The 53,864-nt window shown below is 67.3% G+C and carries 61 protein-coding genes, 1 tRNA gene and 1 pseudogene (1 of these 63 running past the window's edge); 25 read left to right on the top strand and 38 right to left on the bottom strand.

Annotated elements, in window-relative coordinates; translation table 11 throughout:
* Positions 1–73 carry the 5' portion of a response regulator gene (locus GGR89_RS19490; protein WP_125977213.1) on the bottom strand. 665 nt of this gene lie to the left of the window's left edge, so the window shows 73 of its 738 coding nt (coding positions 1–73); the start codon lies at positions 71–73; its stop codon lies beyond the left edge, outside the window.
* A gap of 222 nt (positions 74–295) precedes the next feature.
* Between GGR89_RS19490 and rpsU the strand changes: the two genes are divergently transcribed.
* Entirely contained in the window at positions 296–502 is a 207-nt protein-coding gene (rpsU, locus tag GGR89_RS19485; protein WP_010545388.1) for a 30S ribosomal protein S21, read from the top strand.
* Between the two features lie 87 nt (positions 503–589).
* Positions 590–1,171, top strand: coding sequence for an FKBP-type peptidyl-prolyl cis-trans isomerase (locus GGR89_RS19480; RefSeq protein ID WP_125977214.1), 582 nt, complete (start codon positions 590–592; stop codon positions 1,169–1,171).
* 158 nt (positions 1,172–1,329) lie between these two features.
* Here GGR89_RS19480 and GGR89_RS19475 read toward each other — a convergent pair whose 3' ends face one another.
* The 3 genes from GGR89_RS19475 to wecB all read right to left on the bottom strand — a co-directional run bounded on the left by GGR89_RS19475 (position 1,330) and on the right by wecB (position 4,590).
* A complete protein-coding gene (locus GGR89_RS19475; protein ID WP_125977215.1) occupies positions 1,330–2,088 on the bottom strand; it encodes a metallophosphoesterase family protein in 759 nt (252 codons plus the stop codon).
* Positions 2,085–3,383: a UDP-N-acetyl-D-mannosamine dehydrogenase gene (gene wecC, locus GGR89_RS19470; protein ID WP_125977216.1), complete on the bottom strand. Its 1,299-nt coding sequence runs from the start codon at positions 3,381–3,383 to the stop codon at positions 2,085–2,087. Before wecC ends, GGR89_RS19475 begins: the two co-directional genes overlap by 4 nt.
* A 67-nt stretch (positions 3,384–3,450) precedes the next feature.
* On the bottom strand, positions 3,451–4,590 hold the full coding sequence (gene wecB, locus GGR89_RS19465) for a non-hydrolyzing UDP-N-acetylglucosamine 2-epimerase (protein ID WP_125977217.1): 1,140 nt from the start codon (positions 4,588–4,590) through the stop codon (positions 3,451–3,453).
* Between the two features lie 113 nt (positions 4,591–4,703).
* Between wecB and galU the strand changes: the two genes are divergently transcribed.
* A complete protein-coding gene (gene galU, locus GGR89_RS19460; protein WP_125977218.1) occupies positions 4,704–5,573 on the top strand; it encodes a UTP--glucose-1-phosphate uridylyltransferase GalU in 870 nt (289 codons plus the stop codon).
* 39 nt (positions 5,574–5,612) lie between these two features.
* On the opposite strand, the gene GGR89_RS19455 is transcribed toward galU, so the two are convergent.
* From GGR89_RS19455 to ubiE, 10 genes are all read right to left on the bottom strand, one after another.
* Complete coding sequence (locus tag GGR89_RS19455; protein ID WP_125977219.1) at positions 5,613–6,959, bottom strand: nucleotide sugar dehydrogenase; 1,347 nt, start codon at positions 6,957–6,959, stop codon at positions 5,613–5,615.
* Between the two features lie 46 nt (positions 6,960–7,005).
* On the bottom strand, positions 7,006–8,025 hold the full coding sequence (locus tag GGR89_RS19450) for an NAD-dependent epimerase/dehydratase family protein (protein WP_125977220.1): 1,020 nt from the start codon (positions 8,023–8,025) through the stop codon (positions 7,006–7,008).
* A 46-nt stretch (positions 8,026–8,071) separates the two neighbouring features.
* Positions 8,072–8,836, bottom strand: coding sequence for a HesA/MoeB/ThiF family protein (locus tag GGR89_RS19445; protein ID WP_125977221.1), 765 nt, complete (start codon positions 8,834–8,836; stop codon positions 8,072–8,074).
* Complete coding sequence (locus tag GGR89_RS19440) at positions 8,833–9,213, bottom strand: hypothetical protein (protein ID WP_125977222.1); 381 nt, start codon at positions 9,211–9,213, stop codon at positions 8,833–8,835. Before GGR89_RS19440 ends, GGR89_RS19445 begins: the two co-directional genes overlap by 4 nt.
* A complete protein-coding gene (dut, locus tag GGR89_RS19435) occupies positions 9,210–9,656 on the bottom strand; it encodes a dUTP diphosphatase (protein ID WP_125977223.1) in 447 nt (148 codons plus the stop codon). The genes GGR89_RS19440 and dut overlap by 4 nt, the downstream gene beginning before the upstream one ends.
* A gap of 2 nt (positions 9,657–9,658) precedes the next feature.
* Complete coding sequence (locus GGR89_RS19430) at positions 9,659–10,390, bottom strand: alpha/beta hydrolase (RefSeq protein ID WP_241218043.1); 732 nt, start codon at positions 10,388–10,390, stop codon at positions 9,659–9,661.
* Between the two features lie 223 nt (positions 10,391–10,613).
* Positions 10,614–11,786 (bottom strand): bifunctional phosphopantothenoylcysteine decarboxylase/phosphopantothenate--cysteine ligase CoaBC, encoded by a 1,173-nt coding sequence (gene coaBC, locus GGR89_RS19425; protein ID WP_125977224.1) that lies wholly within the window; start codon positions 11,784–11,786, stop codon positions 10,614–10,616.
* Complete coding sequence (locus tag GGR89_RS19420; protein WP_125977225.1) at positions 11,783–12,901, bottom strand: hypothetical protein; 1,119 nt, start codon at positions 12,899–12,901, stop codon at positions 11,783–11,785. Before GGR89_RS19420 ends, coaBC begins: the two co-directional genes overlap by 4 nt.
* A complete protein-coding gene (ubiB, locus tag GGR89_RS19415; RefSeq protein WP_125977226.1) occupies positions 12,898–14,430 on the bottom strand; it encodes a 2-polyprenylphenol 6-hydroxylase in 1,533 nt (510 codons plus the stop codon). The genes GGR89_RS19420 and ubiB overlap by 4 nt, the downstream gene beginning before the upstream one ends.
* Before the next feature lie 40 nt (positions 14,431–14,470).
* Entirely contained in the window at positions 14,471–15,202 is a 732-nt protein-coding gene (gene ubiE, locus GGR89_RS19410; RefSeq protein ID WP_125977227.1) for a bifunctional demethylmenaquinone methyltransferase/2-methoxy-6-polyprenyl-1,4-benzoquinol methylase UbiE, read from the bottom strand.
* 89 nt (positions 15,203–15,291) lie between these two features.
* Here ubiE and mutM point away from each other — a divergent pair, with 89 nt between their 5' ends.
* The 4 genes from mutM to GGR89_RS19390 all read left to right on the top strand — a co-directional run bounded on the left by mutM (position 15,292) and on the right by GGR89_RS19390 (position 18,760).
* Positions 15,292–16,101, top strand: a complete 810-nt coding sequence (gene mutM, locus GGR89_RS19405) for a bifunctional DNA-formamidopyrimidine glycosylase/DNA-(apurinic or apyrimidinic site) lyase (protein WP_125977228.1) — start codon at positions 15,292–15,294, stop codon at positions 16,099–16,101.
* Positions 16,102–16,197: 96 nt separating this feature from the next.
* Positions 16,198–16,461, top strand: a complete 264-nt coding sequence (rpsT, locus tag GGR89_RS19400; RefSeq protein WP_125977229.1) for a 30S ribosomal protein S20 — start codon at positions 16,198–16,200, stop codon at positions 16,459–16,461.
* A gap of 434 nt (positions 16,462–16,895) precedes the next feature.
* The gene (gene dnaA, locus GGR89_RS19395) at positions 16,896–18,275 is read left to right on the top strand and encodes a chromosomal replication initiator protein DnaA (protein WP_125977230.1); all 1,380 of its coding nucleotides are present in this window, start codon (positions 16,896–16,898) and stop codon (positions 18,273–18,275) included.
* The gene (locus tag GGR89_RS19390; protein WP_125977231.1) at positions 18,272–18,760 is read left to right on the top strand and encodes a GNAT family N-acetyltransferase; all 489 of its coding nucleotides are present in this window, start codon (positions 18,272–18,274) and stop codon (positions 18,758–18,760) included. Before dnaA ends, GGR89_RS19390 begins: the two co-directional genes overlap by 4 nt.
* Here GGR89_RS19390 and GGR89_RS19385 read toward each other — a convergent pair.
* Positions 18,755–19,579: a hypothetical protein gene (locus GGR89_RS19385; RefSeq protein ID WP_125977232.1), complete on the bottom strand. Its 825-nt coding sequence runs from the start codon at positions 19,577–19,579 to the stop codon at positions 18,755–18,757. The two genes, GGR89_RS19390 and GGR89_RS19385, sit on opposite strands and share 6 nt — an antisense overlap.
* 205 nt (positions 19,580–19,784) lie before the next feature.
* On the opposite strand from GGR89_RS19385, the gene GGR89_RS19380 reads away from it, so the two are divergent.
* Entirely contained in the window at positions 19,785–20,279 is a 495-nt protein-coding gene (locus tag GGR89_RS19380) for a nucleoside deaminase (protein ID WP_125977233.1), read from the top strand.
* Here GGR89_RS19380 and GGR89_RS19375 read toward each other — a convergent pair.
* The 9 genes from GGR89_RS19375 to flgC form a co-directional block, all read right to left on the bottom strand.
* Positions 20,276–20,593: a DUF3325 family protein gene (locus tag GGR89_RS19375; protein WP_125977234.1), complete on the bottom strand. Its 318-nt coding sequence runs from the start codon at positions 20,591–20,593 to the stop codon at positions 20,276–20,278. The two genes, GGR89_RS19380 and GGR89_RS19375, sit on opposite strands and share 4 nt — an antisense overlap.
* A complete protein-coding gene (locus GGR89_RS19370; RefSeq protein ID WP_125977235.1) occupies positions 20,590–22,080 on the bottom strand; it encodes a PepSY-associated TM helix domain-containing protein in 1,491 nt (496 codons plus the stop codon). The genes GGR89_RS19375 and GGR89_RS19370 overlap by 4 nt, the downstream gene beginning before the upstream one ends.
* Positions 22,077–22,376 (bottom strand): ketohydroxyglutarate aldolase, encoded by a 300-nt coding sequence (locus GGR89_RS19365; RefSeq protein WP_125977236.1) that lies wholly within the window; start codon positions 22,374–22,376, stop codon positions 22,077–22,079. The genes GGR89_RS19370 and GGR89_RS19365 overlap by 4 nt, the downstream gene beginning before the upstream one ends.
* An 8-nt stretch (positions 22,377–22,384) precedes the next feature.
* Entirely contained in the window at positions 22,385–24,475 is a 2,091-nt protein-coding gene (locus GGR89_RS19360; RefSeq protein WP_125977237.1) for a TonB-dependent siderophore receptor, read from the bottom strand.
* Between the two features lie 101 nt (positions 24,476–24,576).
* Positions 24,577–25,650 carry a flagellar biosynthesis protein FlhB gene (flhB, locus tag GGR89_RS19355; protein WP_125977238.1) on the bottom strand — a complete coding sequence of 358 codons (1,074 nt, stop codon included), beginning with the start codon at positions 25,648–25,650 and terminating at the stop codon, positions 24,577–24,579.
* Positions 25,650–26,408 carry a flagellar biosynthetic protein FliR gene (gene fliR, locus GGR89_RS19350; RefSeq protein WP_125977239.1) on the bottom strand — a complete coding sequence of 253 codons (759 nt, stop codon included), beginning with the start codon at positions 26,406–26,408 and terminating at the stop codon, positions 25,650–25,652. Before fliR ends, flhB begins: the two co-directional genes overlap by 1 nt.
* Positions 26,405–26,668 (bottom strand): flagellar biosynthetic protein FliQ, encoded by a 264-nt coding sequence (locus GGR89_RS19345; RefSeq protein ID WP_125977240.1) that lies wholly within the window; start codon positions 26,666–26,668, stop codon positions 26,405–26,407. Before GGR89_RS19345 ends, fliR begins: the two co-directional genes overlap by 4 nt.
* Positions 26,669–26,685: 17 nt before the next feature.
* A complete protein-coding gene (fliE, locus tag GGR89_RS19340; protein WP_125977241.1) occupies positions 26,686–27,009 on the bottom strand; it encodes a flagellar hook-basal body complex protein FliE in 324 nt (107 codons plus the stop codon).
* Between the two features lie 12 nt (positions 27,010–27,021).
* The gene (flgC, locus tag GGR89_RS19335) at positions 27,022–27,429 is read right to left on the bottom strand and encodes a flagellar basal body rod protein FlgC (protein ID WP_125977242.1); all 408 of its coding nucleotides are present in this window, start codon (positions 27,427–27,429) and stop codon (positions 27,022–27,024) included.
* Positions 27,430–27,545: 116 nt separating this feature from the next.
* Here flgC and GGR89_RS19330 point away from each other — a divergent pair, with 116 nt between their 5' ends.
* The 3 genes from GGR89_RS19330 to fliP are packed head-to-tail and all read left to right on the top strand — an operon-like array spanning position 27,546 to position 29,222.
* Positions 27,546–27,782 (top strand): FliM/FliN family flagellar motor switch protein, encoded by a 237-nt coding sequence (locus GGR89_RS19330; RefSeq protein WP_121075729.1) that lies wholly within the window; start codon positions 27,546–27,548, stop codon positions 27,780–27,782.
* 14 nt (positions 27,783–27,796) lie between these two features.
* A complete protein-coding gene (locus GGR89_RS22080) occupies positions 27,797–28,474 on the top strand; it encodes a FliO/MopB family protein (protein ID WP_241213553.1) in 678 nt (225 codons plus the stop codon).
* A complete protein-coding gene (gene fliP / locus GGR89_RS19320; RefSeq protein WP_125977243.1) occupies positions 28,467–29,222 on the top strand; it encodes a flagellar type III secretion system pore protein FliP in 756 nt (251 codons plus the stop codon). The genes GGR89_RS22080 and fliP overlap by 8 nt, the downstream gene beginning before the upstream one ends.
* Before the next feature lie 188 nt (positions 29,223–29,410).
* Here fliP and trpS read toward each other — a convergent pair whose 3' ends face one another.
* From trpS to secB, 3 genes are all read right to left on the bottom strand, one after another.
* A complete protein-coding gene (gene trpS, locus GGR89_RS19315; RefSeq protein WP_125977244.1) occupies positions 29,411–30,415 on the bottom strand; it encodes a tryptophan--tRNA ligase in 1,005 nt (334 codons plus the stop codon).
* Between the two features lie 137 nt (positions 30,416–30,552).
* On the bottom strand, positions 30,553–32,121 hold the full coding sequence (gene murJ, locus GGR89_RS19310) for a murein biosynthesis integral membrane protein MurJ (protein ID WP_125977245.1): 1,569 nt from the start codon (positions 32,119–32,121) through the stop codon (positions 30,553–30,555).
* 93 nt (positions 32,122–32,214) lie between these two features.
* The gene (gene secB / locus GGR89_RS19305) at positions 32,215–32,718 is read right to left on the bottom strand and encodes a protein-export chaperone SecB (protein WP_125977246.1); all 504 of its coding nucleotides are present in this window, start codon (positions 32,716–32,718) and stop codon (positions 32,215–32,217) included.
* A gap of 161 nt (positions 32,719–32,879) precedes the next feature.
* Here secB and GGR89_RS19300 point away from each other — a divergent pair, with 161 nt between their 5' ends.
* The 4 genes from GGR89_RS19300 (at position 32,880) to GGR89_RS19285 (ending at position 37,236) form a co-directional block, all read left to right on the top strand.
* Positions 32,880–33,524, top strand: coding sequence for a Tim44/TimA family putative adaptor protein (locus GGR89_RS19300; protein ID WP_125977247.1), 645 nt, complete (start codon positions 32,880–32,882; stop codon positions 33,522–33,524).
* An 8-nt stretch (positions 33,525–33,532) separates the two neighbouring features.
* On the top strand, positions 33,533–34,870 hold the full coding sequence (gene mltA / locus GGR89_RS19295) for a murein transglycosylase A (RefSeq protein WP_125977248.1): 1,338 nt from the start codon (positions 33,533–33,535) through the stop codon (positions 34,868–34,870).
* Entirely contained in the window at positions 34,867–35,472 is a 606-nt protein-coding gene (locus GGR89_RS19290) for a Smr/MutS family protein (protein ID WP_125977249.1), read from the top strand. The genes mltA and GGR89_RS19290 overlap by 4 nt, the downstream gene beginning before the upstream one ends.
* 114 nt (positions 35,473–35,586) lie before the next feature.
* The gene (locus GGR89_RS19285) at positions 35,587–37,236 is read left to right on the top strand and encodes a putative bifunctional diguanylate cyclase/phosphodiesterase (protein ID WP_125977250.1); all 1,650 of its coding nucleotides are present in this window, start codon (positions 35,587–35,589) and stop codon (positions 37,234–37,236) included.
* A gap of 4 nt (positions 37,237–37,240) precedes the next feature.
* Here GGR89_RS19285 and dapE read toward each other — a convergent pair whose 3' ends face one another.
* Positions 37,241–38,383, bottom strand: coding sequence for a succinyl-diaminopimelate desuccinylase (gene dapE / locus GGR89_RS19280; protein WP_125977251.1), 1,143 nt, complete (start codon positions 38,381–38,383; stop codon positions 37,241–37,243).
* Here dapE and GGR89_RS19275 point away from each other — a divergent pair.
* Positions 38,383–38,844 (top strand): cupin domain-containing protein, encoded by a 462-nt coding sequence (locus GGR89_RS19275; RefSeq protein ID WP_125977252.1) that lies wholly within the window; start codon positions 38,383–38,385, stop codon positions 38,842–38,844. The genes dapE and GGR89_RS19275 overlap by 1 nt on opposite strands.
* 132 nt (positions 38,845–38,976) lie before the next feature.
* Here the strand turns inward: GGR89_RS19275 and GGR89_RS19270 are convergent, their stop codons facing one another.
* The gene (locus GGR89_RS19270; RefSeq protein WP_125978251.1) at positions 38,977–39,639 is read right to left on the bottom strand and encodes a glutathione S-transferase family protein; all 663 of its coding nucleotides are present in this window, start codon (positions 39,637–39,639) and stop codon (positions 38,977–38,979) included.
* A gap of 122 nt (positions 39,640–39,761) precedes the next feature.
* Between GGR89_RS19270 and GGR89_RS19265 the strand changes: the two genes are divergently transcribed.
* Positions 39,762–41,714 carry a S9 family peptidase gene (locus GGR89_RS19265; protein WP_125978253.1) on the top strand — a complete coding sequence of 651 codons (1,953 nt, stop codon included), beginning with the start codon at positions 39,762–39,764 and terminating at the stop codon, positions 41,712–41,714.
* On the opposite strand, the gene GGR89_RS19260 is transcribed toward GGR89_RS19265, so the two are convergent.
* From GGR89_RS19260 to rpmH, 6 genes are all read right to left on the bottom strand, one after another.
* Positions 41,711–42,043, bottom strand: coding sequence for a gamma-glutamylcyclotransferase family protein (locus GGR89_RS19260; protein WP_125978255.1), 333 nt, complete (start codon positions 42,041–42,043; stop codon positions 41,711–41,713). The two genes, GGR89_RS19265 and GGR89_RS19260, sit on opposite strands and share 4 nt — an antisense overlap.
* 9 nt (positions 42,044–42,052) lie before the next feature.
* Entirely contained in the window at positions 42,053–42,688 is a 636-nt protein-coding gene (gene yihA / locus GGR89_RS19255; protein WP_125978257.1) for a ribosome biogenesis GTP-binding protein YihA/YsxC, read from the bottom strand.
* Positions 42,689–42,900: 212 nt separating this feature from the next.
* Complete coding sequence (yidC, locus tag GGR89_RS19250; RefSeq protein ID WP_125978260.1) at positions 42,901–44,619, bottom strand: membrane protein insertase YidC; 1,719 nt, start codon at positions 44,617–44,619, stop codon at positions 42,901–42,903.
* Between the two features lie 22 nt (positions 44,620–44,641).
* Entirely contained in the window at positions 44,642–44,854 is a 213-nt protein-coding gene (gene yidD, locus GGR89_RS19245; protein WP_010545929.1) for a membrane protein insertion efficiency factor YidD, read from the bottom strand.
* Positions 44,851–45,210 carry a ribonuclease P protein component gene (gene rnpA, locus GGR89_RS19240; RefSeq protein ID WP_125978262.1) on the bottom strand — a complete coding sequence of 120 codons (360 nt, stop codon included), beginning with the start codon at positions 45,208–45,210 and terminating at the stop codon, positions 44,851–44,853. The genes yidD and rnpA overlap by 4 nt, the downstream gene beginning before the upstream one ends.
* A gap of 14 nt (positions 45,211–45,224) precedes the next feature.
* Positions 45,225–45,359 carry a 50S ribosomal protein L34 gene (gene rpmH / locus GGR89_RS19235; RefSeq protein WP_010545931.1) on the bottom strand — a complete coding sequence of 45 codons (135 nt, stop codon included), beginning with the start codon at positions 45,357–45,359 and terminating at the stop codon, positions 45,225–45,227.
* Between the two features lie 238 nt (positions 45,360–45,597).
* Between rpmH and GGR89_RS19230 the strand changes: the two genes are divergently transcribed.
* The 6 genes from GGR89_RS19230 (at position 45,598) to GGR89_RS19210 (ending at position 49,991) form a co-directional block, all read left to right on the top strand.
* A complete protein-coding gene (locus GGR89_RS19230; RefSeq protein WP_125978264.1) occupies positions 45,598–47,106 on the top strand; it encodes a YifB family Mg chelatase-like AAA ATPase in 1,509 nt (502 codons plus the stop codon).
* Positions 47,107–47,113: 7 nt separating this feature from the next.
* On the top strand, positions 47,114–47,242 hold the full coding sequence (locus GGR89_RS22715) for a hypothetical protein (protein ID WP_277600126.1): 129 nt from the start codon (positions 47,114–47,116) through the stop codon (positions 47,240–47,242).
* Positions 47,243–47,297: 55 nt separating this feature from the next.
* The gene (locus GGR89_RS19225; RefSeq protein ID WP_125978266.1) at positions 47,298–47,561 is read left to right on the top strand and encodes a cytoplasmic protein; all 264 of its coding nucleotides are present in this window, start codon (positions 47,298–47,300) and stop codon (positions 47,559–47,561) included.
* 86 nt (positions 47,562–47,647) lie between these two features.
* Complete coding sequence (locus GGR89_RS19220; protein ID WP_125978268.1) at positions 47,648–48,487, top strand: formate/nitrite transporter family protein; 840 nt, start codon at positions 47,648–47,650, stop codon at positions 48,485–48,487.
* A gap of 50 nt (positions 48,488–48,537) precedes the next feature.
* Positions 48,538–48,622, top strand: a tRNA-Leu gene (locus GGR89_RS19215).
* Between the two features lie 151 nt (positions 48,623–48,773).
* A complete protein-coding gene (locus GGR89_RS19210; protein WP_125978270.1) occupies positions 48,774–49,991 on the top strand; it encodes a tyrosine-type recombinase/integrase in 1,218 nt (405 codons plus the stop codon).
* A 424-nt stretch (positions 49,992–50,415) separates the two neighbouring features.
* On the opposite strand, the gene GGR89_RS19205 is transcribed toward GGR89_RS19210, so the two are convergent.
* Positions 50,416–51,282, bottom strand: coding sequence for an SDR family oxidoreductase (locus GGR89_RS19205; protein WP_125978272.1), 867 nt, complete (start codon positions 51,280–51,282; stop codon positions 50,416–50,418).
* Between the two features lie 98 nt (positions 51,283–51,380).
* On the opposite strand from GGR89_RS19205, the gene GGR89_RS19200 reads away from it, so the two are divergent.
* Positions 51,381–52,277, top strand: coding sequence for a LysR family transcriptional regulator (locus tag GGR89_RS19200; RefSeq protein WP_241213554.1), 897 nt, complete (start codon positions 51,381–51,383; stop codon positions 52,275–52,277).
* A gap of 17 nt (positions 52,278–52,294) precedes the next feature.
* On the opposite strand, the gene GGR89_RS19195 is transcribed toward GGR89_RS19200, so the two are convergent.
* A complete protein-coding gene (locus GGR89_RS19195) occupies positions 52,295–53,029 on the bottom strand; it encodes an SDR family oxidoreductase (RefSeq protein WP_206431225.1) in 735 nt (244 codons plus the stop codon).
* 131 nt (positions 53,030–53,160) lie between these two features.
* Between GGR89_RS19195 and GGR89_RS19190 the strand changes: the two genes are divergently transcribed.
* Complete coding sequence (locus tag GGR89_RS19190) at positions 53,161–53,472, top strand: ArsR/SmtB family transcription factor (protein WP_125978276.1); 312 nt, start codon at positions 53,161–53,163, stop codon at positions 53,470–53,472.
* Here the strand turns inward: GGR89_RS19190 and GGR89_RS19185 are convergent.
* Positions 53,473–53,721 (bottom strand): annotated as a pseudogene (locus tag GGR89_RS19185) (aldo/keto reductase); the annotation flags it as partial. It abuts the gene before it with no gap.
* Between the last annotated feature and the right edge of the window lie 143 nt (positions 53,722–53,864).

The following is a 53,864-nucleotide window of genomic DNA, read 5'->3' as shown; positions in this document are numbered from 1 at the left end:
CGCGGATACCGGGATCATCGTCGACGATCAGGAGGCGGGTCTCTAGGTCCAATGCGGGGGCTGACTGCATCATGAAGTGGGTATTGGGACCCGATTCTATCGACCGGGTTGCAGCACTGCAATCTGCTGTAATCCGGGTTGGCGCGCAGCGGGCCCGCTAATCTACGGAAGCTGCTGCGCCGCGCACGCTTTTGCTTGAAGAATCGAATGGGCGCTGATAGGAGGCCCGTTCGACGCCGCACCTATGGTTTCGGCGGCCCATTGCTATTGAGTTTGATCGGAGCTGTACGACTTTATGCAAATCATCGTTCGCGACAACAACGTCGACCAGGCGCTGCGGGCGCTCAAGAAGAAGCTGCAGCGTGAAGGCGTCTATCGCGAGATGAAGCTGCGCCGTCACTACGAGAAGCCGAGCGAGAAGCGTGCGCGCGAGCGTGCCGCCGCCGTGCGTCGCGCCCGCAAGCTGGAGCGCAAGCGCATGGAGCGCGACAGCGCCCGTTGAGGCCTGACCGGCGCGCGTTGAATCAGCGCGCGCCGTCGTTTCTGTTTCCTACATAAACGGGGATGCCTTCCCCGCCGGAGTCCGATCATGTCGGTGACCGCCGTTCCGCTCCAGCCCGTCAAGGGCAGCTACAAGCTCTGGATCTGGTTGGGGGTGCTGGCAGCGGCTGCCATCGCCGCTGCGCTTGCCTGGACCGGCACGCGCACGCCCGCCGCGTCGCATCTCGATGCCGACGCGTTCATGGCGTGGCACAAGAACCAGTCGGGCATCCAGACCACTCCGTCGGGTCTCCAGTATCAGGTGATCGAGGCCGGAAGCGGCGCGAATCCTGCCGAGCAGGACGGTGTCGTCACCGAGATTCGCGGCGTTCTGCGCAGCGGCAAGGAATTCCAGCCGAAGACGCCGATGCGCTTTCAGATCGGCCAGCCGATGATCCCGGGCTTCACCGAAGGCGTGAAGCTGATGAAGAAGGGCGCCCATTACCGCTTCTGGCTCCCGCCGAAGCTGGGCTATGGCGCCGAGGGCGGCCAGCAGAACGAACTGTCCGACCAGGTGCTGATCTTCGACGTCACCATGCAGGAACTGGTGCCTGCCGCGGTCATCCGCCAGATGATGATGCAGCAGCAGGGCGGCATGCCGCAGGGTGCAGGCGAAGCCCCCGCCCAGTAAGCAGCTTCCGATTGCTAAGGTTTGAAAAGCCCGCGAGCGACCCTCGCGGGCTTTTTCGTGTGCACCGAAGGGCTTCGGGAGGGTGAAATCGCATTCCGCCCCGTCCGTCATCCCGGCTTTCGCCGGGATGACGGCTTGGCGCAGACGTCCGGCTCGGATCAGGCGCCGGTGGCGAGGAAGCGGCGGTCTGCGCCGTCGAGGCACAGCGCCGTAAGGCGGCCGGTGGCGCTGGCCCCGGTATCGATCGCGATTCGGTTGGGATGGATGTCGGGTTCGCCGACGACGGTGTGGCCATGGACGACAAGCACGCCGTGATCGGCGGTGCTGCGGAGGAACGGGGTGCGGATCCAGCGCAGGTCCTGCGGGTCCTGCGCGTCCAGCGCGACACCGGGGCGAATGCCAGCATGGACGAAAAGCACATCGCCGACTCGAAGCAAGTCGGGCAGCGCACGGAGCAGCGCGACGTGCGCCTCGGGAATCGCAGCGCGAAGCAGTGCGGGCGCACCTGCCGGGTCGGCGAGCAGCGCGATCGGGTCGAGCTCATAGCTGACCGCGCATTCCTCGCCGCCGAAGTGCAGCCAGCTTTCGAGATCGCGCAGATTGCCGTCGAGCATTGCGACGAGCATGGCTTCGTGATTGCCGCCGAGGATCGTCATGCTCGGGTCTGCGGCTTGTCGTTCGAGCAGCAGATCGAGCACGCCGCGCGAGTCCGGGCCGCGATCGATCAGGTCGCCGAGCAGCACCAGGTGCTCGCAGGGGCGGGGATCGGCCGCCCGCTCCGCGTCGATCCGGGCGAGCAGTTCCTCGAGCAAGTCGCGCCGGCCATGGACGTCGCCGATCGCATAGGCGCGGGTGTCCGCCGGCAGCGCATAGGCCGGCGGCTCGGCGCGGCGGAACAGTGCGGTGAGCCGGTTCACCCGGCGAGGCGCAGGCCGGCTGCGATGCTCTCCGGCGCGGGCTGGTCCGGCCAGATGCCGCGCGTGTCGTAGACCAGCTTGCCCGCGCGCTCGTCGAGCGGCACCGACTTGAACAGGTCATGGTCGACCAGCACGATGAAGATCGGGCAGCTTTCGATCGCGCTGTCGATGTCGGTCAGCGTCGCGCCCGCGGCGGCAAGGGCAGGGGGGAGCGCGTGGGCATAGGGTTCGACGATGCGGACGCGGGGGCCGTGTCGCTCGGCGATCGCCTGCGCGACCTTGAGCGCGGGGCTCTCGCGGAAATCGTCGATATTCGCCTTGAAGGCGAGGCCCAGGCAGGCGATCGGCGCGCCCGGCAGCTGGGCGATCAGGGCTTCTGCGCGCGCGATCGTGTGCGCGACCTTGCCGTCGTTCACTTCGCGAGCGGTGCGGATCAGCGGGCTCTGCGCGGGGTTAGAGTGGACAAGGAACCAGGGATCCACCGCGATGCAGTGACCGCCCACGCCGGGGCCTGGCGAGAGGATATTGACGCGCGGGTGGCGATTGGCGAGGCGGATCACCTCCCACACGTCGACGTCCATGCCCTCGGCCAGGATCGAAAGCTCGTTGGCGAAGGCGATGTTGACGTCGCGGAACGCATTTTCGGTCAGCTTGGTCATCTCCGCCGCGCGTGCGGTGGTGGTGACGCACGCACCGCGCACGAAGCGGCGGTAGAAGTGCAACGCCTTGCGCGCGCAGCGGGGCGTGATGCCGCCGATCACTCGGTCATTCTCGATCAGTTCGACGAGGATGCGGCCGGGCAGCACCCGCTCGGGGCAATAGGCGATGGCGATGTCCGCGCTGCCGCTGCAGTGCCCGGGCACCTTGAGGTCGGGACGCAGTTGGGCGAGCAACTCGGCGACCTTCTCGGTGGTGCCGACCGGCGAGGTGGATTCGAGGATGACGACGCCGCCGGCCTTGAGCACCGTGGCGATGGTGGTCGCCGCCTGCAGGACATAGCCGATGTCGGGCGCGTGGTTAGCGCCGAACGGCGTCGGCACGGCGATGACGAAGACGTCCGAAGGCTCGATCGCGAGTGCCGCCCGGAGATTGCCGCGTGCGACCACGCCCGAGACAAGGCCGTCGAGATCGATCTCCTCGATATGCACCCGGCCCGAGTTCACCGTCTCGACCACGTGCGCGTCGACATCGATGCCGAGCACCTGGGCGCCGGTCCGCGCGATCACCGCCGCGGTGGGGAGCCCGATATAGCCGAGGCCGAGCACTGCGACCTTCGGCTCATTGGTGACAAGCATCGCAAACTCCGCGCGAAATCAGGAGCGGCGACCTTGGCAGAGAGGCGTTAAAATATCGGAAGACGGCTCAGCCGACACGAAAGCCGGCGCGGATGATGTCGGCAATCCGCGCGGCGGCATGGCCGTCGCCGAATGGATTGTGCGCGCGTGCCATGGCGGCATGGGCCTGGGGATCGTCGAGCAGGCGGCAGACTTCCTTGACGATGCGATCGGCATCGGTGCCCACAAGCCTTGCGGTGCCGGCTGTGATGCCTTCGGGGCGCTCGGTGGTCTCGCGCATCACCAGCACCGGCTTGCCGAGCGCGGGCGCCTCCTCCTGCACCCCGCCCGAATCGCTGAGCACGAGATCGGCCATGCCCAGCGCGCGGATGAAATTGGGGTAATCGAGCGGGTCGATCCGCGCGATGTTGGGCTGTTCGCCGAGCGCTGCATCCATCACCGCAACGACGTTCGGGTTGGGATGCACCGGGAAAAGGATCGCGACATCCGATCGTGCTGCAATGCGGCGAAGAGCGTCGGCGATCGCGGCCATGCCCTCGCCGAAATTCTCGCGGCGATGGGTGGTGACCAGCACGATCCGCTTGCCCGCAAAGCGCGTGGCGACCGGGTCGAGCCCGGCAGCGAGTCCGGGCTCGGCCGCGATTCGTGCCCGCGTCGCGAGCAGCGCGTCGATCACCGTGTTGCCGGTGACGTGGATGGTGGCGGCGGGCACATTCTCGTCGCGCAGCGCGTTGGCGGCGGTTTCGGTGGGGGCGAAATGCTGGTCGGCGATCGGCGCGACGATCCGGCGGTTCACCTCCTCCGGCCAGGGCTGGTAGATGTCGCCCGAGCGCAGCCCCGCCTCGACATGGCTGACGGGGATCTTGCGGTAATAGGCCGCCAGCGCGCCCACCATCGCGGTGGCGGTGTCGCCCTGCACGATCACCCGATCGGGCCGCATCGAATCGAGCGCGCCGCCGATGCCGGTCAGCAGCCGCACCGTCAGCGCATCGAGCGACTGGCCGGGGGTCATCAGGTCGAGGTCGATATCCGGGGTGATCCCGGCGATCGCCAGTACCTGATCCAAAAGGCCGCGATGCTGTGCCGTCACGCAGGTAACGACCTCGAAGTCCGGCGACGCCTGCAACGCGCGAATTACCGGAAACAGCTTGATGGCTTCGGGGCGTGTGCCGAAGACGACGAACAGCTTTTTGCGAACCTGTGCCATTTCCACCAACTAGCGTAGATGCCTCACCGAACCATTACGTATCCCGCGCGTTTGCCACCCGCGCGGTATAAGGTTATGCCGCACTGCACCCAAAATTAACCACGAGGGGGGTTATGACGATCAAGCCGCTGCGTAAGGCCGTGTTCCCGGTTGCGGGTCTCGGCACCCGGTTCCTGCCCGCCACCAAGGCGATGCCGAAGGAGATGCTGCCGGTCGTCGACCGTCCGCTGATCCAGTACGCCGTCGACGAGGCCGTGGAAGCCGGTATCGAGCAGATGATCTTCGTCACCGGCCGCGGCAAGTCCGCGCTCGAGGACCATTTCGACATCGCCTATGAGCTGGAAGCGACGATGGCCGCGCGCGGCAAGTCGCTCGAGGTGCTGGAAGGCACCCGTCTGAAGCCGGGCAACATCGCCTATGTCCGCCAGCAGGAGCCGATGGGCCTCGGCCATGCCGTGTGGTGCGCCCGCGACATCGTCGGCGACGAGCCCTTCGCGGTGCTGCTGCCCGATGACTTCATGTTTGGCCAGCCCGGCTGCCTGAAGCAGATGGTCGATGCCTATAACAAGGTCGGCGGCAATCTTATCTGCGCCGAGGAAGTGCCGGACGACCAGACCCACCGCTACGGCATCATCACGCCGGGCAGCCGGGACGGCGTGCTGACCGAGGTCAAGGGCCTGGTCGAGAAGCCGGCACCGGGCACCGCACCGTCGAACCTGTCGGTGATCGGTCGCTATATCCTGCAGCCCGAAGTGATGCGCATCCTGGAGAATCAGGGCAAGGGCGCCGGCGGCGAGATCCAGCTGACCGATGCGATGCAGAGGATGATCGGCGACCAGCCCTTCCACGGCGTGACCTTCCAGGGCACGCGCTATGATTGCGGCGACAAGGCCGGTTTCATCCAGGCCAACCTCGCCGTGGCACTGTCGCGTCCGGACCTCGAGCCGGCGGTGCGTGCCTTCGCGCAGAAGGCGCTGGGCTGAGCCCACCGGGCGGTGCGCCGGGCAGTCCGGCGCACCGCCTCAGGCGCGTGCGATGTTCTCGCCTGTGACGCCCGCCTTGCCGCAGGCGTTGCGGGTGTCGATTACCAGCTTCGCCGAGGCGGCCAGCGCCGCATAATCGAGCGCGTCGTGATCGGTGGCGATCAGCACCGCGTCATAGTCGGCGATCGCGGTTTCGTCCCATGCCACGCCATAGCGGTAGTTGAGCGTCGGGTGCTCGCGGGTGCCGTTGATCTGGGCGACGTGCGGATCGTGGAAATCGGCCGTCGCGCCGCGGGCTTCAATCAACTCCATCAGCCGGAGCGACGGGCTCTCGCGGATGTCGTCGACATTCTTCTTGTAGGCCACCCCCAGCACCAGCACGCGCGCGCCCCGCAGGCCCCGGCCAAAGCGGGCATCGAGCGTATCCGCCAGCACGCGGATCACGTGCTGCGGCATGCCGGCGTTGATCTGGCCGGCGAGCTCGATGAAGCGGGTATGCTGGTTGTACTCGCGGGCCTTCCAGGTGAGATAGAAGGGGTCGATCGGAATGCAGTGTCCCCCCAGGCCCGGGCCGGGGTAGAAGGGCATGAAGCCGAACGGCTTGGACTTGGCCGCGTCGATCACTTCCCACACGTCGATGTCCATCGCGGTGAAGATCAGCTTGAGCTCGTTGACCAGCGCGATGTTGACCGCGCGGAACACATTCTCGGTGATCTTCACCGCTTCCGCCGTCGCCGCCGAGGAGACCTGAATCGCCTGCGGCACGATGTGGCGGTAGAGCGCCATTGCCAGCCCCGCCGAGGCAGGATCGTCGGCGCCGACGACTTTTGGGATCTTGGTGGTCGAGAAGGTCGGGTTGCCGGGATCCTCGCGCTCGGGCGAATAGGCGAGGAAGAAGTCCTTGCCGGCGAGCAGTCCGTCCTCCTCGAGGATCGGCTGCATCACCTCGCGGGTGGTGCCGGGATAGGTCGTCGATTCGAGGATCACCAGCTGGCCCTTGCGCAGTGTATGGGCGATCGCGCGGGTGGTGTGCTCGACATATTTCAGGTCAGGCTCGAGATGCCGGGTGAGCGGCGTCGGTACGCAGATCAGCAGCACGTCGACTTCGCCCAGCCGATCGAGATCGGCGGTAGCGGCGAGGCGTTGCTCGGCCACGAGGGGGGCAATGCGGCCGCCGGGGATGTGCTTGATATAGCTGTCGCCGCGATTGAGCGCGACGACCTTCTCGGGATCGAGGTCGAAGCCGAGCACCGAACAGCCCGCCTCGCCGAACGCCACCGCCAGCGGCAGGCCGACATAGCCCATGCCGATCACGCCGATTGTCGCCGCGCGCGTCTCGATCCGGGTCTGCAGCTTGAGTCCGTGCGCCGGCCACTCGAAGGTCATCTTGTCCGCTCCAATCGGGAGCGGCCCTTGTGCACCGGCGGCGGTTTCAGCTTCGATAATGCTCCAGATACCAGCGCACGAAGGCTGCCACGCCCTCTTCCGGCGTCGTCGAGGGAGCGTAGCCGGTTAGGCGGCGGAGCAGGTCCGACGAAGCCTCGGTGGCGGGCACGTCGCCAGCCTGCATCGGCAGGAAGTTCTTGATCGCGGTGCGGCCCAGCGCCTTCTCCGCCGCGCCGATATAGTCCATCAGCGGGGTCGGGCGGCCCGCGCCAATATTGACGATGCGGAACGGCGCGGCAGGGGAGAGGCTGTCGCCCTCCACCGGCACGCCGCCGGGGACGGCATCGATCAGGCGGACAATGGATTCCGCGAGATCGTCGATGAAGGTGAAGTCCCGCACCATTGCGCCGTTGTTGTACACGTCGATCGGCTCGCCGGCGAGAATGGCGCGGGTGAACTTGAACAGCGCCATGTCCGGCCTTCCCCAGGGACCATAGACCGTGAAGAAGCGGAAGAAGGTCATCGGCGTGCGGAACAGGTGCGCATAGCTGTGCCCCATCAGCTCGGTCGCGCCCTTGGTGGCGGCGTAGAGGCTCATCGGCGTGGCGGTGCGCTGGGTCTCGTCGAAGGGCATGTCGGTATTGGCGCCGTAGACCGAACTGGTCGAGGCGGCGAGGAAGTGGCGGACCGGATGGTGGCGCGCGAGTTCCAGCAGGTTGAACGTGCCGACCAGGTTTGCGCCTATATAGCTGGCGGGCTGCTCGATGCTGAAGCGCACCCCGGCCTGGGCCGCGAGGTGAATCACGACATCGGGCTGAAACTCGGTCCAGGCGGCGGCGAGCGCAGGCTGGTCCTCGATGGAGATTCGCGCCACCCGGAAATTCAGGTGGTTGGAGAGCATGTCGTTGCGCGCTTCCTTGAGCGCGACGTCATAGTAATCCGAGAAATTGTCGACGCCGAGCACGGTCGCGCCCGCCTGGAGCAGGCGGCTGGCGGTGTGGAAGCCGATGAACCCGGCCGATCCGGTGACGAGCACGCGCGGCGGCTTGGCGGTCGGGTCGGTCATCTTGGCTCCTGTTGCTCGGTGAACGTCTCGCAGTAGAGCGTGGACGTTACCGGAGCGTTCCCGTGCCGCAAGCCGGGCAACCGGGGTCCTTGGGCAGCTGGAGGGTGCGGAAGCGCAGGGCGAGCGCGTCGACCAGCAGCAGCTTGCCGGCGATATCGTCGCCGAACGGCGTGATCGCGCGGATCACCTCCAGCGCGGCGAGGCTGCCGAGGATGCCGGTCAGTGCCCCCAGTACGCCCTGCTCGGAGCAGCTGACACCCTCGCGCTCGGGATCATGGCCGACGAAGCAGCGATAGCAGGGCTTGTCCGCCTCCCAGCCGCGGAACGTGCCGAGCTGGCCCTCGAACTCGGCCACGGCGGAGGAAACGAGCGGCACACGGGCGGCAAGCGCGGCATCGGCGACGGCGAGGCGCGTGGCGAAATTGTCGGTGCCGTCGAGAATGACGTCGTGTGCCGCGACCAGCCCCGGCGCGTCGTCGGCGGACAGGCGGCGCGCCTCGACGCGCACGGCGACATTCGGATTGATCGCAGCGACGCGCGCGGCAGCAGCCTCGGCCTTGCCGGAGCCGATGTCGTCGGTGCCGAACAGCACCTGACGCTGGAGATTGGAGCGATCGATCACGTCATCGTCGACGATCGTCAGCGTGCCGACGCCGGCTGCGGCGAGATACTGGATCGCCGGGGCACCGATGCCGCCTGCGCCGACCACCAGCACTCGCGCCGCCTTGAGCTTCGCCTGACCCGCACCACCCACTTCGCGCAGGATGATGTGGCGGGCGTAGCGTTCCAGCTCCTCGTCGGAGAGCGTCATTTCGGCCAGGTGAAGGTGACCGTCGTGCGGTACCATTGGTCGGCGCTGGCCTGGCGCGGCAACAGGTTGCCGCGCGCGGCACCGGCGACCATCGCGGCGGCGTATTGCTCCACCGTCGGGCACTGGATCGCGCGCGGTACGGTCGTGCGGATATTGTCCTGCGCGTCGACCAGCACGGCGACGTCGACGCTCAGCGTCAGCCCCGGCCCGATTGCGACCGGGCATTTGCGGGTCGTCACTTCGTTGGCCACGAAGGCGAGCATGTCCGGCGTGATCTGCGGCTCGGCGCGATAGGGCAGCGGCGCGAGCGACGGCCAGTCGATCACTCGCGGCGGGTTCGCCTGGAGCGCGACGGCGAGGGCTAAGGTGGCGATCATCGCCCAGTCGAGCCGAAGCCGCCGGCACCCCGTGCGGTTTCGTCGAGGGTCGCAACTTCGTCGAGATCGGCGCGCTGGACCGGCGCGGGGACCAGCTGGGCGATGCGGTCGCCGCGGGCAATCGGGAAGTCCTCATTGCCAAGGTTGGCGAGGATCACCTTGATTTCGCCGCGATAATCGCTGTCGATCGTCCCCGGCGTGTTGAGGCAGGTGATGCCGTGCTTGAGCGCCATGCCCGAGCGCGGGCGGACCTGCACCTCAAAGCCGGCCGGGATCGCCATCGCGAAGCCGGTCGCGACGGCGTGGCGCGCACCGGGCGCAAGCGTCAGGTCCTCGGCGGCGACCACGTCCATGCCCGCAGCACCTTCGGTAGCGTAGCGGGGGAGAGGGAGGTTCTCGCCATGGGGCAGGCGCTGGATCGCGATACGGATCGGCGGCAGCAAGGTCAGCCTTTCGTGGGAAGCGCGGTCGCCAGCCGGATGGTTGCCGCCAGCACTTCGGGATCGTTGAGCAGATCATGTCCCCGTCCGGGGACGATGCGGAGATCGGTAGCGATGCCGCGAAGCGCAAGGGCCTCGGCATAAGCGCGCGACAGCGCTGGGGGCGTGACCTTGTCGTCGAGGCCGACCAGCACCGCGGCGCGCATGCCCGGCATCACTCCGCCCGCGGTCTTGAGCGGATCGAGGCTGGCAACCGGCGTCGACCAGGCCGCGCCGTGGCGCTGCTTCTGCATACCCTTGCGCCACTCGGGCAGCGCGCAGGGACAGCCGACCAGCACCATCGCGTCGACCAGATCGGGGCGGATGCCGGCGATGTCGGCGGCGATCGCCGCACCGCCCGAATCGCCGACCAGGATCAGCCGCGCGGAAGCGAAGCGGCGGCGGAGGATGCCGAGCGACTCCGCGATCGCGTCGATCCGCTCCTGCGTATAGTCGTCGCCGAAGCCTAGCCCGGCCTGGCCCGGCGAACGGTTGCCCGCGGCGTCGCCATAGCCCGGCCGCAGCAGCGCGACGGCGGCACTGTTGGGGATGCTCTGGGTGGCGGCCTCGGCGAACCGATAATGATCGCTGCGGGTTTCCGGGGTGCCGTCACCGTGCAGGACGACGATCAGCGTGCGCACCGTGTCCGGCGCGGTGGCGCCGAAGTTCCGCGCGTGGAGGTTGAGCGCGGGCTCCACCTTGGCGGCGGTGTGCGTCGTCGCGATGGGCGCGGTGCAGCCGGCGAGCAGCGCGAAACCGGCGAGAGCCGGCAGGACGAATCTGGCAGCCTGCGTTCCCCTTCCGCTTGCGGGAGAGGTTAGGGGGGGGGCTGAAGCCTCTCCGCATTTCTGCCACGTTGGTACCTCCCCCGAGCCCTCCCGCAAGCGGAAGGGGCGCGCAGGCTTGCGGTGCTGGGGCATTTCACAGCGCATCGGCGATCCGTTCGGCGAGGCGGCGGGCGACGTCGACCTTGGACGCGCGCTCCCAGCTTTCGACGCCCTGGGCGGTGACGAGATGGACGGCATTGGCTTCACCCCCCATCACATCGCCCGAAACATCGTTGGCGACAATCCAGTCCGCGTTCTTGCGCGTGCGTTTCGCGACGGCATGTTCGATCACTCGCTCGGTTTCCGCCGCGAAGCCCACCACGAGCCGCGGCCGGCGCAACCCTTGCGCCACCCCGGCGAGAATATCAGGATTCTGGGCGAGATGCAGCAGCGGCGCGGCGTCGCCTTTCTTGAGCTTCTGGGCAGCAGGTTCAACCCGCCAATCGGCTACGGCGGCAACCATGATGGCGGCATCGGCGGGCAGGGCAGCATCGACCGTTGCTGCCATCTCGCGCGCGGTCTCCACGTCGATCCGGGTGACGCCCGCAGGCGTAGGCAGCGTCACCGGCCCCGCCACCAACGTCACGCGCGCACCCAGTGCTGCCAGCGCGCCGGCAATGGCGAAGCCCTGCTTCCCCGAGGAGCGATTGGCGATGTAGCGCACCGGGTCGATCGGCTCGTGGGTCGGGCCTGCGGCGACGAGGACATGCTTGCCGACAAGTCGCTGCTCGACCGGCGAAAGCGCCTGCTGGATGGCGGCTAGGATCGCCTCGGGTTCGGGCAGGCGGCCGGGGCCATATTCGCCGCAGGCCATCGGACCCTCGTCGGGTTCCAGCACGGTCACGCCGTCGGCACGGAGCTGGGCGACGTTGCGGCGGGTGGCGGCGTGGCTCCACATCCGCACGTTCATCGCAGGTGCTGCGAGCACCGGCTTGTCGGTGGCGAGCAGCAGGGTGGTGGCAAGGTCGCTGGCGATGCCGCCGGCCATGCGTGCGAGCAGATCGGCGGTGGCGGGTGCTACTACGACGAGATCGGCCTGGCGGCTGAGCTGGATATGGCCCATCTCCGCCTCGTCCTTCAGGTCCCACAAGGTGGTGTAGACTTGGTTCTCGGACAGCGCGGCGAGCGTCATCGGGGTTACGAAATGCTGGCCGCCCTCGGTCAGCACGCAGGTGACGCCGATCCCCGCCTTGCGGCACAGGCGGACCAGTTCGCACGCCTTATAGGCGGCGATGCCTCCGCCGACGATGAGCAGGATGCGCTTCATGGGCCTATCGTTGTAACTGTGATCCGCCGCTTGTCGAGCGCACGGTGCCACAGGTCGGCCAGTGCATCGGGGACGAACACCAGCCCGAGCAGCGCGGCGGGAGCTATCATCAGTGCCCAGTAGAAATTGTCGAGCCGTGCGAAGATCGCAATCACCACGCCGTACGCGATCAGCAGCGCGAACATGCGCAGGCCGAGCGGTTCGTCCCAGCTCGCCCAGCCGAGCAGCGCCAGCACGATCAGCACCGCGCCGACCATCACCGGCAGGGCCTGAAGCGCGGTCGAGGTGACCAGCGCCCGAAGGAAGAAGCCGGGCCCGTTGAACGCGGACCAGCCCGGGGATGCGGCATCGAGTGGCCCGGTCACCCCCGTCACGGCATGCGCGTGCAGCGCCAGCACCCCGGCGAAGAGCAGCAGCGCCACGCCCCAGCCCAGCGCCTCACGCCGCCGGCCCTCGCCCCAGGCGAAGGCCAGCATGACGATCGCATAGAGTGCCGCCGTCTCGCGGATCAGCATCGCGGCGAGGCCGAGCGCGATCGCCTCCAGCGCGCGGCCGGGGCGGCGCAGCGCGAGCGACAGCGCGACGAGCAGGCCAGCCCAGACCTCATGGAACAGCACCAGGCCCGGCTGGAAGAAGGCCAGCATCGAGACCGCGAGGAGCATCATCATCACCGCGCGCGGGAACAGCCCGTTCAGCGCGACGCCGACGCGCGAGGCCCAGGCAAAGGCGGTCAGCGCGGCGAGCGCGAGCAGCAGGGCGATGCTCGCCCAGCCGGGGAGCAGCGCCTGTAGCGCCGCCAGCGCGGGCAGCCGCATGGTGAAGAACGGCCGCAGCGGATAGCTGCCGGCGCGCATCGCGTCGCTCGCCGCGACATAATAGGTGTCGCCGCCCTTCATCGCCGCGACGACCCGTTCGTACAGCCCGATATCGGTCATCCGATCGGCGGTGGCGGCAGCGGAGTCGCCGTCGCCGGTGAGCGAGGGCACCGTCAGCGCGGTCAGCGAAGCAAGCACCAGCAACAGCACCGCCAGCCACGCCAGCCGCGCGCGGCCCCGCGACAGGACGGCAAAGCGGCTCGGCTGGAGGGTCCAGAGGCGGCGCGTGCGCCCGCTCATTGCAGCAGCAGCGTTCCGGCCACCCCGGCCAGCGCGGCGACGATGCTGACCAGCGCATAGCGCCAGCCGCCGCCGACGCGCACGACCTGGATCTCGCGCAAGGGCGGCTCGGGCGGGGCACCGCCGGGAGCGGGGAAGCGCATCTCGATGTTGCGCACCAGCTCCGGCAGGCGGGCGAGGGTGCGCAGGTCCTCGATCAGCCGATCGGCGACCTTGGCCTCGGGCCCCAGCTCGGTGCGGATCCATTCGCGCACGAACGGTGCCGAGACTTCCCACAGGTTGATGTCCGGATCGAGCCCGCGCGCGACGCCTTCCACCATCACCATGGTCTTCTGGAGCAGCAGCAGATGCGGCTGCGTCATCATGTCGAAGTCGCGGGTGATCGAGAACAGGCCGTCGAGCATGCCGCCGATCGACATCTCCTTCACCGGCAGGCCGCGCATCGGCTCGCCCACCGCGCGCAGGGCGGTGGCGAACTCGGCGACATTGTGGTGGGCGGGAACATAGCCCGCCTCGAAATGGATTTCGGCGACGCGCTTATAGTCGCCGGTGATCAGGCCGTAGAGGATCTCGGCAAGCCATACCCGCGCGCGTCGGTCGATCCGGCCCATGATGCCGAAGTCGATCGCCGCGATGCGGCCATCGGGCAGGGCGAAGAGATTGCCCTGGTGCATGTCCGCGTGGAAGAAGCCCTCGGCGATCGCCTGGCGGAGGAATGCCTTGATCAGCTTGCCGGCGAGGCCCGGCATGTCGTGCCCGGCGCGGACCAGCGCCTCGCGATCGCTCAGCTTGATGCCGTCGATCCACTCGAGCGTCAGCACCTTGCCGGTGGTGCGCTGCCAGTCGATCTGGGGGACCATGAAGTCCGGCTCGGCGGTCATGCCTTCGGCGAGTTCGGAGGCCGAGGCGGCCTCGCGGCGGAAGTCGAGCTCGCGCGCGGTCCAGCGCTTGAAGCTTTCGATCACCAGGCGCGGGCGCAGGCGGCGCGCCTCGCCGCCATAGGCTTCGAGCTGGGCGGCGGCCCATTCATAGGTATCGATCGCGCGGGCGAAGTCGCTCTCGATGCCCGGGCGCAGCACCTTCACCGCGACGCGGCGGCCGTCGGTGGTCACCGCACGGTGGACCTGGGCGATCGAGGCTGCGCCGATCGGTTTTTCCTCCACTTCCGCGAACATCGCGGAGAGCGGGCGGCCATAGCTGGTCTCGATCCGCTCGCGGATGATGTCGAAGGGGACGGGGGGCAGCGCGTCCTGCAGGCGAAGCAGGTCGTGCGCGGCTTCCTCGCCGACGAGATCGGGGCGCGTCGCGAGCGTCTGGCCGAGCTTGATCGCGGCGGGGCCGATCGCCTGGAAGGCATCGGCATAGGCCGGGACGGCAGGCACGCGCGCGCCGAGCCGGGCGAGACGCGCGAGGCGGCGCACCGGACGGGGCGTGTTGGCGTCGCGCTCGATGCCGCGCAGCGCGCCGTGACGCGCGAGGATGCGGCCCCATTTGAGCAGGCGCCAGAGGTGGACGGCGGGGGCGGTCATGCCCAGATCCTCCCGAAGGAGGATCGAACAGGGGCTTGCATCAAATCTTCCAGCCGCTGTGGATCGCGACGAGACCGCCGAGCAGCGGCTCGACCTTGGTCTGCTGGAAGCCGGCCTCGGCGATCATCCGCTCGAAGCTCGGCATGTCGGGGAAGCGGCGGATCGATTCGATCAAGTAGCGATAGCTGTCCTCGTCCTGCGCGAGCAGCTTGCCGAGCTTGGGGACCAGCTTGTGCGAATAGGCGTCGTAGATCTCGGCGAAGCCCGGCCACTGGGTGGTCGAGAATTCCAGCACGAAAAAGCGGCCGCCGCGCTTCAGCACGCGGTGCGCCTCGCGGAGCGCCTTGGGGATGTCGGTCACGTTCCGGATGCCGAACGCGATCGTATAGGCATCGAAGAAGCGATCGGGGAATTGCAGCGTCTCGGCATTGGCCTCGGTCCATACCAGTCCGTCGATCCCCCGCTGGGCGGCGCGCTCGACGCCGACGGCGAGCATTTCCGGGTTGATGTCGGCCACGGTGATCGCGGCCCCCGTCTCTGCCATGCGGAAGGCGATGTCGCCGGTGCCGCCGGCCATGTCGAGGATGTGCTCGCCCGCGCGCGGCTTGACCCGGCGAACGAAGCGGTCCTTCCACAGCCGGTGCATGCCGCCCGACATGGCGTCGTTCATCAGGTCGTATTTGCTGGCGACATTCGAGAACACCTCGCCGACGCGGCGGGTCTTGTCCTCAGGGGCGACGTCTTCGTAACCGAAGGAGACGGTATCGGGCATGGGGGTGCCTTAGCCGCAGGTGACGGCCAAACCAAGAGGGCTGAGGGGCAGGTGACATTCGGCCCCGCACTTCCTAGCTGTAGCCCCCGATGCCTGAGCTTCCCGAAGTAGAAACCACCGTTCGCGGCCTGGCCCCTGTGCTGGAGGGGCAGCGGATCGAACGCGTGGTGCTGAACCGCGCGGACCTGCGCCGGCCGTTCCCGGTCGATCTCGGCCAGCGGCTGACCGGGGCAACCGTCACCGGCCTGTCCCGCCGGGCGAAATACGGCCTTATATATACGGACCGCGAGGACACTTTGGTCTTCCACCTCGGCATGTCCGGGCGCTGGCGGATCGATCCTTCGGAACTCGGCAAGCACGACCATGTCGTGATCGAGACCGCGCGGCACCGGCTGTCGCTCAACGACCCGCGGCGATTCGGCTCGATGGATCTGGTCCCAACTGCCGAACTGGCCGAGTGGCCGGCGTTCAAGACACTGGGCCCGGAGCCGCTTGGGCCGGACTTTAACGCCGCGCATCTGGTTGCAGCCTTCGAAGACCGAATCGCGCCGGTGAAGGCGCTGCTGCTTGACCAGCGAATCGTGGCCGGTCTCGGCAACATATACGTGTGCGAGGCGCTGTTCCTCGCCGGCATCGCGCCGACCAAGCCGGCGGGCTTGATCGGGCGGGCAAAGCTCGAGAAGCTGGTCGAGGCAGTGCGCGAGGTGCTGGAGGCTGCGATTCGCGCCGGCGGCTCCACCTTGCGCGATTATGCGCGGCCGGACGGCGAGCTCGGCTATTTCGCCAAGGAGTGGCGGGTCTATGGTAGGGAAGGGGAGCCGTGCAGCTGCGGGCGCCTAGTGCAGCGCCGCGTGGATTCGGGGCGCTCCACCTTCTATTGTGGCAAATGCCAGCGCTGAAAGGTTGACCCGAATCGCTGCAGCCGGTAAGGGGCCCGTCTTTCCGGCGTGGGCTCGCTTCCGCGCCTCACCCATTTCGAGCAGGAACAAGACCGAATGGCGAATACGCCGCAAGCGAAGAAGCGCATCCGTCGCAACGACCGCCGCGCCGAGATCAACGGTGCACGCGTCGGCCGCATCCGTACCTTCATCAAGAAGGTCGAAGCTGCGCTGACCGCCGGCGACAAGGCCGCTGCCACCGAAGCGCTCGCCGCTGCGCAGCCGGAAATCGCGCGTGGCGTCGCCAAGGGCGTGCTCCACAAGAACACCGCAGCGCGCAAGTTCTCGCGCCTGAACAAGCGTCTTCAAGCGCTCGCTTAACCGTAACTATTCGGTAACGAAAAGCCCTGCCGGACTCTGTCCGGCGGGGTTTTTCGCGTTTGCGTCGCAGCAAAATGGTTAAAATTTGAGCAACGCAGGCGAATCGCGGGAATCCACGAGTCGGTCCGATTCGTCCTGCCGTGACTCTGGCTTTACCATCTTAACTATCGGTAATAGTTCGATAATTCCGGCGCCCCCACGGTTTTCCTAGGGGTTCGGGCTGTCAACAAAACTATTTCAGAAAGTTTACATGGGAGGCCCTTGCTCGACTCAGTTCGAGCTTCCTACAACGAACCTCCCGGCCACGATGCTGGTCGGGGACAACGAGTTCATCGCGCGTCTCCGGGGGCATGACCGGCTGCGATGAGCCTCATGATCGACAATGGTTTTGGAACGCGGGAATCGTCATTCCCGCGAAGGAAGGGTGCGTCAAAGTGACTCAGGTTCAACCGCTGGAACGTGAGGAAGGCCGCGACGTCGCCAAGGCTTGGGCGCATGTGCGCACCAATCTGCGCCGCTCGGCCGGCCAGCGGCTGTTCGACCAGTGGCTGAAGCCGGTGGTCCTGATCGAGGGCAGCGATTCGCACGCCGTGCGTCTGGGCCTGCCGTCTCCGTTCCTCACCCAGTGGGTGAAAAATCACTATGCCGAGCGGCTGCTGCTCGAATTCCGCGCGGTGCTGCCGAACGTGCACAGCGTCACGCTGGAGACGCTGCAGGATGCCGAGCAGCGCGTGCTCAGCGCCGAGCCGGCGCCCGCGCTGCGCAAGGAAACGCTGGTCGAGCCGGCCGAACGCCCCGCCTTCGATCCGCGCTTCACCTTCGATCGATTCGTGGTGAGCACGACAAACCGCGTCGCGTTCAACGCCGCGCGCACCGTTGCGCAGCCGGGCGTGCCGATGTTCAGCCCGCTCTACCTCCACGCCGGCACCGGCCAGGGCAAGACGCACCTGATGCACGCCATCGGCCACGCCTTTCTCGAGGCGAATCCGGGCGCGACCGCGATCTACTCGACCGGCGAACGCTTCATGTTCGAGTTCGTCCAGGCGCTGCGCAACAAGGACACGCTGGCGTTCAAGACCCGGCTGCGCTCGGTCGACCTGCTGATGATCGACGATCTCCAGTTCATCGGCGGCAAGGACGCGACCCAGGAAGAATTCTTCCATACGGTCAACGAGTTCATGAGCGCCGGCAAGCGGCTGGTGATCGCCGCCGACCGCGCGCCGCAGGCGCTGGAAGGCTTCGAGCCGCGCCTCGTCGGCCGTCTTGGCGCCGGGCTGGTGGCGGACATCAAGCCCGCCGAGCTGGACCTCCGCCGCGCCATCGTCGAGCGCAAGCTCAAGGACATGCCGGCAGTCGACATGCCCGCCGAGGTCGCCGACCTGCTGGCCGCGCGGATCACCACCAATGTCCGCGAACTCGAAGGCGCGTTGAACCGCCTCGTCGCCTATGCGAGCCTGTCGAACGAGTCGATCACCATCGATTTCGCGACCAGCGTGCTCGGCGAAGTGCTCCGCACCAGCCAGCGTCGCATCACCATCGACGAAATCCAGCGCGCGGTTTCCACCCACTTCGAGGTGAAGCAGCTCGACCTGATTTCGGCGCGCCGCGCGGTGGCGATCGCGCGCCCGCGCCAGATCGCGATGTATCTCGCCAAGCGGCTGACCACGCGGTCGCTGCCCGAGATCGGCCGCAAGTTCGGCAACCGCGACCACTCGACGGTAATCCATGCGGTCAAGCGGATCGAGGATCTGCGCAGCAAGGACGTCGAGATCGACGGCGCCGTCCGCGCGCTGATGCGCACCCTGGAGGGATGATCCCGGTGATTCGCCCCGCCGTTCGCCAAGACGGCGCGGCGATCTGGGCGATTCTGGAGCCGGTGATTCGCGCCGGCGAAACTTATGCGCTGGACCGCGACATGTCGCGCGACGATGCGCTGGCGTACTGGCTGGGGCCTGATCGCGCGAGCTTCGTCGCGGAAGGGGAGGGGCGGGTGCTCGGCACCTATTATCTCCGCGCCAATCAGGCGGGCGGCGGCGCGCATGTTGCCAATTGCGGCTATGCGACGCATCCCGAGGCACGCGGTCGCGGCATCGCGCGCGCGATGGCCGAGCACAGCTTCACCGAAGCCCGCGCACGCGGCTTTCGCGCGATGCAGTTCAACTTCGTGGTCTCCAGCAACGCGCCCGCCGTGCGCCTGTGGCACGCGCTGGGTTTCGCGACGGTAGGGCGGGTGCCCGAAGCGTTCGAGCATCCGGCGCAGGGGCTGGTGGACGCGCTGGTGCTGTATCGGCCGTTATGACGTGGCGCCTGGTGCTGTCGGCGCCGGGTGCGGCGCTTCTGCGAAAAATGCGGAGGTTCCGGCGGCGATCGTGTCTTTCGGCAAGGCATGGATGATCGCCAGCTCGAACAGGCGGCGGGCAAAGCGTACGCGATACCCGACATAGGCCACGAAGCAGAAGAAGCCCGTCACCAGCGAAACAAGCGCAAGGAACCAGGGGAGCGCATCGGCAAGGGGGGCGAGGGCGCCGCCGATGTGCGCTGGCGTGCCGGTCGTGTTCGCCAGCATTTCCCATCGGATGGACCGCCCGAGGGCGAACAGGGCGGCCGCCGCCGCGACCACGATCAACGAGCGGAACTGCTTCTGCAGTCCCTCGATTCGGTCCAGTTCGGCGGTGGCGACCGGGCAGTTCAAGCGCAGATAGTTCCACCAGAAGGATCGCGGCGTCCATGGAAGCTCGCGTCCGGACGGACCCGCGATCGGATTGATGTGGCGGGCCAGCGCTGCTGCCATCTGCTGCACCTCGCCCAGCTTCTCGATCTGCTCGGCCAGCGACTTCGGGCACCAGCGGCTGGACTGCTGGTTGAGCCGCCGTCCCACATATTTGTCGACGGGACGGTCCAGGAGGCCGGCCAGACCTGCCAGGATCGAACCGATCGTCAGGGCTGCGGCGAGGAAGACGAGCACCAGAAGCGTGGCATCGGGGTTGCCCGAGCCTATTCGGAGTGGCTTCGACAGGGCCGGCAGGATCGGTGCGGGACACAGGATCAGGAACACGACCCCCGGCACCAGCAGCGACAGAAAGTCCCGTACGCCCAGGAAAAGGTCTTGCGGTTTCATGGCAGGTGCTCCCGGTTGAGCGCGGACGTCATACGAACAGGACCGGTCGCGAGCGACGAAGCAAACCTAGCAAGGACAGAGCGCGCTGTCATGGGCGTGTCGGCGGCATCACCGGGGGCGCGGGCGCGGGGGCCGCGGCGTGTCCCTTGGAACATGGCGGCCAAATCCGCGGGTGCGCGTTCTTGCCTGACCAGGGAGAATGCGCATGGCCGGTCAGGACGACGAACAGTGGATGCGGATGGCAATCGAGGTCGCGCGGTCGAAGGGATCGGATCCGTCGACCTCGCCGCTCGGCTGCGTGATCGTGCTCGACGGCAAGGTGCTCGCGGCTGAGCGCAACCAGACACATGAACTGCCCGATGCCACCGCCCATGCGGAGATGATGGCGATCCGCCGCGCCTGCGAGAGCACCGGCGAGCTCGAGCTGCGCGGGGCGACGCTCTATTCGACGCTCCAGCCCTGCGGGATGTGTACCATGGCGTCGATTTGGTCGAAGGTCGGGCGGGTGGTCTATGGCGCCGGGCGCAACGATGTCCACGCGATGTATTTCGAGGCGAAGCATGTCGATACGCTGAGCTTCATCGGCGACGCCTATCGTGACGACATCGTGATCAAGGGCGGCTGCCTCGCCGCCGAATGCGCGACGCTCTATTATCCACCCGATGCCGAGCTGCCGGTGGAGGAACAGGCCAATCTCTAGCGGAGCATCCCCGCCAGGATGGCGAGCGCCCCCACCATGGCTGCGGCGCGCGCCAAGCGAACGTCATAGGTCAGGCCGAGCAGGACGAGCGCGGCGCTGAACGGCAGCACGCCGCCCCAGGTCACCAGCGCGGTCGGCCAGTCGGATGCGGCGAGGGTGGCGGCCAGCGCCGCCAGCAGGAACGCCCATCCGGCGGTCCGCAACCGGGCGCTCGGCACGCGGCGTTCCCATGCCCCCAGCAGCGCCGGCGCGTGGCGGGGCATCGCGGCGGCCAGCGCGAACATGCCGAGCAGCGTCAGGCCGGTGGCGATCATGCGAGCTGCTCGCGGGTGCGGCGGCGGGTGGGTTTGGGCCGGGGGCGCCATTGGCGCAGGCCGAGCCAGCCGAAGCCCAGGGCGGCGCCAAGCAGGGTGAGGGTGACGCTCGCCTGCACGCTGTCCGCAAAGGCGCCGCCGAGGAGCGCCGCTGCCGCGCAGCCGAGCGCGAGCAGGGTCATGAGCAGCGGCCAGCTCCGCTTCGGCGCGAGGGCTGCGCCCAGCAGCAGCGCGGCGGCGGCGCTCCACAGCGCCGCGGAGACCTCCGCCTCGGCGCGCGCCGGCATCCCCAGCGGCAGCAGCCGGTTCGCCAGCAGGAAGGCGACGCAGCCGATCGGGACGCCGGCCAGCACGCCGGCATTGAGCCGCTCGACGATGCGGTTGCCGAGACTGAGCGGCGCGCGCTCGCGGCGCTTTACCACCCACAGCACCATCCCGCTCGCCACCGCCAGCGTCAGCATCGCCCCGCAGAGGAAATAGAGCCAGCGCGTCGCCAGCGGGGCGAAGCGGGCAAGGTGGAGGCCGTATGCCACGCCATAGGTCTGGAGCGCCGGGCGATTCTCGGTGAAGTCGGCGAGGACGCGGCCGGTCGCGCCGTCGAAGCTCACCGCGCCGGCGGCATAGGCGATCTGGCGGGCATCATCGCGGAACATCGTCACCACCGCCGCGGTATCGCCGGGATGCTCGACGGTGATGCGACCCACCGGCTTGCCCAGCCGCCGCTCGGCCTCGGCCAGCATCGGGGCCAGCGGGGCGAGCGGCGCGGGCTTGCCCGCCGCCGGACGATCGACATGGCCGGGCTGGAAGGCCTGGAACATCGCCGCCATGTCCTGCCCGTAATTGGCGGTGACCGGCCAGGGCATGTTGATCGTCGCGAGCGTCAGCAGGCCGGTGAAGCTGATCATGATATGGAAGGGCAGGGCGAGCACGCCCAGCGCATTGTGGCCGTCGAGCCAGGAGCGCTGGCCCTTGGCGGGGCGGAAGGTGAAGAAGTCCTTGAAGATGCGGCGATGCGCGATGATCCCGGTGATCAGCCCGAGCAGCAGCACCATCGCGGCGAGCGAGGCGAGCAGCCGGCCCCAGGGGAAGGGGAGCTGCAGCTCGAAATGGAGCCGGTAGAAGAACTCGCCGCCCAGCGTCTCGCGCGGGGCAGGGGCGCCGGAGACGGGATCGAGCGCGCGATAGACGAAACCGGTGCCGGGATCATAGGTCGCCTCGACCGTGTTCATCCGGTCGTTGGGCAGGGTGAGGTACCAGCCGAACGAATTGGGCGCGTTCTTGCCAAGCCAGCCGGTCGCGGCGGTCAGCGCGGTGGCGCGGTCGGCGGTGGCGATGGTCTCGGGGCGCATCCAGCGGCCGATCTCGGGCTTGAACACGCTGAGCGTGCCGCCCAGACACATCACGAACAGCACCCAGCCGAGCAGCAGCCCGGTCCAGCCATGCAGCCACGCCATCGCTTGGCGGGCGCCGTCGCGCACCGCGCTCATGCCGCGGGCATTCCTGCCGCCCAGGCGATGCCGGCGAGCAGCGCGGCGGCGGCGAGGATGCCGCCCAGCGCGCGCAACGGTCCGGGGGCGAGAAAGGCCCAGATCGTCGCCACGGGGGCGACTAGGAAGGCGAGCATCGTCGCCGGCACGATCGCGTCGAGCCGGGGGAGGGGCAAAGTGCGCGCCGCCGCCGCGGCGAAGCACGCCGCGACCAGATAGGCGCCGAGGCTGCCGGCCACCGCGCGCGTCGCGATGTTTGCCCGATAGCCCCAGCCGCGACGGAAATGCGCCCCCATGCCCTGCCTCAATAGCTGAAGGTGATGCTGCCGAGCACGCTGCGCGGCGGCGCATAGAAGGCCTGGCCCCACATCACGCTGCCCAGATAGCTGCTGTCGGTCACGTTGCGGACGTTGATCGCGGCGCGGACATGATCGACCAGGCGGATGCTCGCCATCAGGTCGAGCACGGCATAGTCGCCCTGCGTGACGGTGAAGTCGGGGCTGCGGATCGTGTTCTGCCAGCGCAGCTGGGCGCCCATCTTCAGGTCGCGCAGCTCGGGCACCGCATAGGTGGTGGCGAGCTTGAGGCTCTTGGTCGGGATGAACACGCGCGCCGCCTTGCCGGCATCATCCTCGATCTCGAGGCCGGTATAGCCACCGCTGATCGTCCAGTTGTCGGTCACCTTGCCGGCCAGCTCGATCTCGAAGCCGCGCGAGGTGGTGTCGAGGCCACTATAGTAGCTGCTGCCCGGCTGGCCGGGGTCGCCGGGGCCGAAGGTGCCGGCGAAGGTCGCGAGGTTCTTCTGCTTGGCGCGGAACAGCGAGGCGGTGGCGTAGAGCCGCCCGCCGAACCATTGGGTCTTGAGCCCGCCCTCGATGCTGGTGCCGGTCACCGGATCGAGCCGGCGGCCGGTCCGGTCTACTTCGACCTGCGGATTGAAAATGTCGGTGTAGCTCGCATAGAACGAGACGTTCTTGGTCAGGTCGTAGGTCAGCCCGGCATAGGGGCTGACGCGGCTGTTCTTGCGATACTGGTCGGCGCCATAGGAATATCCGGTCGACTTCAGCCAGGTCGCGCTGCCGCCGGCCACTGCCTTGAGCCGATCGGTGACGTTGAGGTGCGCGGCTCCGTACGCCCGCGTGACCTCGGTGCGGCTGTCGGCCTCCAGCGTGATCGGCCCGGTGCCGGGATCGGCGATCACCGCGCTCGAAAGGTTCGGCACCGCGGGATAGACAACATAGTTGTTGCCGACGCCTTGCCACTGGCGGTTGTCGAGCCGGCCGGTCGAGACGCCGAACGCCAGTTGGTGCTCGCGGCCGAACAGGTGGAGCGGGCCCGAGGCAGTGAGGTCGCCCAGATACTGGTCGGTCTCGGACGGATAGGCGCCGACCTGGCCCGAGATGCCGAGCCCGGTCGCCTTGTCCGGCGCGCCGAAGGCGTACAGCAGCCGGGCCTGCTGCTTGTTGTTGCTATAGGTGAACACGCCCTTGGCCTGCCAGCCCTTGCCCAGGTCATAGGCGAGTTCGCCAAAGGCGCGCTGGTCGGTGGTGTCCCAATAGGTCCAGGGCGCCGAGGTGGTCGCCGAGCGCGCATAGGGAATGCGGCTGCCATCGGTATAGGTGAGCGGCAGCGCGCCCCACAGCACGCCGTCGGCATCATTATCCTGGCGGCTGTAGCCGACCGTGGCGGTGAGCTGCGGCGTCACCTTCCAGTCGGCGATCAGCCCGTACACATTGCGGTTGACGTGGTTGTAGTCGAGATAGCTGTCGCGCTGCTCATGCGCATAGATCGCACGAACGCCCACCGTCTCGGTGACCGGCACCGAGACATCGGCCTCGCCGCGCCAGCGGTTCCACGAACCCGCCTGCGCGGTGGCCGTCGCCTGCAGCGTGTCGGTCGGGCGCTTGCGGACATAGTTGATCGTGGCCGACGGGTTGCCCACGCCGGTCATCAGCGCATTGGCGCCGCGGATCGCCTCCACTCGCTCGAACAGCGCGGTGTCGAGGTCGCCGTACTGGATGCCATAGGGCAGCGGCAGGCCGATGCCGTCAACCTGGAAGCTGGTAATGTCGAAGCCGCGCGAATTGTAATAGGTGCGGTCGCTCTCGACGCGCTCGACATTGATGCCGACGGTTTGGTCGAGCAGGTCGTTGATGTTGGTGAGCTGGAAATCGCGGATCCGCGCTTGGTCGATGACCGTGATCGACTGCGGCGTCTCGCGCGGGGTAAGCGTCAGGCCGGTCGCGCTGCGCGAGGGCTGGGTGGCGACGCCGGTGACGACGATTTGGCTCTGCTGGTCGTCGCTGTCGGCATGGCCGTCCGGACCCGCGATGGCGACGCCGGGCAGGGCGAACAGCGCGGTGGTGAGCAAGGCGGTGCGAAGCGACAGGTGCATGATCCGGCAAATCCCTTTGGGTCTCGTTATCGGGCCGAGCCTTTAGGGATGCCGTGTATTGCGAGTCAATCGCATTATCAAATTTCTGGTCGGAATCGACCTCAGCGCAGGCCGCGCGCGATCCGCAGGACGTAGCTGATCACTTCCGCCACGGCGGCGTAGTGCTCCACCGGGATGGGCTGGTCGAGTTCGGCGCTGGCGTAGAGCGCGCGGGCGAGGGGGCGGTTCTCGACGAGCGGGATGTTGTGCTCGGTGGCGATCTCGCGGATCTTGAGCGCGATCGCGTCGACGCCCTTGGCTACCACCACCGGCGCGCCCATGCTGCCATGGTCGTATTGCAGCGCGATCGCATAATGGGTCGGGTTGGTGATGACCACGCTGGCCTTGGGAACGTTGGACATCATGCGGCTGCGCGACCGCTGCATCTGCATGCTGCGGATCTTGGCCTTGATCTTCGGGTCGCCCTCGCTCTGCTTGTATTCGTCCTTCACTTCCTGAAGGCTCATCCGCATGCGCTTCATGAACGACCGGCGCTGCCAGACGAAGTCGAACAGGGCGAGTGCGCCGACGAGAGTCGCGATCGGGCGGAGCATCGCGTGGACGATGTCGCTTGCCGCCGCGCCGGTATCGACCAGATCGGCACCGACCAGCCGGTCGATCGTCGCGGCATGCGGCCAGGCGATCGCCGCGCCGATGCCGGCGACCAGGCAGAGCTTGGCGAAGGTCTTGAAGAACTCCACCATCGCCTGCTTGCCGAAAAGGCGCTTGGCGCCGTTCATCGGGTTGAGCTTGTTCCACTTGGGCTTGACCCGCGACCAGCTGATCATCGGCCGACCCTGGAGGACGCCGCCCAGGATCGCGAAGCCGAACAGTGCCGCGAGGATCGGTGCCAGCGCGGTGCCGACCGCGCCGAACAGCCCTGTCGCGAAGCTCTGCGCGCCGTCGGGCTCCATCCGGAAATCGTCGGCGCCGCCCCACAGGCGGACGAACAGGTTGCCGAACTGCTGGATCGTGTAGGTGCCGAGACCGCCCATCACCACCAGCGCGGCGACGAACATCGCGGCGTGGCGCATTTCGGGTGCCATCGGCACGTCGCCGCGTTTTCGCGCGTCCTCGAGCTTCTTGTCGGTAGGTTCCTGGGTCTTGTCGTCCGACTCGTCGCCGCCGCCTGCCATCACCAGCCCTTTTGCAGCACGTCACCCATGGTCTGGGTGAAGAAGGTGAGCATGGTGCCGATGGTGGTGATCACCAGCGCAAGCCCGAGCAGCAGGTTGAGCGGCTGGGCGATGAAGAAGACCTGGATCATCGGCGCGACGCGTGCGGCGAGGCCGAGTGCGACGTTGAAGACGATGCCGTAGACGAGGAAGGGGGCCGCGAGGCTGATGCCCAGCGTCATCGAGCGACCGATCGCCTCGACCGCCAGCTCGGCGAAGTCGTGCATCGGGGGCATGCCGCCGATCGGGAAGGTCTGGTAGCTGTGAACGATCGCGCCGAGCCAGAGGTGGTGGACCTGCATGCTCATGCACATCAGCGCGGCGACGATGCCGACCAGCTTCGATAGGATCGGCGCCTGGCCGGACTGCGAAGGGTCGAAAATCACCGCCGAGGAGAAGCCGATCTGGAGGCTCACCAGCGAACCGGCCATCGAGATCGCAAAGAACAGGATCTTGACGATCATCCCCATGGCGAGCCCGGTGATCAGCTCGGTTACCAGGATCGCGGGGAGGACGGCGCCGGCCTGCACCGCGGCACGCGCAGGCTCGCCAATCAGGCAGTACAGGGCGAACGACATGGCGAAGGCGATGAACAGGCGGATGCGGCCGGGGATCGCGTCTTCGCCGAAGACAGGGAGCAGCATCAGCACCGCCCCGACCCGCGCGAAGACGATGAAGAAGGCCGAGGCCTGCAGCGCGAGATCGGGGGGGACGATCATCCGTGGATGATCATGTCGCTGATCTTGGCCATGAACTGGCCAAGCGCCTGCCCGATGGTGGGCAGCATCAGCAGGAACACCAGCCCCATCGCGACCAGCTTGGGCACGAAGGTGAGGGTGGTTTCCTGGATCTGGGTAAGCGCCTGGAGCAGGCCGACGAACACGCCGACGATCAGCGACGTTAGCAGCAGCGGACCGACGAGGGTGAGAATCAGCATCAATGCGGATTCGGTAAGGCTGATCAGCTGCGCGGGCGACATCTCTCGGCGTGCCTTCGTCAGATCTGCATGCGCATGATGTCGGTATAGGCGCCGACGACGCGATCACGCACCGCGACCATGGTGTCGAGCGCGGTTTCGGCGGCGCCGATCGCGGTGACGACGTCGATCAGGTCGCCCTTGCCGGCGACCTGCTTGGCCGAAGCGGCCTCCGCGGTGCGCAGCTTGTCGGCGGTGCCGCCGACCAGGTTCTCGACCATCGCGCCAAAGCCTGACTGCTTGTCGCCGCCGATCTCATCGCCGCCTGCGGCCTTGCTGAGCGTGTTGCCGATCGACGCAACCCGGCCATAGGCCTTGCTGGCGTCCAATGCTCCGATGGACATGATCCGAATTCCTTACTTGAGCAGATCGATGGTGCGCATCGTCAGGCTCTTGGCCGCTTCGATGGCGTTGAGATTGGCTTCGTAGCTGCGCTGCGCCGCCTTCATGTCGGCGCTTTCGATCAGCCCGTTGACGTTGGGGCGCAGGACATAGCCCTGCGCGTCGGCCGCCGGGTGACCGGGCTGATAGACCTTTACGAAATCCGACTGATCGTTCTGGATCGACTTCACCTTTACGCCGGTGCCACCGGTGGCGCGATCCATCGCCGCCTGGAAGCTCACGACCTTGCGGCGATAGGGATTGCCGCCCGGGGTGTCGGCGACCGAGTCCTGGTTCGCGAGATTTTCCGCGATCGTCCGCATCCGCAGCGACTGCGCGCGCAGACCCGAGGCGGAAACGCCCAGCGAAGCATCCAAATCCATTGTTGATCCTCCACGAGCCCGAAAGCGGCCCACGGCATCATTGTAGGCAAATTTTGCCGGGCTGGGCGCCGGGGGCGGAAAAAAGGTTCCTATAAGTCAGGGGGAAAGGGAGACGCATGTCCGTACTCGATGGAATCATGATCGAAATGTCGGTGGTGCTCGGTTCTACCGAAGTGCCGGTCCGGCAGATCCTGCAGATGAGCCGCGGGGCCATGATCCCGCTGGATTGCGGGCAGGACGATCCCAGCATGGTCTATGTCAATGGCGAGCTGGTCGCGCTGGGGCGCATCCTCGTCGACGGCGAGGTCATGTCGCTCGAAATCTCCGAACTCGTGAAGAAGTCGCGCCACTAATGGATCTTCTGTCGATGCTGCGTACGCTGGGCGCTTTGGGCCTGGTGCTGGGGATGCTGGCAACGGCATTATGGGTTGTTCGCCGCTATGATCTGAAGTTGCCGGGCCGCGTGACCGGTGGGGGCCGCAAGCGGGTGGAATTGGTCGAGCGGCTGGCGGTGGACGCCAAGCGCTCGGTCGCGCTGATCCGTCGCGACGGGTGCGAGCACCTGATCTTCATCGGCCCCGAGGGCCATGCCACGATCGAGACCGGCATCATCGCGCCGCCGCAACCTGTGGCGGAAGCCACTGCGGCTGCCGACGGCTCGACCAAGATCGAGGACGATCTGGCGGTGCTCAAGGCCGGCGTGGCCAAGCTGGCGGGCAAGCTCGACTTCAAGGCGATGGTCGACCGGGTGCGCCAGGATGCCATTCCGACTGCCGAGGTCGTGCCGGAAACGCCGGTGGAAGCACCGGTGGAAGCGCCCGTCGTCGCGGCTGCCGAGCCTGCAGCGAGCCTGCCGCTGGCAGCGAACGATGTGGAACCCGCCGCCGATGCCGACGAAGGCGAGGAGGCCCAGGAGGCTCAGGAGGCCGCTGCCGAATCCGCGCCGCGCGCCCGCAAGGCCCGGACCGCGTCTTCGCGTACCCGCATCCCGCGCGATACCACGCGCTGGAACAAGCGCGCCGTGCGCGAGGCTCTTAATGGGTAAACTGCTTGCCGCGGCCGCACTGCTGATCGTGCTGCCGGTCGCGGCGCACGCGCAAGCCGTTGCGCCCGCCGCCCAGGCGGCGGCGCAGGGCGCGACCATCAGCATCGGCGGCGAGGGCCCGCTTTCGGCCAAGGCCATCCAGCTGGTGTTGATGCTGACCGTGCTCAGCCTGGCCCCAGGCCTGCTGATGACGGTGACCAGCTTCACCCGCATGGTGGTGGCGCTCTCCCTGCTGCGCACCGGGATCGGTTCACCGGGCGTGCCGCCGAACCCGGTGATCATCAGCCTTGCGCTGTTCCTCAGCTTCTTCGTGATGGCGCCGACCTTCGAGAAGGCGTGGAACGAGGGGGTCGACCCCTATACCAAGGGCAAGCTGACCGAAGTGGCGGCGTTCGAGAAGACGACCGAGCCTTTCCGTCAGTTCATGCTCGGCCAGGTGCGCGACAGCGATCTCAAGCTGTTCGCCGACCTCGCCAACAAGAAGATCGCGTCGCGCGCCGAGGCGCCGCTGACCACGCTGGCGCCGGCCTTCATGATCTCCGAACTGCGCCGCGCGTTCGAGATCGGCTTTCTGCTACTGCTGCCGTTCCTAGTGATCGACCTGGCGGTGTCCGCGGTGCTGATGGCGATGGGCATGATGATGCTGCCCCCGCCGACGATCGCATTGCCGATGAAGATCATCTTCTTCGTGCTGGTCGATGGCTGGGCGCTGGTCGCCGGCTCGCTGGTGAAGAGCTTCACGCACTGAGCTGACCCGCCCTGGCGGGAGGGGGACGTAACGGATCGCGCATACTGCGCCCTTCCACAACCTGCCGTCATCCCGGCGAAAGTCGGGATCCATTCGCCTCTAGGTTTCAGCAAGAGCCGATGCGGAGTGGCCAGTGGATTCCGGCTTTCGCCGGAATGACGGTTTATAGGTTGATCAAAAGAACTCCGTTACACCTGCAGCCCGACCGCCTGCTGCGCCGCCTTCAGCGTCGGCGCCGCCAGCGCACTCGCCCGCGACGCGCCCTTGGCGAGCTTGGCGCCCACCTCCGCACGATCGTCCAGCAATGCGGTCAGCCGCTCGCGGATGGGTCCGAGCACCGAGATCGTCAGGTCCGCGAGCGCCGGCTTGAATGCCCCGAAACCCTGGCCGGCATATTCCTCCACCACCGATTGCGGATCGCGATCCGCCAGCGCCGCGAAGATCGTCACCAGGTTGCGCGCCTCGGGGCGGTCGGCGAGTGCATCGAACGAGTCCGGCAGCGGCTCGGGATCGGTCTTGGCCTTGCGGCATTTGGCGGCGATCGTGTCGTTATCGTCGATCAGGTTGATGCGGCTGAGGTCCGAGGGATCGGACTTGGACATCTTCGCATTGCCGTCGCGCAGGGACATGATCCGCGGCGCGGCCTTGCTGATCAGCGGCTCGGGCAGCGGGAACAGCTCGACGCCGAAATCCTGGTTGAACTTGGTGGCGATGTCGCGGGTGAGTTCCAGATGCTGCTTCTGGTCCTCGCCGACGGGGACGTGCGTCGCCTGGTAGACCAAGATGTCCGCTGCCTGGAGCACCGGATAGGTGAACAGCCCGACGCTGGCGCCGTCGCGGTTCTTGCCGGCCTTGTCCTTCCACTGGGTCATGCGATTGAGCCAGCCCATCCGCGCGGTGCCCTGGAGGATCCAGCAGAGCTCGGCATGGGCGGGGACGCGCGCCTGGTTGAACAGGATCGAGCGGTCGTCGATCCCCGCGGCGAACAGCGTGGCGGCCATTTCGATTGTCGAGTTGGCGAGTTCCTGCGGGGTCACGGTGCCGGTAAGGGCGTGGAGATCGGCGAGGAAGAACAGGCATTCGCCCCCATGTTCTTCAAGGGAGTCCTGCATCGCGACCCACTGCTTGATGGCGCCCAGATAATTGCCGAGGTGAAGGTTGCCGGTGGTCTGGATGCCCGAGACGACGCGCATTGATATTCACTCCGCACCCGGTTGACCGTTCGGCCGTTGGACCGGCCGCGGGTCCATGGCGGCGGGGGTGCTTGCGGCCGCGCGATCTGCCAGGACGCCGCGGCTCTAGAGCAGCTTGAGGCGGAGGGGAACCGGGCTCAGCGCGCGGCGCGGCGGCGAACCAGTGCCTTGAGGTCCGACAGCAGGAAGGCGCGGGTGGCGAAGCAGGCGGCGACATAGATCGCGCAGCCTGCGCCGACCAAGATCACCAGCCCGGTATAGCGCTCCCAGATCCGGCCGTTCAGCCAGGGATCGAGCAGCCCGGCACCCGCCCAGAGCGCCACGCCCATCAGGATCGCCGCGAGCGTGAGCCGCGGCACCCGCCGTGCGAGTTGGTCGTCCACGGTGAAATGCCCGCGCTTGCGCAGCGTGAGGTAGAGCATCGTCACATTGACGGTGGAGGAGAGCGCGGTGGCGAGCGGCGGCCCGAGATGCGCGATCAGCGGGATCAGCACGAGATTGGCGGCGATGTTCACCGCGACCGAGATCATCGCCAAGCGCACCGGCGTTTTGGTATCCTGCCGGGCGTAGAAGCCGGGGGTCAGCACCTTGACGAGGACGTAGGAGGGCAGGCCAATCGAGAAGCCGGCCAGTGCCCAGGCGCACTTCACCGTGTCCTCGGGCGTGAAGTGGCCGTACTGGAACAGCCCGCGCACGATCGGTTCGGCGGAAACGATCAGCGCGACCATCGCGGGCAAGGTGAGGAACAGCGCCAGCTCCATGCCGCGGTTCTGCGTCTCCATCGCTTCTGCTTCCTTGCCCGCGCCGAGCAGCCGCGAGACGGTGGGGAGCAGGATGGTGCCGAGGCCGATGCCGATCATCCCCAGCGGCAGCTGGTTCAGCCGATCGGCATAATAGATGTACGAAATCGACCCCTCGCCGAGCAGCTTGCCCGACAGCGCGGTGGAGATGACGAGGTTCAGCTGCACCGCGCCCGCGCCCACGGCGGCAGGCAGGATCAGCTTCATCAGCCGCCGGACGTCGTCGTCGATCCGGGGCAGGCGGGGGCGGAGCGACACGCCCGACGCGCGGCACGCGACCGCCAGCCAGCCGAGCTGGAGCAGCCCGCCCAGCGGCACCGCGATCGCCTGCACCCGCGCGGTTTCCTCCGGCGTGCCGTGGAAGAAGAACAGCCCGGTAACCATCGCGATGTTGAGCAGGATCGGCGCGGCGGCGTTGACCCAGAACTTGTCGAGCGAATTGAGGATGCCGCCGAGCAGCGAGGCGAGACAGATCAGCATCAGATAGGGGATGGTGATCCGCGACAGCTGCACCGCGAAGGCAAACTGCTCCGCCGTCGGGTGCTGCTTCTCGAACCCGCCCGAAAGCACGGCGGTGAGCGGCCAGGCGGCGGCGAGCGCGACCAGCGTCAGCGCGAGCAGGACCACGAAAAGGACGGAAAGCGTGCGCTCAGCGAAATCATAGGCCGCGCCGCGCTCGCCGTTCACGCCCAGCTTCTGGTTGAACATCGGGATGAAGGCCGATGCGAACGCGCCCTCGGCGAAGAAGGCGCGGAACATGTTGGGCAGGCGGAAGGCGACGAGGAAGGCGTCGGATGCGAAATTGGCACCGACATAACGCGCCTGGAGCGAATCGCGGACCAGCGCAAGGACGCGACTGGCAAGCGTGAGACCGCCCACCGAACCCAGGCTGCGCACAAGCTTCATCGAGATTTCGCCGTCCTAGAAAGAAAGGGCCTGGAAAGAAAAGGGGGCGCCACCGACGTGCGGCGCGCCCCCATGCTCAGGCTGCAGCCCGGATCAGGCGTGGCCGGCTTCTTCGAAGCCGATCGCGCCTTCCTGCTGGGCACGCTGCTGCATGTAGATGCCGGCGAAATCGATCGGCTCCAGCATCAGCGGCGGGAAGCCGCCGTCGCGGACCTGGTCGGCCAGCACGCGGCGGGCGAAGGGGAACAGGATGCGCGGCGCTTCGCCGAGCAGGAACGGATCGAGCGCTTCCTGCGGAATGTTGCGGAGCGCGAACAGGCCCGCATAGGTGAGGTCGACGATGAACGCGACCTGCTCGCCGGCCTGGGCGCGGACTTCGATCTTCAGCGCGACTTCGTACACGTCGTCACCGACCTTGTTCGAGCCGATGTTGAACTGCACGTCGATCGCCGGGGCGGTCTGCTGCTGGTAGATCGCCGGTGCGTTCGGATTCTCGAAGGAGAGATCCTTCACATATTGCGACAGCACGCCCGCCTGGGGCGCATCGTCCGCGCCGCCTTCGGCGCCGATTCCGGCGTAAATGTCGTTCTCGGCCATCCAACTTTCCTCTTTATGCAGGAGAATTTCGCGCCCTCGGCGCGTTACGGGGCCAGCGACTAGCAGGCGTGTGCCGGTGGCGCAATCGTACGGCCCATCGTACGGTTTGAATCCGGCGGCACGAAAGCCTATGTACTAGAGACGGAGGCTTTGGAGGGCCAGTGTTCTACGTCATTCTGTTCGCGATGGTGGCCGGTTTCCTGGCGCTTCGGCTGTATGCGGTACTCGGCAAGCGTACCGGGCATGAGCAGCCGCTGCCCAAGCCCGCCGAGGAGCGCGTCGCCGCGCCGCCCGTAACGCGGACGATCGAGGCGCTGCCCGAGGTCCGCGACTCGGCGAATCGCACGATCGACTCGGGTGCCGAGACCGGCCTGCGCGCCGTGGTCGCGGCGGACTCGAGCTTCGACGTCGCCAAGTTCCTCGAAGGCGCCAAGTCGGCCTATCGCATGGTGCTCGAAGCCTTTTGGAAGGGCGACGAGGAAACCCTGCGTTTCCTGGTCGATGACGAGGTGCGCGCCGCGTTCGAACAGGCGATCGCCGATCGCAAGGTGACCGGCGAGGTGCTCGACAACCGCCTGGTCTCGATCGAGCGCGCGACCATTTCCGAGGCCGGCGTGGAGAACAAGGTGGCTCGCGTCACCGTGCGCTTCGATGCCGATATCGTTGCGGTGACCCGCGATGCCGAGGGCAACGTGATCGCCGGCTCGCTGAGCGATGCGGTGACCACCCACGACGTCTGGACGTTCGCTCGCAAGCTGCGCAGCGATGATCCGAACTGGAAGCTGGTCGAGACTGACGAAGCCTGAGAGGCGCTATGCGGATTATCGGGGGATTGGCGCTCGCGGGGCTGCTCGGCGCATGTTCGAGCGGCATCGTTCCCCCGGAGGCGGGCACGCGGCCCGCGCCGGTCCGCCCGGAACCTGCGCCCGAGCGTCCGCGCCCGGGCGCCGCGCTGCCCGAGACGCCCGCCAATCTTCCCGCGCGCCAGCTGATCGCCGCGACGCCGCTGCCCGCAATGCCGGCCGCACCCGTTGTGACCGGCGCGACCACCGCGGCGATGGCCGGGCTGGTCGCCGGTCCGGCGATCGAAAACCTGCCGATCACCTCCGACAATGCCAAGCGCGCGCTCGCCGCGTTCAAGCTCAGCTGCCCGGGGCTGCTGCGCCGGACCGACACCTCGGGCCTGACCACCGGCACCGACTGGACCAATGCCTGCGCCGCCGCGGCGAGCTGGTCGGGCGACGCCGCGCCCTTCTTCGCCCAATGGTTCGAGACGGTGCAGGTCGGCAATGGCGCCGCCTTCGCCACCGGTTATTACGAGCCCGAGATCGCCGGCGTGCGGACGCGGCGCGCGGGCTATGACGTGCCCGTGTACGGCGTCCCCGACAATCTGATCGAGGTCGATCTCGGGCTCTTTTCCGATGCGCTGAAGGGCAAGAAGATTCGCGGCCGCGTCGATGGCCGCCAGTTCGTCCCCTATTACGACCGCACCCAGATCGAGCAGGGCGCGCTGGAAGGGCATGCCCCCGTGGTCGCCTGGGCGGCCGATCCGATCGAGATGTTCTTCCTGCAGGTGCAGGGCTCGGGCCGGCTCAAGGGGCCGGACGGGCAGGTGGTGCGCATCGGCTATGCCGGGCAAAACGGTCGCGACTATACCGGCATCGGCAAGCTGATGAAGGACCGCGGGCTGCTCGGCCCCGGCCAGACCTCGATGCAGGGCATCGTCGCCTGGCTGCGCGAGCACCCGGAAGAAGGACGCGCAATCATGCGCGAGAACAAGAGCTTCGTCTTCTTCAAGGAACTGAACGGCGCGGGGCCGCTCGGCGCGATGGGCTATCCTGTCGCCGGCTGGACCAGCGTTGCCGCGGACCCGAAGTTCATCCCGCTCGGCGCGCCGCTGTTCCTGTCGATGGACCGCACCGATGCCACCGGGCTGTGGGTGGCGCAGGATACCGGCGGCGCGATCAAGGGCGCCAACCGCGTCGATACCTTCTGGGGCGCGGGCGACGATGCGCGCGCGATCGCCGGTGGCATGGCCGCGCGCGGTACCGCTTGGCTGCTGCTCCCCAAGGGCACGCTTGCCCGGCTGAACGCAACTCAGACGGTTACGTCGCAGCCTGTACCTCCCCAGCCTACGATTCCTCAGCCATGAGCGGGCGCGGGCGCCGCGATCTGGCGCCCGAGGAAGCGGCGCTGTGGCAGAAGGTGATTGCGAGCGTCACGCCGCTCCATGTCCGCACCGCGCCCAAGCGACTGGCGCCCGAGCCGGCACCGGCACCGGTGCCGCAACCCGTTGCCCGGCCGGCCCGCGCGCCGCTCGTCATACCGATCGGCAAGCTCACGCCGACAAGGCCGGCCCGCCCGGCGATTACCCTCTCGACGCCGATGCCCGACACGCACGAGCGTCGCACGCTCGACGCGAGCTGGGACCGCCGGCTCTCCCGCGGGCTGGTGGCGCCGGAAAGCTCGATCGACCTGCACGGGCACAATCTCCACGCCGCCTATGATCGACTCGATGCGGGGCTCGCCCAGGCAATCGCACGCGGTGACCGCGTGTTGTTGCTGGTCACCGGCAAGCCGCCGCGCCCCGAGTCGGAGCGGCCGCACGCCCGCGGCGCCATTCGGGCGGCGGTGGGGGACTGGTTGGCGGCTTCGCGGCATTCGGACAAAATTGCCGCGGTACGTCAGGCGCATCCGCGCCACGGCGGCGCAGGCGCGCTGTACATTGTGTTGCGGCGCCCCCGGTCTTTGTAGAAGTCCTGAATTTCTTAACTAATGCATGCGAAGTCTACAGCGGCGCCATCTACTGTCGGTGCCGCTGGGGATCTTTTGGAGCGTCGATCGGCAATGCGCTGGGGGGAGCGAGGCATGGGAAGGGGAGTGGCAGGCGCGGCTGCGCTTGCAGCCTGCCTGCTCGTCGGTGCCGCATGGGCGGCCGGCGCGACGCTGAACGTGCTGGGCGTCGCGGTCGCGCTGGCCGTGCCGCTGGTCGTTCTCACCGTTCTCGCCGTGCTGGTCCTGCTCCAGCCGCGCCGCAACGCCGCTCTCACAGCCGCGGTCGATCGGTTGCATGCCGCCGCGCTGGGCGACCTCGAAAGCCCGCTGCCGATCGCGCTCGCACAAGGCGCCCCGCGCCTCGCCGAGTCGATGGACGAGCTGTTCCTCAAGCTGCGCGGTAATCTGGAGAGCGTGCACCGGCTCGCCATGTTCGATACGGTGACCGGCCTCGCCAACCGCCCGCATTTCCGTCGCAGTGCCGAGCGGATGCTCGAAGACGCGCACGCGGAAGCACGCGCGGTGCTGTTCTTCATCGATCTCGATCGCTTCAAGGCGGTCAACGACACGTTGGGCCATGCGGTAGGCGACGTGCTGCTTGGCATGGTCGCCAACCGGCTGCGCGCCGTGGGCGACCAGTGCGCCGCGTTCAACCATGGCGAGACGCCGCTGATCGGCCGCCTCGCCGGCGACGAGTTCACCCTGTTCTTCGCCGATCTGCCCGATCCCCAGGCGCGCGAGCGGGTGGGCGCGAAGGTGCTGGACGCGCTGTCCGAGCCGTTCGACCTTGCCGGCCAGCAGGTCTGCATCGGGGCGTCGGTCGGGCTGGCGCTCTATCCCGATCACGGCGTGACGCTGCACGAGCTGATGGGTGCCGCCGATGCGGCGATGTACCAGGCCAAGACCCAGGGCCGCGGCCGGGTCGAAACCTTCAGCGACGGCCTCGCCGCGCAGATGATCGCGCGGGCCCGGCTGGAGACCGAACTCCGCGCCGCCATCGAGCATGACGAATTCGCGCTGGTCTTCCAGCCGCAGGTCTCGGCGAGCAGCGGTGCCATCGTCGGCGCCGAGGCGCTGCTGCGCTGGCAGCATCCGGACGGCACCAAGCTGCCGGGCTCGTTCCTGCAGCGCGCCGAGGAGACCGGGCTGATCGTCGAGATCGGCGACTGGGTGGTGGCGACGGTGGCGAACACCATCGCGCGCTGGGCCCGGCTCGGCATCGAGCAGCGGCTGGCGGTCAATGTCAGCCAGCGTCAGATCGATCATGCCAGCTTCTTCCGCCACCTCCGCGCGGCGATGCTGGCTGCGCAGGCGCCCGCCCGGTTGCTCGAACTGGAGATCAGCGAGACGCTGGCGATGCACTGCTCGGAGGACGTGCTGCGCGCGATCGCGACGCTGCGTTCGGCCGGCGCCACGATCGCGGTCGATGATTTCGGCACCGGCTATTCGAACCTCGCGCGGCTGCGGCGGCTGCCGATCGACCGGGTGAAGCTCGACCGCAGCCTGATCGAGCATGTCGCGACCAATCCGGAGGCACGCGCCGTCGCGCAGGCGGTGATCGGCCTCGTCCACGGAATCGGCTGCGAGGCCGTGGCCGAGGGCATCGAGAGCGAGGCCCAGGCCGCGGTGTTGCGGGTGATTGGCTGCGACGTGCTGCAGGGCTATGCGATCGGCGCGCCGATGGGCGAGGCGGACTTCCTCGCCTGGGCGCAGGACATGGCGCCGCGCCGCGCTACCGCCTGACCCGTCAGACCCGCCGCAAGATTTCCACATAGACCTCCGTCAGCGCGCGCAGGTCGGCGAGCGCCACCGCTTCGTCGAGCTTGTGCATCGTTGCGTTGAGCAGGCCGAATTCCACCACCGGGCAGACGCGCGAAAGGAAGCGCGCGTCCGAGGTGCCGCCGGTGGTCGACAGTTCGGCGTCCACCCCCAGCACGTCGCGGATCGCGCCGCTGACCAGCTCCGAAAGCGGGCCGGGCTCGGTGAGGAACGCCTCGCCATAGACGCGGCCGGTCACTTCGGCATGGGGGGCGTGGCGGGCGACCACCTCGCGGATGCGGTCGATCAGATCGGGGCCGCGTTGCTGGTCGTTGAAGCGGATGCTGATGCGCGCGGCGGCGCGGGCGGGGATGACGTTGGTCGCCTTGTTGCCGACGCCCAAGTCGATCACCTCGATGTTGGAGGGCTGGAACCAGGCATTGCCCTCGTCCAGCACGATCGCGTCGATCTCGGCCAGCGCGTGGACGAGGCGGGGGACCGGATTGTCGGCGAGGTGGGGGTAGGCGACGTGTCCCTGGCGGCCGATCACCGCGATGTCGATCACCGTCGAGCCGCGTCGGCCGATCTTGATCGTGTCACCCAGCCGCTGCGCCGAGGTAGGCTCGCCGACGACGCAGCAATCGGGGACGAGGCCGCGCTCGGCCATGCGTTCGATCAGCTTGGGCGTGCCATAGGTGGCGGGGCCTTCCTCGTCGCCGGTGATGATCAGGCTGGTGGTGCCGCGTGCGGGCACCTGCGCGGCGGCGGCGACGAATGCGGCGATCGCGCCCTTCATGTCGACGGCGCCGCGGCCATAGAGCAGGTCGCCGCGGATCTCGGGGGCGAAGGCGCCGCTGGTCCAGCCCTCGCCGGGCGGCACGACGTCGAGATGGCCGGCAAAGGCGAGGTGCGGGCCGCCGTGCCCACGCACCGCGAGCAGGTTCTCGACCGGGCCGTCGGGCGCCTCGCCCTCGACGAAGCGCTCGACGCGGAAGCCGAGGGGCAGGAGCGCCTGCTCGAGCACGTCGAACACGCTGCCGCGCGCGGGCGTGACGCTTTCGGCGCCGATCAGGGCCTTGGTGAGTTCGACGACGTCCGGCACACTACCTCCCAAACACAAGGGAGGCGACATTGCCCAAGCTGGACCTGGATACAATCCCGCAGACGAATGCCACCGGCTATCCGCCACCGTTCGACGCGCCGGTGGCAGGCCGCTGGTATCGCAGGCTGGCGCCGCCAAGCGGGCTGACGGCGATGGGGGTGAGCCATGTCGTGCTCAAGCCCGGCGCCTGGTCGTCGCAGCGCCACTGGCACGATCAGGAGGACGAGTTCGTCGTGATGCTGGCGGGCGAGGCGGTGCTGGTGGAGGATGGCGGCGAGACGCTGCTGCGTGCCGGCGACTGCGCGGCGTTCCCGGCCGGGGTGGCCGATGGGCATCATCTGCAGAACCGGTCGGACGCTGACGCCGTGTTCCTGGCGATCGGGGCGGGGCCGCGCGGGAGCGGGGACTATCCCGACATCGACATGGTATTCACGCCCGAAGGCTATTTCCGCAAGGACGGCACGCGGTACCAGACCGAGCGGTTGAAGTAGGTCCAGATCTTAAGCCCCTCCTCCTTGGAGGAGGGGTTGGGGGTGGAGGGATTCCAGAACGTCTGTTGGTCTCTATCGAGACACAGCCCCACCCCAACCCCTCCCCTAAAGGGGGGGGGCTTAGGTACGGTTTCACACCACCGGCAGTTCGTACTTCTCGATAACCCATTCCTCTTCCTGCGCCCCGGCGATCCAGTCCTGCATAAAGGGATGCTGGAGCACGGCGAGCATGTAGCTCTGCGCAAAGCGGGGGACGGGCAGCGAATAGGTGACGATCCGCGTCACCACCGGTGCGAACATGATGTCGGCCGCGCCGAATTTGCCGAACAGGAACGGCTCCTCGCTGCCATAGCGGGCGCGGGCCTGGGCCCAGAGCTCCATGATCCGCGCGAGATCGGCTGCCACGTCCGCATCGACCGGCGCGGCCGGATAGACCTGGCGCACGTTCATGCTGTGCTTGCTGCGCAGCGCGGTGAAGCTCGAGTGCATCTCCGCCGCCATCGACCGCGCCATCGCCCGCGCCGCGGGGTCTTCCGGCCAGAACAGGGTGTTGCCGGTCTTGTCGTTGAGATATTCGACGATCGCCAGGCTGTCCCACACCACCGCGTCGTCGTCCCACAGGATCGGCACCTTGCCCGAGGAGGGGGCGAACTCCGCGCCCTGGCGGCGCTTGTCCCAATCCTGGTCGTACATCGGCACGACCGTCTCCTCGAACGGGAGCCCGGAGAGCTTGCAGGCGAGCCAGCCGCGGAGGGACCAGGAGGAATAGGCCTTGTTGCCGATGATGAGCTTCATGCCCCCGGGATAGCCTTGGGCGGGGAGGACAGCAACCATCGCCATTGCGCGTTATGGAAATCGGTCGCAGCTTGCCTGCTATCGCGACGGGGGCCGCGAATCGATGCTATCCGGGGGCAAGAATGCAGAAGAAGGGGCGGCTGCTGGCGGCGGCGGCGATGCTGTGCGGGCTGGCGATTCCGGCGGGCGCGCAGCAACAGGCGACGGCCGATGCGGGCAAGGCCGCGGCGCCGGCGCGGCTCGATGTCGCGGTGTTCGCCGAACTGCCGGCGGTGCAGCGCCCGGAGCTGTCGCCCGACGGCAAGCACATCGCGGCCAAGCTCGCGATCAACGGCGCGCAATATTTCGCGGTGATGGATCTCGACGGCGGCAACCGCAAGGTCATCGGCGCCGGCGACATCGACATCAACTGGTGGCGCTGGGTGAACGATGCCTGGCTGGTGATCGGCGTCCGCCGCGAAGTGGACGTCGAAGGCGACAAATGGCCGATCACCCGCGCGATCAGCGTCGAGGCCGCTACGGCCAAGCTGGTATCGCTCAACACCCGCGACACCGCCCAGAATGGTGACGACGTGCTGTGGATGCCGCATGACGGCTCGACTAGGGTGCTGCTGTCCGCCCAGACCTCGATCTACACCAACGAACCCGGCTTCTGGCCGAAGGTGGACGAGGTCGACGTCACCACCGGCCGCCACCGCCCGGTGATGGAAGGCCGCGAAGGGGTGATGGACTGGTATGCCGATGGCAGCGGCACGGTCCGCATGGGCGTCGGCGTGTCGATGGACGGGCGCCAGCGCCGGCTGCTCTATCGCCCCAGCGCGCGCGACAGCTTCCGGGTGATCGATCGCGCCAAGGGCATCAACGACGACCTGCTGATGCCCAAGCTGTTCCTGTCGGACCCCGGCAAGGCACTGGTGGTGCAGGACGACGACGCGGGCTTTTCGACGCTCTGGGAATATGACCTGACGACGATGCAACGGGGCAAGAAGGTGTTCGGCGTCGCCGGCTACGACATCGACGGCCCGGTGATCGACCCGCGCACCTCCACGCTGCTGGGGGTGGGAGTGACCGAGAAGGCGGCCCGCACCGAATGGTTCGATCCCGGCATGGCGGCGCTGCAGCGCAAGCTCAGCGAGCGGGTGAAGGGCGCGCGCGTGCAGATCACCAGCTACAGCGCCGATCGCTCGGTGGTGATCGCCCATGTCGGCGACGCGAGCGCGCCGGGCGCCTATTTCATCTACACCGCCGCCGACGACGGGATGACGGCGCTGTCGATGAACAACCAGACGCTGGGGCTGCGCCGTCTCCACCCGGTGACGACAATCCAGTACAAGGCGCGCGACGGCCTCGAAATCCCCGCCGTGCTCACCCTGCCGCGCGGCAGCACGGGCAAGAACCTGCCGCTGATCCTGATGCCGCATGGCGGCCCGCAGGCGCGGGACGAGGAGAGCTGGGACTTCATCGCCCAGTTCCTTGCCGATCGCGGCTATGCGGTGATCCAGCCCAATTACCGCGGCTCGTCCGGACTCGGCACCGCGTTCCTCCGCAAGGGCGACGGCCAATGGGGCCTGGCGATGCAGGACGACCTCAACGATGCGGTGAAGGCGCTCGCCGAGCGCGGCATCGCCGATCCCAAGCGGGTGTGCGTGGTCGGCGCCTCCTATGGCGGCTATGCGGCGCTCCGGGCGGCGCAGCGCGACGGCGGGCTGTTCCGCTGCGCCGTGCCCTATGCCGGCGTGTCCGACCTCCAGCGGATGGTCAGCTATGACTCGCAGTTCCTCGGCGGCGGCGCGGTGAAGGATTATATCAAGTCCAAGGCGCAGGATTTCCGCGCGGTCTCGCCGTACTTCCACGCGCAGGATTTCTCGATTCCCGTGTTGCTGGTGCACGGCAAGAAGGATCGGCGCGTGCCGTTCAACCAGAGCAAGGTGATGGCCGACGCGCTCAAGTCGGCAGGCAAGAGCTATGAGTTCCTCGAACAGCGCGAGGCCGACCATTTCTTCAGCCGCGCCGACGATCGGCTGACCTTCCTCAAGGCGATGGAAGCCTTCCTCGCCAAGTACAACCCTGCCTAGGCCTCGGCCTTTACATACACCCAGGCGTGGGTGCCCGAGGCGAGGGGCACCCGCACCCGGACATAATTCTCGCTTTCGTAGACGTCGGCGGCTTCCAGCTCCTTCGGGGTGAGCTGGAAGACCTTGCCCGCAATCGGCGGGCCGTCGCCGGGGACCAGCGCGAGATGCGTCTCGATGCCGCTGGCGTCGAGCACGGCGGGGTCGCGGATCTGGATCTCGGTGATCACATAGCCGTGGAGCACGTCGTCGGTGCCGTCGAGCAGCCGGCCGAACTGGCGGCGCTGTACCTGCTCGAGCTGGAGCGTGCCGTAGGAGAAGAGCGGCTCCATGCCCCGGGCTCAGCCGATCGCTTCGAGCACCGCGGCGCGCAGTTCGGGCAGGCCCATGCCCTTGTCGCTCGACGTCGCGAGGATCTCCGGGTGGGCGGCGGCGCGCTTGCGCGCCTCGTCCACCGTGCGCGCGGTGACCTCGGCCAGCTCGCTCGCCTTGATCTTGTCGGTCTTGGTGAGGACGATGCGGTAGCTGACGGCGGCATCGTCGAGCATCCCGAGGATCTCGCGATCGACATCCTTGATGCCGTGGCGCGAATCGATCAGCACCAGCGCGCGCTTCAGCTCCTGCCGGCCGCGCAGATAGTCGTTCACCAGGTAGCGCCACTTGCGGACCATGTCCTTGGGCGCCTTGGCGAAGCCATAGCCGGGCATGTCGACCAAGCGGAAGCGCAGCGGCTCGCCGACGTCGAAGAAGTTGAGTTCCTGCGTGCGGCCGGGCGTCACCGAGGTGCGGGCGAGGCTGTTGCGGTTGGTCAGCGCGTTGATCAGCGACGACTTGCCGACGTTCGAACGGCCCGCGAAGGCCACCTCCGGCACCGTCGGCGCGGGCAGATGCTCCAGCGCGGGCGCGGACTTGAGGAAGGCGATGGGGCCGGCGAACAGCTTGCGCGCGGCTTCGATCTGGTCGGGGTCGAAGGACATTTAATTCACACGCCTTGCTGCGGGAAATTCCTCCCCGGAACGGGGAGGGGGACCATTCGCGCCAGCGAATGGTGGAGGGGCCGCCGCGTCGGCGGCGGTGCTCCCGGTGTGCCGCGCCATTCCGCGCCTTGCGGCGCGGCCCCTCCACCACTCGCCTTCGGCGAGCGGTCCCCCTCCCCGTGCCGGGGAGGAGTTGGAAGGGTGCGCCGTCGTCACTTGGCCTTGGCCGTGCTCGGCTTCTCGACGGGCACCTTCATTTCCGGGTGGCGCGCATAGAGCCACTGCTGCTGGAGCACGGTCAGCACGTTCGAGGTGATCCAGTAGAGCTGCAGGCCGACGGCGAAGGGCGCCATCAGGAACATCAGCATCCACGGCATGATCGCGAACATCTGCTTCTGCATCTCGTCCATCGGCGCCGGGTTCATCCGCATCTGGAAGAACATCGACACGCCGAGCAGCACCGGCACCACGCCGATGGCGAGGAAGCTGGGCAGGGTGAAGTGCAGATAGCCGAACAGGTTGAGGATCGTCGCCGGATCGGGCGCGGACAGATCCTTGATCCACAGCACGAAGGGCTGGTGGCGCATTTCGATCGTCAGCAGCAGCACCTTGTACAGCGCGAACATGATCGGGATCTGCAGCAGCATCGGCGCGCAGCCGGCGAGGGGATTGACCTTCTCCGCCTTGTACAGCTGCATGATCTCCTGCTGCTGGCGCTGCTTGTCGTCCTTGTAGCGCTCCTGGATCGCCTTCATCTTGGGCTGCACCTGACGCATCTTCGCCATCGAGGCGAACTGCTTCTGCGCGATCGGGAAGAGCAGGCCGCGGATGGTGATCGTCAGCAGGATGATCGCCACGCCGAAATTGCCGACCAGCTTGAACAGCCAGCTGAGGTAGGTGAAGATCGGGCGCTCGATGATCTCGAACCAGCCCCAGTCGATCGCGCGCTCGAACTTCGCGATGTCATACTGCTTCTGGTACGCGTCGAGCAGCTTCACTTCCTTGGCACCGGCGAAGAAGTGGCTGGTATAGGTCGCTTCCTTGCCCGGGCGGATCGCGATCGGCTGGGCGAGCGCGACATCGGCCTGATACTGCTGCGCCGCCGTGCCGCGCTGCTGGATGGTCACCCCGCCGCGCTGGTCGGGGATCGCCGCGGTCAGCCAGTAATGGTCGCTGAAGCCGACCCAGCCGCCGGTGGTGGTGAACTGCTGGGGCGTGCTCTCGATGTCCTTCCAGTCGATATAGTGCGCCGCATCGTTGGTCGCGGCGACCGGGCCGACATGCGCGGCCCACTGGCTGGTATCGGTCGAGCGCTGGCCGCGCGAGATCAGCGTATAGGGGATGACGGCCACCGGCGCGCCGCCGCGATTGGCGACGGTCTGGCGGACGGTGAACATATAGTTCGAATCGACGCCGAGCTCGACCGTGAAGGTCTGGCCGGTGCTGTTGGTGGCGGTGAGCTTGACCGGCGAGGCGGGCGTCAGCGTCTCGCCATCGGCCTTCCACACGGTGTTGCCGTCGGGCGCGCCTGCGCCCTGCCAGCCGAACTGCGCGAAATAGCTGCCCTCGGCCCCGCTCGGCGAGAGCAGGCGGATCGGCGGCGCGTTCTTGGCGACGGTCTGGCCGTACTCGCGCAATACGAGATCGTCGATGCGCAGGCCCTTGAGGTTGATCGAGCCCTTCAGCGCGGGCGTGTCGATCGCCACACGCGGGCTATCGGCCAGCACCGCGTCGCGGCTGCGAATCGTCTTGAGCGCGTTGGTCGCCGGATCGACGCCCGAATTGGGCACCGGCTGCAGCTTGCCGTCGATCATCTTCGCGGGGGCGGCCGGCTGCTGCGGGAAAAACCAGTGGCTGATCATCGGCCAGCCGAGCAGCACGAGCGCCGCGAACGCCGCGAAGAGGATGAAGTTCTTCTGTTCTTCTTTCACCGATAATCCCCGGAAGGAAAACTCAAGGAACGGGATCTGGGCCGTGCCCGCCCCATGGATGGCAGCGCGCGATGCGCCGGAGCGCAAGCCAGCCGCCTTTCACCGCCCCATAGCGGCGAAGCGCCTCGATTGCATAGGCCGAACAGGAAGGCTGGTAGCGGCAGGTGGGCGGCAGAATCAGCGACGGGCCCAGTTGCCAGGCGCGCGCGAGCAGCATCAGCAGGCGCGCGATCATGATTCGACCTTGGGTTCGCTCTTGGGGCGCACGCGCCGAAGCGCCTTGGCGAGTTCCGCCTTCAGATCGGCATAGGGGCGTTCGATTCCGCCGTTCCGGCCGATCAGCACATGGTCCGCGCCGGCGATTCCCGCTTCTGGCAGGATTTCGCGCGCGAGCATGCGAAAGCGCCGCTTCATCCGATTGCGGATAACGGCGTTGCCAACTTTCTTGGATACGGTAATGCCGATCCGCATCGACGGATCGGCATCGTTCCGTTCGCGCACCAGCAGGACGAAACCGGGCATCGGTGCCCGCTTTCCCCCGTTGGCGGCTAGATAGTCCTTGCGCTGCGTGAGCCGGTCGAGGCTCAGCAAGGGCGTGTCGGTGCTTACGCCGACAGCTTCTTGCGGCCGCGGGCGCGGCGGGCGCGGATCACATTGCGACCGCCCGGGGTCGCCATCCGTGCACGGAAGCCGTGCCGGCGCGCACGCACCAGGTTGCTCGGCTGAAAGGTCCGCTTCATCGCTCATCCTCGAGTATCTAGAACGTAAAAGGGCCGCCACAGGGGCGGCCGCGTGTCGAGCGCCATTACGGGCAAGTGGCGCCAGAGTCAACGCAGGATGCGGAGATAGGCCGGGTTCGGAGCACATCGCCCCGAAGATGGGAGGGGTGTGGTGCTTGTGCAATACGCTGCCCGTTGATCGTACCGCTTCCGTATCGTGCAGAAGCCGCTATGCTCCCAATCCGGGGAGGGGGCTCTCTTGGTCGCCAGCGTCTCGACGGTAGCCTATCTGGGGTTGGAAGCCCGCGCGGTGGAGGTGCAGTGCAACCTCGTCGCCGGGCTGCCCAAGTTTGTGGTCGTCGGCCTGCCCGACAAGGCGGTGGCGGAAAGCCGCGAGCGGGTGCGCGCGGCGATGGCCGCGATCGGCCTCGCGCTGCCGCCCAAGCATATCGTGCTCAACCTCTCGCCCGCGGACCTGCCCAAGGAAGGATCGCATTTCGATCTGCCGATCGCGCTGGCGCTGCTGGCGGCGATGGGCGCGGTCGATGCCGAGACGATCGCGGGCTATGTCGTGGTCGGCGAACTGGCGCTCGACGGGCGGATCGCGCCGTCGCCGGGGGTGCTGCTCGCGGCGATGCACGCGGCCGAGGCGGGGAAGGGGCTGGTCTGCCCCGCCGCGCAGGGCCCCGAGGCGAGCTGGGCGGGGCAGGTGGAGGTGCTCGCCGCGCCCGACCTGATCAGCCTGCTCAACCACTTCAAGGGCAACCAGCTGCTGCCCAGCCCGGTGCCGGGCGAGGTCGATGCGCCGGGGCAGGGGCCGGACCTCGCCCAGGTGAAAGGGCAGGAGACCGCCAAGCGCGCGCTCGAGATCGCCGCGGCGGGCGGGCATAATCTCTTGTTCGTAGGGCCGCCGGGGGCGGGCAAGTCGTTGATGGCGGCGTGTCTGCCGGGCATCCTGCCGCCGCTCGAGGCCGCCGAGGCGCTGGAAGTGTCTATGGTCGCCTCTGTGGCGGGCACGCTGCAGGGCGGCCGGCTCACGCGCACCCGGCCCTTCCGCGCGCCGCATCACTCGGCGTCGATGGCGGCGCTGACCGGCGGCGGGCTCAAGGTCAAGCCGGGCGAGGTGAGCCTCGCGCATCTCGGCGTGCTGTTCCTCGACGAGCTGCCGGAGTTTCAGCGCGCGGTGCTCGATTCGCTCCGCCAGCCGCTGGAGGCCGGGGTGGTGAGCGTTGCGCGGGCCAATGCGCATGTGACCTTTCCGGCGCGGGTGCAGCTGATCGCGGCGATGAACCCCTGCCGCTGCGGGCATCTCGGCGACCCGGCGCTGGCCTGCGCTCGCGCGCCGCGCTGTGCGGCCGATTATCAGGCGAAGGTGTCGGGGCCACTGCTCGATCGCATCGACCTGCATGTCGAGGTCCAGCCGGTCACCGCCGCCGACCTCGTCCTGCCGCCCCCCGCCGAGGGATCGGCCGAGGTGGCGGCGCGGGTGGCGGCGGCGCGGGGGCTCCAGACGGCGCGCTATGCGGGTACGGCCGTGCGCACCAATGCCGAGGCGGACGGCGAGCCGCTGATGGCGGTCGCCACGCCCGACGATGCGGGGCGCAAGCTGCTGGCCCAGGCGGCGGAGGCGATGCGCCTCTCGGCACGCGGCTATACAAGGGTGCTGCGGGTGGCGCGGACGATTGCGGATCTGGCGGGTGCCGACGGGGTGGGGCGCATCCATGTCGCGGAGGCGCTCAGCTACCGCCGTCAGGCGCCGCGGAGTTGAGCGGGCCATGCTGATCGAGGCGATCCTGGAATATCTCGGCGCCATCGGCGGACCGGATCGCGGGACATGGAAGCTGTGGCTGCGGATCATGGGAGCAGGCACTATAGCCTGCGCGCTGCTCGCATGGCTTGCGTAGCGCGGCAGCGTCCGCCCCAGTTGCGGACGCTCCCGATGCCGCCCACACTGCTTTCATGGACTTTCTACGCACCACGCTCGATGCCGCTCACCACCATTCCACCAACCACCGAACAGATCTAGAGCGCAGCGATGTTTGCGGCTGCTTCTTCTGTGCAAAAACTTTCGCGGTCAGCGATGTGGAAGAGTGGGTCGAGGATGAAAGCGGGACCGCCCTTTGCCCCAATTGCGGCATTGATTCAGTCATTGGCTCCGCGTCCGGGTTCCCCGTCGCTGATCCCAACTTTCTCCGCGCCATGCATGATGTGTGGTTTAGGTGACTGTCCGCTTCCCACCCACTTCCAGCCATTCCTCTCCTTCGGCACGACCGGCAGCAACCTCCCGCCGACATCGACGTTGAGCGCAGGTGCAACAGCCCCGAAACGAAGCGCCCGAAGGCGAAGAGCCCGATCTTCCCCCCGACGAGGAGGAGGAAGTCCAGGAACGCGAGGCCGCGTCCTCGCGCGTCATCCACGAGGTCATTCGCCGCCAGGGCGACGAGGAACTCGACCGGCCGGCGAGTTCGCTGTTCTTCTCCGGCGTGGTCGCCGGCGTCGCGATGGCGGCCTCGGTGCTCGGGCGCGGGCTGATCGAGAGTCACCTGCCCGATACCGAATGGCGGCTGCCGGTTTCGAGCATCGGCTATTGTCTGGGCTTCGTGATCGTCGTGCTCGGCCGGCTGCAGCTGTTCACCGAAAGTACGCTCTCCGCCGTGATTCCCGTCGCGGCGAGCCCTACCTTCCGCAACGTCACACGGCTCGGCCGGCTCTGGGGGCTGGTGCTGGCGGCCAATCTCGTCGGCACGTTCCTGATCGCCTGGCTCGCGACGGAAGGCTGGGTGGGAACCGAGGCAAGCACCAAGGCGATGCTCGACACCTCGCGCAGCCTGCTCGAGCTTTCCGGCTGGGATGCGGTGCGCGCGGCGGTGCCGGCGGGCTTCCTGATGGCGGGGATCGCGTGGTCGCTGCCCGGCGCGCGGCGGCAGGAATTCTTCGTGCTGGTGTTCTGCACCTATTTCATCTCGCTCGGCGAGTTCGCGCATGTCGTGGCGGGCGCCGTGGAGGCGTGGATGCTGTGGCTGGCGGGCGAGGCGAGCCTCGGCTGGGTGCTGGGCGGCTTCCTGGCGCCGGCGCTGTTCGGCAACATCCTCGGCGGATCGGTGCTGTTCGCATTGCTGGCGCACGCCCAGGTGCGCGAGGAGACGTGAAGCGGGTTGCAGCGCGGCGAAGCTTCGTCTAGCCCTGCGCATCCTTCGCTGCCCCTGTGGCGAAATTGGTAGACGCATTCGACTCAAAATCGAACGCCGAAAGGCATGCTGGTTCGAGTCCGGCCAGGGGCACCAGTACATATTGAGAACATTGTAGAAATCCACGGAAAACTGCGATAAAATCGCTGTTGACAGTCCCGTGGTTTCTCATTTTGTTCCGCTAAGGCCCGCAAAAAGTGGGCCACGAATCGGTGGACCACGGGCCTCGCAGGAGTCGTGGCCCACCATGCTAACCGTCCTTGAAATCCGTGCGCTGAAGCCCCGCGATCGCCCGTTCAAGGTTTCGGATGGCGACGGCCTCTATCTCTTGGTCCAGCCATCAGGGGCGTTGCTTTGGCGCTTTCGCTACAAGGTTTTTGGGATCGAGCGGAAGCTTTCGCTCGGGAGCTTTCCTCAAGTGACGCTTCAACAGGCTCGGCGGAAGCGCGACGAGGCCCGTTCTGAGCTCACGGATGGCTTTGACCCGGTCGAGGCCAAACGGCTGAAGCGCCTCGAGGCAGAGCACTCGGCTAAGACCACCTTCGGGCTGGTTGCCGGCGAATATATTGAGAAGATGGAGCGAGAGGGGAAATCCGCCGCTACGCTGAAGAAGGCGCGTTGGTTTCTGGAACTGCTGAGCGGAATCGCCAAGCGGCCGATCACGGAGATCACCCCGCACGAGTTGCTGGACACGCTGAAGCGTGTCGAACGAAAGGGGCACCACGAGACCGCGGTTCGCCTACGATCCTTCGCCGGTCGCGTGTTTCGCTACGGCTTCGCGACGTTACGCACCGAGCGAAATCCAGCCGAAATCTCTCGCGGCGCACTGATCGTCCCACGCGTGAAGCATCACGCCGCTATTGTCGAGTCGAAGAAAGTAGGGGAACTGCTTCGGGCCATTGAGGACTATAAAGGGCGACCGGAAACGCTTTATGCCCTGCGCATCGCGCCGCACGTCTTCCTCCGGCCGGGCGAACTGCGGCAGGCTAAGTGGAACGAGATCGACTTCGTCGCCAAGGTCTGGCGGGTGCCGCCCGAGCGCATGAAGATGAAGCAGCCGCATGCCGTGCCGCTATCGCGTCAGGTGATATATCTTTTGCAGGAGTTGCGTTCGCTTCCACGAACGAGCGAATATCTGTTCCCCGCGCTCTACACCACGCAGCGTCCGATTTCTGACAACACGATGAATGTTGCGCTCCGACGGCTGGGCTTCGACCATGATGAAATGACCAGCCATGGCTTTCGCGCGATGGCCAGCACGCTGCTCAACGAGTCTGGCCTCTGGCACCCTGACGCAATCGAGCGCGCGTTGGCGCATGGTGAAAGGGATCGCGTTCGGGCAGCATATCATCGTGGCGCGCATTGGGAGGAACGCGTTCGCATGGCGCAGTGGTGGTCGGACTATCTCGACCAACTGCGGGTTGGAGGCACCGTGATAAAGGCGAGCTTCAAGAAGCGCAGATGAAGTCCGCCTAATCGTGGTGAAGGGAAACCAACCGATCGAAATACGATTCTTAAAATAAGTACTTACCGCACTGCAGCAAAAATTGAGCCCCAGGGGTCAGGCCCCACTCCCCTTTTCGTAAATCGGGTTCGAAGCACAAACGCGATCGGGTTGGGCAACTACGACCGTCGGAGATGTCCCACGATCGTTCGTCAGCTGCCGACCAGCTTGCGTCGTCCGCCACCCGTGCTTCCAGCGACAGCTTCTGCCAAATGCTGCCGCTCAACAGGCACAATGCAGTGGTGGCGAACGATTTGCAGCGGCTTAGGCGCACACCTGCGGGATGTCTTGGACGCCGAAGGCCTCCGCCCCCGACGGACAGCGAACTGCCGAAGCGTGCCAGTCGCCGGATACGCGATCCGGGACTGGCATCTCCCAGTGTTATTCAGGCGCCCGCCAACGTCGCAGCGGTTTCCCGATAGCCATGCAGCGGGCGGCCGAGCATCGCGGTCAGGCGTTCGCGATCCCCATCGTCCGGGATCATGCCGTCGCTGACATAGCGCTCCGCCATCAGGCGCATTTCATAGGCGGTCCAGCGCGGCAGGAAGGTCGCCATATTCTGCTCGAACCCGTTGGGGTCATCACCGCCATAGACGACTGGACGGCCCAGCACGTCGGACCAGATCGCCGCGACGCTTTCGCCCGTGAGCGTCTCGGGACCGACCAAGTTGATCGTCTCGATCGGCAGCTTCTCGGGCGCGCGGTCGCGGCGCAGCAGTTCGAGCGCGGCGACCTCCGCAATGTCGCGGGTATCCACCATGGTGACGCCCTTGCTGCCGATCGGCATCGGGTAGACGCCGTGTTGGAGGATGACGTCCTTCACCATCGCTTCGTTGTCGATGAAATAGGTCGGCCGCAGGATCGTCGCGCCGAAATCCATCGCCGCCAGCATCCGCTCGGCGCCCGACTTAACCGCGAAGTGCGGAACGTTGACCGCCCCGTCGGCGTCGAAGACCGACAGGTAGACGATCCGGTCCACCCCGGCCTCGCGGGCAAGATTGAGCGTGATGAGCGCCTGGGTGAATTCGTCGCCCGTCACCGCGTTCAGGAGGAACAGCGTGCGGACGCCCGCGAACGCGGCGCGCATGGCATCGATGTCCAGCAGGTCGCCCTGCGCGACCTCGACGCCGGCCGGAAAGGTGGTCTTGGTAGGGTCGCGGGTGAGAACGCGGACATTGGCATCGCGGGCAATGAGCTGGTCGACGACCTGGCGGCCGACACGGCCAGTGGCACCGGTTACGAGAATGGTCATGGAATTTCTCCTTGGGTCTTGCTGACCCGACAAAGATGCGTGATCCATGAGTGCGCAAATAGACGCGTATTCTGGACGAACCGTCTCACTGGTGGAACATGATGGATCTTCTTGCTCTTGCCGATTTCACGCTGGTCGCGCGCCATGGCGGCTTCGGCAAAGCGGCGCGGGCCACCCGCAGACCCAAGGCGACGCTCTCCCGCCGCGTCTCCAATTTGGAGGCGACGCTCGATCTTCGGCTTTTGGAGCGGGGGCAACGCGACCTCAAGCTGACCGAGGAGGGGCGGGCATTGTTCGAGCGCGCCGGCGCGCTGCTGGCCGAGCTGGAGGAGACGACCGCCGCCATCGCGCAGGGCAGCGCGCGCGTGCGGGGGCGGCTGCGGATCAGCGCGCCGCTGCTCTTCTCGCAGACGGCGATGGGGCGGCTGGCAGCGGGTTTCGCGCGGCGATACCCCGAGGTCCGGCTGGAGGTCACCGCCGACGATCGCGCGGTGGACATGATCGAGGAGGGCTATGATCTGGTGATCCGCGTCGATCCGGCTGCCGACGATGCGCTGGTCGGTCGGCCGTTCCTGCACGATCGGCTGGTGGTGGTGACGAGCGCGCAATTGTCGCTGCCGGAAGGCGGCGCGGTTCCCGCTGTGGTCCGCGGCGATGATCCGGCGTGGAACTGGACGGTCTCGGGCACGGACGGCGCCCGCGAGATCGCGATCGATCCGGTGCTGCGGCTGTCGTCGTTGGTGATGATCCGGGATGCGGTCCGGGCAGGGGGCGGGGCGGCGCGGCTGCCGCTATCGTTGGTCAGCCGCGATATTGCCGCGAAGCGGCTGACATGGTGGGGCGATGTGACGGGTTCGGACATCGCCTTGTGGGCGCTATACCCATCGCGCCGCCTGCTAAGCGCCAGAGTGTCAGCGTTTCTCGACGTGCTGCGCGAGGCTTTCCCCAACGGAACGCCGGAAGAGCTGGCCGCCTATCTAGACGACCAGCCCTGACCGGCGGAGGCGTCGTCTTACGCCGTCGCGCCGCCATCGATGTTGAGCGTCGTGCCGGTGATGTAGCTGGCGTCCGGTCCGGCGAGGAACGCGACCGCACCCGCGATCTCCTCGACTTTGCCATAGCGCCCGAGCGGGATGGCGCCCAGGACCTGCCCCGCAAACTCGCTGTCGGCCGGGTTCATGTCGGTATCGATCGGCCCCGGCTGAACGGTATTGACCAGGATGTTGCGGGCCGCGAGGTCCTTCGCCCAGCCGCGAGCCAGTGCCGCAACCGCTGCTTTGGTTGCGCTATAGACCGTGGTCGCGGGGAAGGCCATCTCGCCCGAGATGCTGCCGATCAGGATGATCCGCCCGCCGTCGCGAAGGTGCGGCAGCGCCGCGCGCGTGCCGACATGCAGGCCCTTCACGTTGACGGCGAATTGGCGATCATAGGTTTCGTCGGTGTCGTCGGCGACGGGCGAGAACTCCGCCACGCCCGCATTGTGGACGAGAATGTCGATCCCACCCAGCGCCGCGGCCGCCTGTTCGATACCGCCGCGCTGCGAGCTCGGATCCCCGGCATTGGCCTGGAAGGCGAAGGCGGTGCCACCAGCGCTTTCGATCGCCGCCACGGTGGCGTCCGCCGCCGCCTTGTTGCCGGCATAGGTGATCGCAACCGCCGCGCCGTCGGCTGCCAGCCGCTTGGCGATCGCCGCACCGATCCCGCGCGATCCGCCGGTGACAAGTGCCTTTTTGTCCTGAAGTGACATGTAAATACTCCATAAGATGTGGCCCGCGATCACGGCGTCGTGCGCTGTCGGCAGCCGGGATATGGCGCGCCAGTTCAACGGTTCAACATTCCCGAACTATTAAATTGATTGGAAAACCCTATATCGGTTCCATGGCCCGTTTCACTCATCCAAGGCTGGAAGACGTTCCGCTCGAGCTGGCGCTGCACGCCTTGGCCGATCCCAATCGGCTGGAGATGGTCGCGCGGCTGGCGGCCGCCGAACGGTTGCGCTGTTCGGATGCCGCGCCCTGCGAAGCCATCCCCAAAAGCACCTTGTCCAATCACCTCAAGCTGCTCCGCGCAGCGGGGCTCATCGAGACGACCCAGGCGGGGCGCGAGATGATCAATACCCTGCGGCGATCCGAGTTCGATCGCCGCTTCCCGGGATTGCTCGACGCGGTGCTCGCCAATCGGTCGGCCTGATCACCCGTCGATCGCGTCGAGGCGGGTCACGGCGTCGGCAGGGAGCTCTAGCGAGGCCGCGGCCAAATTTTCGTGGAGATGCGCCACCGACGACGTGCCCGGTATAAGCAGGATGTTAGGCGATCGCTGGAGCAGCCAGGCAAGCGCCACCTGCATCGGCGTCGCGTCGAGCGCGGCTGCAACGTCGGACAGTGCCGCCGATTGCAATGGGCTGAAGCCGCCGAGCGGAAAGAAGGGGACATAAGCGACTGAACCGCGCCGGGTTTGTCGGAGGCCCCAACTCCTGAGAGGAAGGGCCTATGACGAGCAAGACGACGAACAAGTTCTCGCCTGAGGTTCGCACGCGCGCGGTGCGGATGGTGCTGGAACACGAGAAGGATCACCCGTCGCGG

This window comes from Sphingomonas trueperi, assembly GCF_011927635.1.
Classification (GTDB): domain Bacteria; phylum Pseudomonadota; class Alphaproteobacteria; order Sphingomonadales; family Sphingomonadaceae; genus Sphingomonas; species Sphingomonas trueperi.
Note: the sequence above shows the minus strand (reverse complement) of the source record. Positions and strands in the feature narration are given on the sequence as shown.

Bases quoted from the DNA above. Each gene is read 5' to 3' on its own strand.
- rpsU (WP_010545388.1), top strand. From the start codon at position 296: ATGCAAATCATCGTTCGCGACAACAACGTCGACCAGGCGCTGCGGGCG.
- GGR89_RS19480 (WP_125977214.1), top strand. From the start codon at position 590: ATGTCGGTGACCGCCGTTCCGCTCCAGCCCGTCAAGGGCAGCTACAAG.
- wecC (WP_125977216.1), bottom strand. From the start codon at position 3,383: ATGCTTGTCACCAATGAGCCGAAGGTCGCAGTGCTCGGCCTCGGCTAT.
- wecB (WP_125977217.1), bottom strand. From the start codon at position 4,590: ATGGCACAGGTTCGCAAAAAGCTGTTCGTCGTCTTCGGCACACGCCCC.
- galU (WP_125977218.1), top strand. From the start codon at position 4,704: ATGACGATCAAGCCGCTGCGTAAGGCCGTGTTCCCGGTTGCGGGTCTC.
- GGR89_RS19455 (WP_125977219.1), bottom strand. From the start codon at position 6,959: ATGACCTTCGAGTGGCCGGCGCACGGACTCAAGCTGCAGACCCGGATC.
- GGR89_RS19450 (WP_125977220.1), bottom strand. From the start codon at position 8,025: ATGACCGACCCGACCGCCAAGCCGCCGCGCGTGCTCGTCACCGGATCG.
- GGR89_RS19445 (WP_125977221.1), bottom strand. From the start codon at position 8,836: ATGACGCTCTCCGACGAGGAGCTGGAACGCTACGCCCGCCACATCATC.
- GGR89_RS19440 (WP_125977222.1), bottom strand. From the start codon at position 9,213: ATGATCGCCACCTTAGCCCTCGCCGTCGCGCTCCAGGCGAACCCGCCG.
- coaBC (WP_125977224.1), bottom strand. From the start codon at position 11,786: ATGAAGCGCATCCTGCTCATCGTCGGCGGAGGCATCGCCGCCTATAAG.
- GGR89_RS19420 (WP_125977225.1), bottom strand. From the start codon at position 12,901: ATGAGCGGGCGCACGCGCCGCCTCTGGACCCTCCAGCCGAGCCGCTTT.
- ubiB (WP_125977226.1), bottom strand. From the start codon at position 14,430: ATGACCGCCCCCGCCGTCCACCTCTGGCGCCTGCTCAAATGGGGCCGC.
- ubiE (WP_125977227.1), bottom strand. From the start codon at position 15,202: ATGCCCGATACCGTCTCCTTCGGTTACGAAGACGTCGCCCCTGAGGAC.
- mutM (WP_125977228.1), top strand. From the start codon at position 15,292: ATGCCTGAGCTTCCCGAAGTAGAAACCACCGTTCGCGGCCTGGCCCCT.
- rpsT (WP_125977229.1), top strand. From the start codon at position 16,198: ATGGCGAATACGCCGCAAGCGAAGAAGCGCATCCGTCGCAACGACCGC.
- GGR89_RS19390 (WP_125977231.1), top strand. From the start codon at position 18,272: ATGATCCCGGTGATTCGCCCCGCCGTTCGCCAAGACGGCGCGGCGATC.
- GGR89_RS19385 (WP_125977232.1), bottom strand. From the start codon at position 19,579: ATGAAACCGCAAGACCTTTTCCTGGGCGTACGGGACTTTCTGTCGCTG.
- GGR89_RS19380 (WP_125977233.1), top strand. From the start codon at position 19,785: ATGGCCGGTCAGGACGACGAACAGTGGATGCGGATGGCAATCGAGGTC.
- GGR89_RS19375 (WP_125977234.1), bottom strand. From the start codon at position 20,593: ATGATCGCCACCGGCCTGACGCTGCTCGGCATGTTCGCGCTGGCCGCC.
- GGR89_RS19370 (WP_125977235.1), bottom strand. From the start codon at position 22,080: ATGAGCGCGGTGCGCGACGGCGCCCGCCAAGCGATGGCGTGGCTGCAT.
- GGR89_RS19365 (WP_125977236.1), bottom strand. From the start codon at position 22,376: ATGGGGGCGCATTTCCGTCGCGGCTGGGGCTATCGGGCAAACATCGCG.
- GGR89_RS19360 (WP_125977237.1), bottom strand. From the start codon at position 24,475: ATGCACCTGTCGCTTCGCACCGCCTTGCTCACCACCGCGCTGTTCGCC.
- flhB (WP_125977238.1), bottom strand. From the start codon at position 25,650: ATGGCAGGCGGCGGCGACGAGTCGGACGACAAGACCCAGGAACCTACC.
- fliR (WP_125977239.1), bottom strand. From the start codon at position 26,408: ATGATCGTCCCCCCCGATCTCGCGCTGCAGGCCTCGGCCTTCTTCATC.
- GGR89_RS19345 (WP_125977240.1), bottom strand. From the start codon at position 26,668: ATGTCGCCCGCGCAGCTGATCAGCCTTACCGAATCCGCATTGATGCTG.
- fliE (WP_125977241.1), bottom strand. From the start codon at position 27,009: ATGTCCATCGGAGCATTGGACGCCAGCAAGGCCTATGGCCGGGTTGCG.
- flgC (WP_125977242.1), bottom strand. From the start codon at position 27,429: ATGGATTTGGATGCTTCGCTGGGCGTTTCCGCCTCGGGTCTGCGCGCG.
- GGR89_RS19330 (WP_121075729.1), top strand. From the start codon at position 27,546: ATGTCCGTACTCGATGGAATCATGATCGAAATGTCGGTGGTGCTCGGT.
- GGR89_RS22080 (WP_241213553.1), top strand. From the start codon at position 27,797: ATGCTGCGTACGCTGGGCGCTTTGGGCCTGGTGCTGGGGATGCTGGCA.
- fliP (WP_125977243.1), top strand. From the start codon at position 28,467: ATGGGTAAACTGCTTGCCGCGGCCGCACTGCTGATCGTGCTGCCGGTC.
- trpS (WP_125977244.1), bottom strand. From the start codon at position 30,415: ATGCGCGTCGTCTCGGGCATCCAGACCACCGGCAACCTTCACCTCGGC.
- murJ (WP_125977245.1), bottom strand. From the start codon at position 32,121: ATGAAGCTTGTGCGCAGCCTGGGTTCGGTGGGCGGTCTCACGCTTGCC.
- secB (WP_125977246.1), bottom strand. From the start codon at position 32,718: ATGGCCGAGAACGACATTTACGCCGGAATCGGCGCCGAAGGCGGCGCG.
- mltA (WP_125977248.1), top strand. From the start codon at position 33,533: ATGCGGATTATCGGGGGATTGGCGCTCGCGGGGCTGCTCGGCGCATGT.
- GGR89_RS19290 (WP_125977249.1), top strand. From the start codon at position 34,867: ATGAGCGGGCGCGGGCGCCGCGATCTGGCGCCCGAGGAAGCGGCGCTG.
- GGR89_RS19285 (WP_125977250.1), top strand. From the start codon at position 35,587: ATGGGAAGGGGAGTGGCAGGCGCGGCTGCGCTTGCAGCCTGCCTGCTC.
- dapE (WP_125977251.1), bottom strand. From the start codon at position 38,383: ATGTCGCCTCCCTTGTGTTTGGGAGGTAGTGTGCCGGACGTCGTCGAA.
- GGR89_RS19270 (WP_125978251.1), bottom strand. From the start codon at position 39,639: ATGAAGCTCATCATCGGCAACAAGGCCTATTCCTCCTGGTCCCTCCGC.
- GGR89_RS19265 (WP_125978253.1), top strand. From the start codon at position 39,762: ATGCAGAAGAAGGGGCGGCTGCTGGCGGCGGCGGCGATGCTGTGCGGG.
- GGR89_RS19260 (WP_125978255.1), bottom strand. From the start codon at position 42,043: ATGGAGCCGCTCTTCTCCTACGGCACGCTCCAGCTCGAGCAGGTACAG.
- yihA (WP_125978257.1), bottom strand. From the start codon at position 42,688: ATGTCCTTCGACCCCGACCAGATCGAAGCCGCGCGCAAGCTGTTCGCC.
- yidD (WP_010545929.1), bottom strand. From the start codon at position 44,854: ATGATCGCGCGCCTGCTGATGCTGCTCGCGCGCGCCTGGCAACTGGGC.
- rpmH (WP_010545931.1), bottom strand. From the start codon at position 45,359: ATGAAGCGGACCTTTCAGCCGAGCAACCTGGTGCGTGCGCGCCGGCAC.
- GGR89_RS22715 (WP_277600126.1), top strand. From the start codon at position 47,114: ATGCTGATCGAGGCGATCCTGGAATATCTCGGCGCCATCGGCGGACCG.
- GGR89_RS19225 (WP_125978266.1), top strand. From the start codon at position 47,298: ATGGACTTTCTACGCACCACGCTCGATGCCGCTCACCACCATTCCACC.
- GGR89_RS19210 (WP_125978270.1), top strand. From the start codon at position 48,774: ATGCTAACCGTCCTTGAAATCCGTGCGCTGAAGCCCCGCGATCGCCCG.
- GGR89_RS19205 (WP_125978272.1), bottom strand. From the start codon at position 51,282: ATGACCATTCTCGTAACCGGTGCCACTGGCCGTGTCGGCCGCCAGGTC.
- GGR89_RS19200 (WP_241213554.1), top strand. From the start codon at position 51,381: ATGATGGATCTTCTTGCTCTTGCCGATTTCACGCTGGTCGCGCGCCAT.
- GGR89_RS19195 (WP_206431225.1), bottom strand. From the start codon at position 53,029: ATGTCACTTCAGGACAAAAAGGCACTTGTCACCGGCGGATCGCGCGGG.
- GGR89_RS19190 (WP_125978276.1), top strand. From the start codon at position 53,161: ATGGCCCGTTTCACTCATCCAAGGCTGGAAGACGTTCCGCTCGAGCTG.